The organism is Sorangium sp. So ce281 (assembly GCF_051527395.1).
Classification (GTDB): domain Bacteria; phylum Myxococcota_A; class Polyangia; order Polyangiales; family Polyangiaceae; genus Sorangium; species Sorangium cellulosum_B.
Genome location: NZ_CP150322.1, coordinates 8072447 through 8130117, shown reverse-complemented (window position 1 = coordinate 8130117; position 57671 = coordinate 8072447). Strand labels below are relative to the sequence as shown.

The following is a 57671-nucleotide window of genomic DNA, read 5'->3' as shown; positions in this document are numbered from 1 at the left end:
CCTCCAGGATCGCTCGAAGGACATGCTCTCGCCGCGCGGCTCGCTGGCGGTCGACGAGCGGACCAACGTGCTCATCGCGCGCGACGTCGCGGGGAACCTGAACCAGATCGAGGAGCTGGTCCGCTCGCTCGACACGCAGACGCCGCAGGTGCTGATCGAGGCGCGCGTGGTGGAGGCGACGAGCCGCTACGTGCGCGACATCGGCATCCAGTGGGGCGGCGACGGGACGTTCAGCGCGGCGACCGGCAACCCGACGGGGCTCGTCTTCCCCTCGGCGATCGGCATCGCCGGCGGCGCGACCGACTCGAACAGCCCGACCGGCGGCCTCTCGCCGTTCGCGAGCCAGGTCTCTAACCCGAACTTCGCGGTGAACCTGCCGGCCATCGTCGGCGCCGGGCAGGGCGGCGCGCTCGGCTTCACGCTCGGCTCGATCAACAACACCGTCAACCTCGGCGTCCGGCTCTCCGCGGCCGAGGCGAGCGGCATGCTGCGGGTCGTCTCGAGCCCGCGCATCCTCACGCTCGACAACCGGGAGGCGCGGATCAGCCAGGGGACGCTGATCCCGTTCTCGCAGATCAGCGCCCAGGGCGTGCAGACGACCTTCCAGGAGGCCAAGCTCCAGCTGCTCGTCAAGCCGCACGTCACGTCGGACGGCAGCGTCGCGATGCACGTGAAGATCAACCGCGACGAGCCCGACTTCAACCAGACGTCGGCCCGCGGCGACCCGACCATCCTGAAGCGCGAGGCGGAGACCGACCTCCTGATCATGGACGGGCACACGGCGGTGATCGGCGGGATCTTCACCCGCAACACCGGCCGGAACCTCGATCAGGTGCCGTTCTTCGGGGACATCCCGGTCCTCGGCCTCCTCTTCCAGCGCCGCCGCGCGAGCGACACGCGGAACGAGCTCGTCATCTTCCTCACGCCGCGCATCGTGAACCGCGCCGAGGCGCTCGGCCGCTAGCCCCCCGGGCGCGGCGCGCCTCGCCGCGCCCTGAACCCCTCAGGCGCGCTTGCGCCGGGCCGCTTCCCGCGGGCTCGGGGCGGTGTCCGTCACGACGCCCCGCAGCCACGCCCGCGCGGGATCGCCCTCGGTCCGGCTGTTCCACGCCATCGCGATCTCGATGGGCGGCAGCTCGAACGGCAGGTCGAAGCTGCGGAGCGGCACCAGGCTGGAGAACGCCCTGCCGAGGCGCGTGGCCACGGTGGCCACGAGATCCGACGCGGTGATGGCGTGCGGCACGAGGAACACGTGCGGCACCGACATGGCCTCGCGGCGCGCGATCCCGCGCGCCGCGATGAGATCGTCCGCGACCCCGTCGTGGGCGCCGCGCCTGGGGACGACGACGTGCTGGAGGGCCGCGTAGGTCTGGAGATCGACCTGCCCGCGCGCCGTGGGGTGGCTCATGCGCGCGAGCCCCGCGAAGCGATCGTCGAAGAGGGGCGCGCGGCGCAGGTCGGAGGGGAGGCTCTCCTGCGGGAAGACGCCGATCGCGAGATCGATCTCGCCGCTCCGGAGCGCGTCGACGACGCGGCCGTCGAGCGGGAGCAGGTGGATCGCGAGCCTCGGTCCGCCCTGCGCGAGCGCCGCGTTGAGCCGCGGCAGGAGGACGAGCTCCACGTACTCCGTGGCGGCGATCCGGAAGGCGCGATCGCTCGTCGCCGGGTCGAACGCCGGCGTCGTCTCGCCGAACAGGCCCGCGAGATCGTGGACGATCGCGGCGACCTGCGGCGTCATCGCCTCGGCGCGCGAGGTGAGCGCCATCTGCCGGCCGACCCGGATGAGCAGCGGATCGGAGAAGAGCTCGCGCAGCCGCGTCAGCGCGTGGCTCATGGCGGGCTGGCTGAGGCCCACCCGGCGGGCCGCGAGCGTCACGCTGCGCTCCTGCAGCAAGGCGTCGAGCGCGATCACCAGGTTGACGTCGATCGCCGAAAGATTCACTCCAGGAATATATGATGAATTATATATTCACGGTATGGATATTTCGTTTTCTTGCGCGGGCGCGCCCCGTGCGCGGCGAGGATGCGTGATCCCGCGCCTGCGGGCGCTGTCGTGCGGCCCGCGCGGCTGCTAGGGTCGCGCGCGGCTCCCCCCTGATCGGCGGTGCCTCGCGGAGACCATGACATCGCCCGTTCTGCTCGGGGGGATCGACTTCTTCCACCTCATGAACGATCGCGCCATGCGATCGCGCGGCCAGGCGGGCAACCACTGCCTGTTCGTGATCGAGCTCGACGGTCGGCTCGATCTGGCGCGGCTCGCGGTGCGGCTCGAGCGCGCGACCCGGGCGCTCCCCGAGCTCCGGTTCCGGCTGGACAACAGCGTGCTCGGGCGGGCGGGGCGGCCCCGCTGGGTCGTCGATCACCACCGGCGCGCCCCCGGGCTGCGCCTCCACGAGGTGGCGGGCGAGCGCGAGCGCGCGGCGCGCCTCGAGGCGCTGCTCGCGGACCGGACCTCCGCGGAGCGGCCGTGGGCGCTCGACGTCGTGCGCGAGGTGGGCGACGGCGATACGGTCGTGCTCCGCCATCACCACGCGCTGACGGATGGCAGGGGCGCGGATCGGCTCGCCGCCTGGCTGGGCTCCGGGAGCGGCGACGCGCCCGACGACCCGCCGCCGCGGCAGGAGCGGCACGACGCGCCGGAGCGCCTGCTGGCTGCCATGGACCGCGACGAGCGGGTCGCGCTGGCGCGCGCGTACAAGGCCCACGTGCTGTCGCTCGGCCGCGCGCCCATCCTGTCGCTCGCGCGCGCCTGTCCTGGGGTGCGGCCCTCGGCCTCCCGCGTCCTCCGGCTCACGCTCTCGGCGGAGGAGACGCGCGCCTTCGATCTCCGGGTGCGCCAGCGCGCGCGGCTCGCCGAGACGAGCCTCATGCTGATCGCGGCGACGCGGCTCGCCGACCGGGCGCTCGCGGGCCGCGGCTTCGCCCCGCCGCACCACGTGATCCCGCTGCCCCTCTCGCTCGACCCCAAGGGGGGGGCGCGGCGGCTCTTCGGCAATCACCTCACGATGGCCCTGCTCTCGCTCGGCCGCGACGAGCTCCACGACGACGCGCGCGCGGTGGCCCGCCTCGCCGAGCAGCAGCGCGCCGTGGTGCGCGACAGGCTCGATCTCGCCATGATCGCCGCGCTCGATCTGGCCCGCTGGCTCCCCGGCCCGATCTACCGCTGGCTGGGGGACCAGCCCTTCCAGGGTGAGCTCGCCTCGCTGATCGTCTCGAACCCCGGCGCGGTGACGGTGGAGCGGTTCGCGGGGCTCCCGGTGCGCTCGGCGTACCCGCTGCCCGCGGTCGTCGCGCCGCCCGGCTTCCAGGTGATCTTCAGCCGCTTCGGCGGCCGCCTCTCGGCGTCGATCATCCACGGCGACGGGCTGCTCCGCCCGGACGAGGCGGAGGCGATGCCCGGCGCGCTCCGCGCCGAGCTGCTCGGAGAGCCCGCGCCGCCGGGCGGGGGCACGGTATAAGGGCCGGCGTCATGCGCGCGTTCGATATCGTCATCATCGGCAGCGGCATCGCCGGCGGCTTCCTCGCGCGGCAGCTCCGCCTCGCGTGCCCCGACCTCGGGGTCCTCGTGCTCGAGGCCGCCGAGGCGATGGAGGACTACAAGGTCGGCGAGAGCACGGTGGAGGTCGCGGCGAACTACATGGTTCGCCGGCTGAACCTCGGCACGTACCTCTACCAGCACCAGCTGCCCAAGAACGGGCTCCGCTTCTTCTTCGACTCTCCGGACAGGGATCTCCCGCTGCCCCGGATGAGCGAGATCGGCTCCGACCACATGCCGTTCCACCCGAGCTTCCAGCTCGAGCGAGCGCGGCTGGAGCGGGATCTCGTGACCATGAACCGCGCCGCGGGCGCCGAGGTCGAGCTCGGCGCCAAGGTGGTCGACGTCGCGATCGACGGGCGCGGGCGGCACACGGTCGCCTACGAGCAGGGCGGCGAGCGGCGCGAGGTCGCCTGCCGCTGGGTGTGCGACGCCTCCGGGCGGCGGCACGTGCTCTTCCGCAAGCTCGGCGTGAAGGTGCACAAGGAGGCGCGGCTCAACACGGCGGCCGCGTGGGGGCGCTACCGCGGCGTCGCGGGGCTCGACGCGGTCACCGACGCGGCGTGGCGGTCGCGCGCGCGGTACACGTCGCGCCACCTGTCGACGAACCACTTCATGTACGACGGGTACTGGATCTGGTTCATCCCGCTCGCCGGCGATCTGATGAGCGTGGGCGTCGTGTTCGACAAGGACCGGATCGGCGCCGGGAACGCGCCGGCCGGGAACGCGCCGGCCGGGGCGCTGCCCGGGCCGCGCACGCGCGCGGAGTTCGAGCGCTTCCTGGGCGCCCACCGCGCCGTGCGCGAGCTGCTCGAGGGGGCAGAGCTCGAGGACTTTCAGGCCTACGCTCACCTGCCGTACCACGCGGAGCAGTACTTCTCGACCGACCGTTACGCCGTCACCGGCGAGGCCGGCGCGTTCACCGATCCCTTCTACAGCCCCGGCTCCGATTTCATCGCGACCGCGAACGAGTTCATCACGCAGATGGTCCTCTCCGACGTCCGCGGCGACCGCGCCGGGTTCGAGGAGAAGGCCGCGGCCTACGACGCGTACTACCGGTTCAAGTACGACAGCACGCTCCGGCTCTATGAGCGCATGTATCCGGTGTTCGGCAGCTTCGAGCTCTATCGGCTGAAGTACCTCCTCGACTTCAACAACTACTACAACCTCGTCGTCTGGCCGTTCATGGCCGACCGGGTGACGGACGTGGGTTGGATCCGGGAGGAGCTCAGGTTCACCGATCTCGTGCTGCGCGCCCTCTCGACGATGGGCGAGCACTTCGCGTCGCTGGCGAGCGACCTGCGCGCGCGCGGGGAGTACTTCGCGCAGAACGAGGGGCGCTTCGCCAACGGGCTGAACGGCGTCGCGCAGCTGGAGACGCGGCTCGGGCCGGCCATCGACGAGCGGTTCCGGCGGGAGCAGGTCGACCGTGCCTACGGGAGCGTGTTCGCGGCGCTCGTCGAGAGGCGGCTCGGGGAGCAGGGCCTCTCCGACCGCGCTCGCCTCGTCTCGGAGCTCACGCTCCCGCAGGTGCTCGTGTTCCGGGACATCACGCCGGAGCGGCTGGCGCGCCTCCTCCAGCGCATCGGCGAGCGGATGACCAAGGAGCTCCGCGACGAGCTCCCGGCCGTGGGCATCGAGCGGATCGAGCTCGGCGCGAGCGGCGTGATCTCCGTGACAGGGCCTGCCGAGGGGACCGAGGCGCATGCGGACGCCCTGTCCCGGGCGCAGGCGCTCTGGGCCGCCTCGGCGGGATCGCTCGCGCATATCGCCCTCTGAGCTCGCTTGTCGCGGGCACCGGGACCGCGGTCGTCGCCGCCGTCGGAGAGCGCCTCGCGGCTGCCTCGACGGGCTGCCCGCGGTTTCTCCTGTACGCGCGCCCGTTCCGCAGTATCACACCGGCCGATGCGGTGGAGAGCAGCAGGTGGGCGTCTGGGTCAGTGGGCGATCTCCGTGGCGCTGTCGATGGGCGCAGTCGGCGCGTGCGTCGGCGCGGTCGCCGAGGGCGGCGCCCCGCCGCGGCAGGAGCCGCCGGAGCAGGGGTGGATCACGGCGTCGGCGCCTGACGCGGGCGGCGCTCCGCGCTGTCCGCACGGCGCGCTGGAGGATCCGCACCGTGGCTTCGTGCGGTGCCTCGAGCCGGGCGAGGCGGATGCCGGCTGGCTCCCGCCGTCGCCTCAGCCCGAGCCGCCCCCTCCCGACGGCGGCGCCCCCCCGCCCGACGGCGGTGTTCCCGGCGACGCCGGCCCCATCGGCCCCATCGACGGTGGCGTGCCCGACGCATCGATCGTCTCGGCCCCGCTCCCTCTCGTGGAGATCAAGGAGCCCGAGTTCATGAACGGCGACGTCCCGAACGTGGCCAAGCGGCTCGAAAAGGTCGCCCCCGACCTGGCGAAGTGTGTTGCCGACCACGGCGGCCTCTCTGGCGCGTCGGGCAGCATCAAGGTCCAGTTCCTCGTCCGGGTGCGTGGCCGCGCCGAGGGTGTCGAGATCCTCGACGCTCGGGGTGTCACCTCCGACGCGCAGCGCTGCATCCGTCAGCTCCTCAAGAACAAGCCCATCGGCACGCCCAGCGCCGACCCCGTAGGCGTCACCGTCTCCCTCTCCCTTCGCGCCGCGAAATAACGACCCCCCTTACAAACACCCGAGGCGAGGCATCCCGCGCGCAGCGCCCCCGGGATCACGCCCCCCAGCGTCCGCCCCCGCCTCTTCCAAAAATCTCCTTACAAAGAGCCAGGGCGGGCGGGGGTGGTGCGCGAGCGGGCGGCGGGGGTGGGCCCCACGAACCCGAGGGCCGGCCCGCCCCGCAGCGCCCCCCTCTCTGACCGAGTCCCCCGTCCAGCGCGGCCATAGCCCCCCAAAAGGCCCGAGTTCGTGGGGGGACCCCCGCCGCCCGCTCGCGCGCCACCCCCGCCTGCCCTGGCTCCGTCGCCGCCCGCCTTGGCTCCGTCGCCCCTTGGGTTGACGCAGCCCCCACGGACTCTATCCTGCCGCGCCGCTGTGCCCGACCCGATGCTCACCCGCGAGATCGCCCGTCGAAAGACGTTCGCGATCATCTCCCACCCCGACGCTGGCAAGACCACCCTAACCGAGAAGCTCCTGCTTTACGGAGGTGCCATCCAGCTCGCCGGCGCCGTGAAGGCCAAGAAGGCGCGCGCCCATGCCGTCAGCGACTGGATGGAGATGGAGCGCGAGCGCGGCATCTCCATCTCCACCAGCGTTCTCCAGTTCCCGTACAAGGGCCGGCTCCTGAGCCTGGTCGACACCCCCGGCCACGCCGACTTCAGCGAGGACACGTACCGCGCGCTGATGGCGACCGACGCCGCCATCATGATCCTCGACTGCGCGAAGGGCGTCGAGACGCAGACGAAGAAGCTCTTCCGCGTCTGCAAGCTCCGGCAGATGCCGATCTTCACCTTCGTCAACAAGCTCGACCGCCCCGGGCGCGACCCGTTCGAGCTGATCGGCGAGGTCGAGGAGGTCCTCGGCATCGGCGTCTACCCGGTCACCTGGCCCATCTCGGTGGGCGGCAAGTTCCGCGGCGTCTATCACCGCGAGCGCAAGCAGGTCTTCCTCTTCGAGCTCGTCGCGCACGGCGCCGAGATCGCCCCGATGGAGGTCGTGTCGCTCGACGCGCCCGAGCTCGTCGAGGCGCTCGACGAGGAGGGCGCCCGCCAGCTGCGCGAGGACATCGAGCTCATCGACGCCGCCGGCGACGCGCTCGATCGCGACAAGCTCGCCCGCGGCGAGGTCACGCCCATGTTCTTCGGCAGCGCCATCACCAACTTCGGCCTGCCGCAGTTCCTGGACGCGTTCATCGAGCTCATGCCCCCGCCCGCGCCGCGGGGCAGCGACAAGGGCCCCATCGCCCCGGACGACGACCGCTTCACCGCGTTCGTCTTCAAGATCCAGGCGAACATGGACCGGGCCCACCGCGACAGGATCGCGTTCCTCCGCGTCTGCTCCGGCCGCTACGAGCGCGGGATGAAGGTGCACCACGTGCGCCTCGGCCGCGACATCCGGCTCACCAACCCGGTGCAGTTCATGGCCCAGGAGCGCACGCTCGTGGAGGACGGCTTCGCGGGCGACATCATCGGCGTCTTCGACCCGGGGCTCTTCCTCATCGGCGACTCGCTCTGCAGCGGCTCGCCGGTGAAGTACGCCTCGCTGCCGCAGTTCCCGCCGGAGCAGTTCGCCCGCGTCGTCATGATCGATCCCATGAAGCGCAAGCAGCTCAAGAAGGGGCTCGAGCAGCTCGCGCAGGAGGGCTCGGTCCAGCTCTTCCGGCCGCCCGAGGGGCGGGAGGGCGAGGCGATCCTGGGGGTCGTGGGCGAGCTCCAGTTCGACGTCGTGAAGCACCGCCTCGCGGCCGAGTACGGCGTCGACGCCCGGATCGAGCGGCTCTCGTTCAGCCTGGCCCGCTGGGTCGAGGGCGAGCCGGTGCCCCTCGCCGAGCTCGAGTCGAACCTCTACGGCTACGGCGCCCTCGACGTGCACGGGAACCAGGTCGTGCTCTTCAAGGGCGACTGGCAGCTCGAGTCCTGCCAGAAGGCGTTCCCCAAAGCGCGCTTCGTCGAGCTCGGCGGCTCGATCTCCCCAGTGTGACGAGCGACGCGCACCCGCTTCGGATACGGGCCCACCTCGACGTTTTCGGTGCTCAGCTCCCTTTCGTGCGCCTCCGCGCCGAAAACGCCGATCTGGGCCCGTCTCCTGTGCGGGTGCGCGTCGCTCTGCTTCGTGGGGGGGACCCGGAGGGCTACTCCGCGAGCAGCGCCGGGAGGTGCCGCACGGACGGCGAGCCGTGGCTGAGCAGGCGGTCGTGGTACGCGCGCTCGGTGAAGCCCGGCTTGCGCTCGTGCTCGGCGCGCAGGCGCATCATCTCGGTGAAGCCGTGGAAGTACGTGGTGAGCTGCGCGCTCGTGAGCCGGGCGCGCCGCCACTTGCCGACGGCCTCGCCTTCCTCCTGGAAGGCGTCCTTCGTCATGAGCGAGAGCGCCTCCTCCTCGCCCATCGCGCCCGCGTGCACCCCGTGGTCGAGGAGGGCGTTCACCGCCATGCGCAGCACCATCTTCTGGCGCTGCATCCGCACCTTCGGGCCGCCGAAGCCGTGGTGCGCCATCAGCCACTCGGTGTAGACCGCCCACCCCTCGACGAACGGGCCGCTCGAGAAGACCGCGCGGACCTTCGAGGGGAACTTGTTGTTGTGCATGAGCTGCAGGAAGTGGCCCGGCATCGCCTCGTGGACGGTGAGGTCGGCGAGCATGCTCGAGTTGTACTCGCGGTAGAACGAGTCCACGCGCGCCTTCGGCCAGTCCTTCGGCGTCGGCGCGATCGCGAAGAACGTCTCCTGCTTCGCCTCGAGCGGGCCGGACGCGTCGCAGTAGGCGATCGCGACGCCGCGGCGGTACTCGGGCATCTCGATCACCCGGCAGGGCTCGTCCGGGATGCGCACGAGGTCGCGCGCGCGGACGAAGTCGGTCGCCTCCGCGAGGAGCTCCTCGGACGCCTTCACGATGGTCGCGTTCGTCGGGTGATCGGCCGCGAGCGCGTCGAGCACCCTCCGGATCGCGGCCATCTTCTCGTCCTGCGCCTCGACCTTCGGGAAGGGCTGCTTCCCGAAGAGCGCCGGCCAGAGCTCCCGCGAGGTCTCGAGCATCTCGGCGTGCGTCGCCGCGAGCAGGGCGCGGGCGCTCGCGACCACGCCGTCGACGTCGATGGTCGCGTCGTCCAGCGTGAACCGGAGCTTCTTCTCGAAGCGCGCGCGGCCCAGCCGGAAGTCGCCGTCGCTCCTCGGGAGCAGGTCCTTCTCGAGGAACGCCTGGAAGCGCTCGAGCGCCGCCGCCGCCGCCCTCGCGGCCGCGTCGAGCTCGGCCTGCTGCGCCGGGGCCGACGCGAACAGCGCCGGGAGCTCGGACTTGCAGAGCGCGATGAGCCCCTTGTTCTGCGCGATCGCCGTCTCGGTGTGGATGCGCGGCGGCGCCGCCGTGAGGCGCTGCTCGGCGGCGCGCACGAGCGCGGGGATGCCCGAGAGGCGACCCCCGAGGCTCCGCAGGCGCTCCTCGAGCGGCGCGAAGCTCCTCGTGATCAGGGGATCGAGCCCGTCGCCGACGAGGCCCGTGTATACCATCGGGTTCCACGTCGCCTCGCGGAGCTCGTCGATCGCGAACAGCCAGGAGCGCAGCTGGTTCTCGATCATCGCCGCGTCGACGCGGCTCTGGACGCCGAGGCGCGCCGCGGGCAGCGCCCCGAGCTCGGCCAGCGCCGCCTCGATCGTGCGCCGGCGCGCGGCCTCGCCCTGCGCGGTGACGTCCGGCCACACGGCGTCGTACCGGTGGTCCCCCGCCTCGGTGGCGCGGACCGGCTCGTCGCGCAGGTACTCCTCGAGCACGCGCGCCGACAGGGCCGCGAGCGCCTGCTCGGCGCCGGCCTCTGCGCCTGCTGCGTCGGATCGCGCGTCGGCCGGGCTCACCGCGGCCGCCTTCGTGAGGGGTCGCGCGGGCGGCGCGGCGCGCTCGGCCGGCCCGCACGCGCAGAGCAGCGCGACGAGCAGGGAGAGGTGGCCGCGGAGCGATCTGCGGGAGAAAGAGAGCTCATGGGAGAGATCATGGTGTCGCACCTGCGCCTCCTAGCGCCAGCCCGCCGAGAAGGGAACGCGCCGAGCGGTGGCGCCGGCCTCAGTGCGCGCTGCCGAGCGAGGCCTTCGCGAGGCGGGAGATGCCGTCCACGTCGCCGTGCACCGCGTCGAGCAGCGGGCCGAGCGCGAGGCGGAGCGGCTTCGAGTTCGGGTGCCGGAGGATGCGCGCCATGCTCTCGGCCGCCAGCTCGTTCAGATCCTGCTCTGCGTAGCGATCGATGTGGGCGCTCGACAGCGCGAGGCCCGGGAAGGCGGTGCGGCAGAGCGCGTCGATCAGCTCCCCCGCGACGCCCGCCGCGATGTTCGCGGCGCCCAGCGCGACCCGGGCCTTCTGCGCGCTGATCGCGCACGACTCCGCGCGCAGCTGGCTGATCACGGGCGAGCCGAGCACCGTGTGCCAGCGGGAGAGCTCGGCGGCCCGGCTCGCCTCGAACTCACCCGGCGGCGCCTCGGAGACGGGCAGCAGCGCGGCCAGCTGATCGGCGGCGCCAGGATCGATCGCGACGCGGCGCACGATGATCATATCGTGCGCCCGCAGGCATCCGAGGAGCAGCCGCGTGGACGCGTCGCGCAGGAGCGGCGCGAGCGCGGCCGCGATCACGGTGGGGGGCGAGCCGATGAGCCCCGGGCTCGACCCCCGCGCGGCGCCCGCTCCGGCGGCGCGGGCGCGCTGCGCGCCGGAGCTCGGCGGCGGGCGCACGCTGATGGGCGGCGGGATGCTCGACGGCGTGCTGCGCTCGGTCACGACGTGCAGCGCCGCGAGCTCGATCGCGCGGAGCCCCGGGAGGCCGCGCGGCGCGCGGGCCGCGATGGCCGCGGCGAGCTCCGCCTCCTTGCCGAGGAGCGCCTCGTGCTCTGCGGTCTCGCGCAGCAGGTCTCCGGCGATCTGCGCGCACCGCTCCGCGGCCCTGTCCGCGGCGCTCCGCGTCTGCGGCTCCTTGAAATAGAGCGTTAACTTTCCCCGCAGGGTCTCCCGATGCGCGCCCGCCGTGACAACCTGCGACGCGCTCTCGACGTTGACAGGTTCACGCCCCCCGAAAGGCCAGAATCCCATGAGCCCATTGTCGCGCGATCCTGGGCCCGGGCGCGAGCGCTTCGAGCGCTCGCGCCCTCACGCCCGCTCAATGGCGAGGCGGAACGGAAACATAGCGATTGCCGCGTTCGTAGAATCGCCACGGCTTCTTCGCCCACGCACCTGCATAGTCGACGTTGATGCGAGGCGACCTGCCGATGGGCCCAGCAGCGCCGGGCAGCAGCGAGAGCTGCGCTCCGCAGACATCCATCCCGTACGCGGAGCGGTCGAGCCCCAGCGCCTTGCACAGCTTCCCCGGCCCGTTGGTGAGCTCGATCCGCCCAGGCGCGACGCCCCGCCGGCGGCTCATGAGCGGGAGGCCGATCATCGGCTCGATGGCGCGGATGAGGACAGCGTGCGGCTCTCCCTCCGAGGCCACGACGATGTTGAACGCCCAGTGCATGCCGTAGAGCTGGAACACATACGCATAGCCCGCCGGGCCAAACATGACCTCCGTCCGCACCGTCCGCCGCCCGCCCGCGCTGTGCGCGGCGAGGTCTTCCGGGCCGCGGTAGGCCTCGGTCTCGACGATGCGTCCGGCGGCGGTGCCCTCGGGCGTCGTGTGGACGAGCACCTTGCCGATGCACGCCCGCGCGACGACGAGCGCGGGGCGAGCGTAGAAGTCACGCGGCAGCGGCGCCGCTCCTTCGAGGAGCGCGGCGCCTTCGCTGGGCGCGGGGGGCTCGGGGGCGGGACGCACGGCGGGCTCCGCGCTCATTCATTCCGCGCGGGGGCGCGCCGCCCGGAAGCGCTTGTCGATGAACGAGAGCACGTCGTCGCGGTGCTTCCTGGCCTGGAACTCGTGGTGGAAGACCGCCGCGATCTCCAGGGCGGGCGTGACGACGTAGGTGATCCGCCGGGCGAGGCCGATGAGCGGCCAGAGGACGCCGTAGGCGCGGCACACGCTGCGATCGCGGTCGGCGATCATCGGGTAAGGGACCTTCTGCGCCTCGGCGAACCGGCACTGCGTCCTGTGGTCGTCGGTGCTGACGCCGACGATGGTGGCGCCCGCGAGCGCTATCTCGGCGTGGTTGTCGCGGAAGAGCTGGGCCTCGACGGTGCAGTTGGGCGTGAAGGCCTTCGGGAAGAAGTACACGACCGTGCAGAGCCCACCCTGCGCCGACAGCACGAAGCGCTGGCCGTCGATGGCCAGCGTGTCGATCTCCGGCGCGCGCTCGCCGACCTTCAGCATGCCGACGCAATCTGCCGCAAGTCGCCCCCGGCGTCGACCGTGGCCACGCGCCGCGGCGCCCCGGCGGGCCGTCAGCGACCGTCGGGTGCCGTCGGGGAGCGCCGGCCCTCGTCGACCGTCTTCGACCGTCTTCAACCTTCGATTCCGAGCCGCTTCAGCCTGTAATAGAGGGTCGTGCGCTGCATGCCGAACTGCCGCGCGACCTCCGCCTTGTTCCCTCCGCAGCGGTCCAGGGCGGCGAGGAGCTCCCGCCGCTCGATGTCGTCGAGCTGGGAGCTCAGGTCGAGCCTTGGCCGCGCGAACGCCGGCGCGGCGGGCTCTTTTCCGGCCGCGTCCGCCTCCGGCTCCGCCGGCGCGGCGGCCCTGGGCGCGCGCGCGGGCGGTTCGGCCGGCTGCGCGCGCGCCGTGAACGCGAGGTGCTCGGGCAGGATCACGTCGCCGCGCGACAGGATGGCGGCGCGCTCGACCACGTTCTCCAGCTCCCGCGCGTTCCCCGGCCACGGGTACGCCGCGAGCTTCGCGATCGCCTCCTCCGACAGCGCGGTGGCCGCGCGGGCGTTGCGCCGCGCGACCTTGCGCAGGAAGTGCTCGGCGAGCGCGCGGATGTCCTCGCGCCGCTCCCGGAGCGGGGGCAGCCTGAGCGGGAACACCGAGAGCCGGGAGACGAGCTCGGGCAGCACGCCCGCGCGCGCCCAGGCCTCGTCGATGCCGGGCGTGAGCGACAGCACGACGCGCACGTCGACGCGCGTGGTCTCCGTCGACCCGAGCCGCTCGATCTCGCCGTCGGTGAGCACGCGGAGCAGCCTCGCCTGGAGCGAGGGCGTGAGCGGCGCCGGCTCGTCGAGGTAGATCGTCCCCCGGTGGGCGAGCTCGAGCCGGCCTGCGCGCTCGGCGAACGCGCCGTCGAAGGCGCCTCGCCGCCAGCCGAACAGCTCGCGCTCGAGCGTGTCGCCCCGGAACGCGGCGCAGGTCACCTTGACGAACGGCTGCTCTTCCCGCGGGGAGCCCACGTGGATCGCCCGGGCGACGACCTCCTTCTCCGCCCCCTCCTCGCCCTCGATCAGCACGTGCGTCGCCGCCTTCGCCACCTCGCCGATCCGGGCGGCGACCTCGCGCATGGCCTCGCTCTCGCCGGCGATCTCGCCGAAATCGATCGGGTCCCGCTGCTCGCGCTCGAGGTAGCCCGCGTACTGCGCGAGCTGCTCGCGCAGCCGCCGGTTCTCGCGGAGGGTGGCGACCCCGGCGATCGCCTGCCGGAGGATGACGGCGAGCTCCCTCGAGTTCCAGGGCTTCTGGACGTACCGGTCGACCGCGCCCGAGTTGACCGCGTCGATGAGCACCGTCATGTCCGCGTAGGCGGTGAGCAGCACGCCCGCCGCGTCGGGCCGCCGCTCCTTCGCCTGCTTGAGGAACTCGATACCGCTCATCCCCGGCATTCGCTGGTCCGCCACGATCACCGCAGGATCGAGGCGATCGAGGAGCGAGAGGGCCTCGGCGCCGCCCAGCGCATAATGGATCTTGAACGACTTCCTGAAGGCGAACCGGAACGCGTCGAGGTTGTCCTGCTCGTCGTCGACGACGAGGACGTCGAAGCTGTTCCAGTCCAGATCGCGCATCGGGTCGCCCTGCCTCCCAGAGTTACTACAGCTCGGCACGATCGCGACAGTGGAGGTGGCGCGCTCGGCGGCCTTCGCCGCGCGCCTCCCGTGCCCTCCGGGGGGGGACGGCGCGGCGGCGCTCGGACGCGCGCGCGTCCGCCTGCGCCCAGGCGGACGCGCGCGTTCTTCCGACCGCGACGCCGGCGAGGTCGGGCGGATCGATTTCTCCGCCGGCCCGGAAATACGCGGTAAGCTCCGCCCCCGCCCGCGAAGAGGGCGGGCTGGGCGAGCCCCACACGGAGGAAGCCGGATCATGCTCGAGGACGTCATCAAGGAGCTGCGCGAAGGGATCGAGAAGGCCATCGAAGCTCTCCGGCGAGACCTGGCGAAGGTGCGCACCGGGCGCGCGAACGCGGCCATGCTCGACGGCATCCGCGTCGACTACTACGGCGTGCCGACGCCGATCGTGCAGATGGCCACGGTGTCCGTGCCGGAGCCGCGCCTCATCAGCGTCAAGCCCTGGGAGAAGAACCAGGTGAAAGCGATCGAGAAGGCGATCCGGGAGAGCGATCTCGGCCTGAATCCCCAGGTGGACGCGGATCTCATCCGACTCCCGATCCCGCCGCTGACGGAGGAGCGGCGCAGGGAGATGGTGAAGCTGACGAAGAAGAACGGAGAGGAATGTAAAGTTGCCATCCGGAAGCACCGCCGGGACGCGAACGAGATGATCGACTCGCTCGAGAAGGACGGTGACGTCAGCGGCGACGAGGCCGATCGGGCCAAGAAGAAGGTCGACGACGTGGTGGCCGAGGGGACGAAGCAGGTCGACACGGTGATCGCCGGCAAGGAAAAGGACATCCTGGACGTGTGAGCGGGCCCTCGGCCGGGCGGGCGTCGGCGACCGAAGCTCGGTAGGCCGGAGCGCCCTGCGGCCGCCCCTCCCCGCGGCCCGCGATGGGGCCGGGCCCTTCGAGGAGGGCGGCGCGGCGGCGGCGTGCGATGCGCGAGACATCGCCTGCCGGCAGCAGCCCCCCAGCGCGTCGTGATGCCGCGTGTGCCGAGCCCGACCTGGTCTGGCGATGCTTCGCAGCCCTGTTGTCCTGCCCGCGCGCGACCCGCGCGCTGCCGCCCGCGCCGGCGCTTGCGTCCGAGCGCCACGGGGCGAGGCGTGCCCGGGACCAGCCCAGCTCACAATGGACCGTCCCGTGAAGCGAAGAAGTGAAAAAGAGGCTTGCGGTCCCCCCGGTCGGAGTCGGTAGCATCAGGAAGGTCGGCGGTTGGGCGTGCGCAGGCGTGAGGCGTGGGCGTGAACGGCGCGGGCGTGAACGGCGTGAGAAGACGCGCGAAGGCTCTGAAGACGCCCATTCGGGGCCGAGAGGCCCTGCTTGACAGGTTTTCGCTAGCGTGAAATGGTTGGTGTTCGAAGCCGAAGGCCCGGAGCCGTCTCAAGGATTCCCGAGGTTATGCGAGCGATCGCTTCAGGAATGACGGACGTTGGTCTCCAACGCGACCACAACGAGGACAGCTACGCCGTCCTGTCGGAGTACGATCTGTTCATCGTCGCGGACGGCATGGGGGGCCACCGCGCGGGGGACGTGGCCAGCAAGCTGGCGACCGAGTCGATCGCGGACTTCTTCCGGTCCACGTCGCGGGAGGACGCCACCTGGCCATTCCACTTCGACACCAGCCTGTCGGAGGAGGAGAACCGGCTCCAGGCGGGCATCCGGGTCGCGAACCGCCAGATCTTCGAGCGCAGCATCCGGTCGCGCGACTGCGCCGGGATGGGCACGACGGTCGTGGGGGCGCTCTTCTCGAAGAAGAAGAACCGGATCTACGTCGGCCACGTGGGCGACAGCCGCGCGTACCGCGTCCGCAAGGGCTCGATCAGCCAGCTGACGCGCGATCACTCGCTGTTCAACGACTACATCATGGCGATGCCCGAGCTCACCGAGGAGCAGCGGGCCGAGCTTCCGCGCAACGTCATCACCCGCGCGCTCGGGATGCACGACAGCGTCTCCGTGGATCTGATCAGCGATGAGCCGCAGCCCGGCGACGTCTACCTGCTCTGCTCCGACGGCCTGAGCGGGATGCTCTCGGACGACCAGATCCTCCACATCGTGAGCTCGACCGAGGAGGTCCCGGAGATGTGCCGCCGCCTCATCGCCAAGGCGAACGAGAACGGCGGAGAGGACAACATCACGGCGCTCGTGATCCGGATCGACGATCGGGACGACGCCGAGCTCCCGAACAGCGCGACGATCGGTCCGCCCGCCGACTCGCAGCAGGTCAGCATGGGCGATCGATCGACGGTCCCGGCGGTGTCGGCCTCGCGCTCCGAGAAGAGCTGACGCGCGGGGGGCGGCCCCCGCGCGCCCGCCTTTGTCAGCAGCCAGCGGCCAGCTGCCAGCGCCGCTCAGCCTCCGCAGCTGTCGAAGGCCAGGACGCCCAGCCTGATCTGGCATGTCTCGCCTTCGTTCAGCATCGCCGGGCACTCGAAGCCGACCCAGATCTTGCCCGCGTCGACCCCCTGCTTGCCCTCGAACCAGAACTTACACGGGGTCGCCGTATCGGAGTAGAAGGTCTGGCCGCCCGTCTTCGCCGAGGAGAAGCTGATGCTGCCGGAGGCCGGCGCGTCACGGGTCGCCGCGGGGGAGATGGCGTCGATCTTGACGTGGACCTCCGCCGCCTCGGCGGGGTTCTTGGCCACCGCCGAGACGGAGAAGGTGCCCGAGCCGGACACGGAGCAGTCGACCGAGGCGCTGTCCTCGCCGTCGGTGACCAGTCGGGCCTTCTGGATATCGGTCACGTCGCCAAGGGTCGCGATATGCCCCGGTGCGGAGCAGTCGATGCCCGGGTCGGCGAAGTTCATCTTGTATGCGCCGCGCGGGGTCGGCGGCTCCGCGCCGCTGCAGCCGAGGCCGAGGAGGGGGAGGAGGCCGAGCACGGGCACGAAGCTGAGGCGAGCGAGACGCATGGAAAGCTCCGGTGGTAGGTGGCGGCCCCGAGGCCGCTCCTCGCTTCTATCGTACTCGGGGGTCCGCGATCAAACGGCGGCAGCGCCGCGCGCGCTCACGCGCCCGCCGCGCGCCCCTGCGCGCCGTCCAGCGCCTGGGCGACGTCGTTCCAGAGGTCCTCGCTGGCCTCCAGGCCCACCGAGAGCCGGAGGAGGCCGTCGGCGATGCCGAGCGCCTCCCGCGCCGCCGCGGGCACGGAGGCGTGGGTCATGAGGGCGGGGTGCTCGGCGAGCGACTCGACGCCGCCGAGGCTCTCGGCGCAGGCGAAGATCGCGAGCCGCTCGAGGAACCCCGAGGCGACGGGGAGGCCGCCGCGCACGACGAACGAGATCATCGCCCCGGGCGCGCGCATCTGCCGCGCGGCGAGCGCGTGGCCGGCGTGCGTGGGGAGGCCGGGGTAGTGCACCGCCTGGACGGCGGGGTGCCCGGCGAGCCTCCCGGCGATGAGCGCGGCCGACGCGCACTGCTGGCGCACGCGCACGCCGAGCGTCTTGATCCCGCGGAGCACGAGGTAGCAATCGAACGGGCTCGGGACGGCGCCGATCGCGTTCTGCAGGAACCCGACCCGCTCCGCGAGCGCGTCCTCGGACGTGACCAGCGCGCCGCTGACGACGTCCGAGTGCCCGTTCAGGTACTTCGTGCTCGAGTGCGCCACGACGTGAGCGCCGAGGTCGAGCGGCCGCTGGAGCACCGGCGTGGCGAAGGTGTTGTCGACGACGAGCAGCGCCCCGTGCGCGCGCGCGATCTCGGCGAGCCCTGCGATGTCGAAGATCTTGAGCATCGGGTTCGTCGGGGTCTCGATCCAGATCATCCGCGTGGCCGGGGTGAGGGCCTTGCGGACGACGTCGAGGTCGCTCATGTCGACCGAGGTCGAGGCGATGCCCATCGGCCGCATGACCTTGTCGAAGAGCCGGAAGGTGCCGCCGTAGACGTCATCGCCCGAGAGCACGTGATCTCCGGGGCGAAGCGTGTGGAGCAGGGTGGCGGTCGCCGCGGAGCCGCTGCCGAAGGCGAAGCCATGGCGCCCCCCCTCGAGCGCGGCGACGCACTCCTCGAGCGCCTTGCGGGTGGGGTTGCCGCTGCGGGAGTACTCGAACCCCTTGTGGTGGCCCGGCCGCTCCTGAGCGAAGGTGCTCGAGAGGACGATCGGCGTCATGACCGCGCCGCTCGTCGGATCCGGCGGCTGTCCGGCGTGGATCGCGAGCGTGTCGAGGCCGAGCTTGTCGTGACCTAGGTGGGGCTTCATGCGGGCGAGACTTATCTCGTGGGCCGCGTGCGTCCACGGTTTTGGCGCGCAGGAGAGCCGGGTCAGCGCGCTGACACGGCGCCGCCCTCGGCCCGCGGAGCGGCCGCGTTGAACGCGTCGAGCAGCGCCCGCGCCGTCCCGGCGCGGCGCTCCGGATCGCGATCGAGCGCGCGAGCGAGCGCTCGGCGCTGCCCCGGCGAGAGCGCGTCCGTGACGGAGAGCGGGTCGAGGCAGAGGCCAGATTCGCTGATCTCGACGAGCGCCGCGGCCTGCTCGCGCGCGCGCGTCAGGCTCGCGCCGGTGGCGAAGGAGACGAGGGTCGCCGCCATGGAGTAGACGTCGCCGCGCTGGGTCGGCGGGGATTCGCCGCGGGCGATCTCGGGGGCAACGAAGGGAACCGTGCCCCGGTCGGCGGTCTCGAGGTCCGGATCCATGCCGCGGAACCGCGCGGCGCCGAGGTCGACGAGGCCGATGTCGCCGAGCGGGCCCAGCAGCACGTGATCAGGGCCGAGATCGCCGTGAACGAAGCGGATCGGGCCTCCGGCGTCCTCGATCTCCTGGAGCTCGGCGAGCGTCTCGAGCGCGGTCCTGACGACGTGGGTGATGAGCGACGCGGGCGGCGTCCGGCCGCGGCCGCGCCATCCGTCGAGCACGTCGCGGAGGGAGGTGCCCTCGCGTCGGGTCTCGAGGAGGAATGGGCCGTGGCGATCGGCGCCGACGCGCGCGAGCGCGGGCAGGGCGGGGTGGCGAACGAGGGAGAGGACCTTCGCCTCGCGGACCATGGCGGCCCGCCCAGCGTGCTCGTGGAGGACGCCGGGGGCGAGGCGCTTGCACACCAGCGTGGGGCCGGGCGGCGAGCCTCCGAGCCGCACCAGCGCGACGTCGAACGTGGCGCCGGCGCCGAGGTGCTCGATCAGCTGGGCGCCGTCGGGAGCGGGGTAGGGCATGCCGGCCGCCTGTGGCCTCTCACGCGTCCGCGCGCTGCGCGGCGACCAGCTCGTCGCACTCGCGAAGCCACGCCTGCGCCTCCTCTGCGCCGGCGCCGCCGCGCAGGGCGAGCGGCCACCGCGCGTCGCGCCAGCGCGCCGCAAACTCGGCCCAGCGCGCCGGTGCCTCGCGGCGCCCGGCCAGGGCGGCGACCCTTTCATCGATGCTCTGGAACGGAAACACCGGCTTGCCGAGCCCGAACCGCGCCTGCACCCAGTGGACCACGCCGATGAGGAGCCCGTACCGGCAGCGGCGGCGCTCCTCGTCGACGCCCACCACCGGCGACCTCCAGTCGAGGTGGATGTCGTCGAGCTCCGGCGGCCGCGGTTCGTGCTTGCCGACGCAGAGGTGAACCGCCTCCCGATCCGGCCGGTGCACCTCGCGCCAGCTGTCCGCGTCGAGCGGCTCGCCGCCCCGGAAGAGCTCCGCCATGCTCGCCGTGAGCGAGCCGAGCAGCGCGCCCCGCTGGTGCTCGATCCCCCCGAGGATCGTGTCGCGCGCCACGCGGCGGCCGCCCGCTCCCGCGAAGTGGCGGTCGAGGCGCTCGCGCATGGCCGCCGGCTCCACGTAGACCACTTTGAATCCGGCGCTCCCGCCGCACCAGACGTTGCGCAGATACCTGATCTGCATCCACAGGCCGAGCGTCGGGTCGATGCCGCGGATACGCTCGAAGATGCGCACAACGACGTTGACGCACGTCGGCCCGAACCGGGTGAGCGCCTCGCCGAGGTCGCGCGGCTCGGGGGCGCCCCAGAACGCGTTGTCCAGGTTGAGCTCCGCCCCGGGGCGGCGCGCGAGCCGGTCGGCGAGGCTCCTCCCCAGCGCCTCGCGCAGCGGGCCCGCGAGCCCATCCAGGTGCGGGCCGGCCCCGGCGTCGAGTGAACCGGTCATGCGGACATCCTATCACGCCTGCCCGCGCGGCTCCGAGCGCGGCCACGGCCGCCTGTGGGATGACGGCGCACCTGCACGGGAGGAGGGCGGCGGCCAACTTTTCTCCGCATCCTCCGGCAACTCACTGCGTTCAGCGCGAACGTGATAGAAGTCGTGGGCACCGGCATGGATCCCAAGATCTTGGAGATGCTCTTCATCGCCGTCAGCAACGGCGTCGCCCTCTTCATCGGCGCTTACCTGGCGCGGAGATCGGCGGATCTCAGCGCGGAGCGGCGGGCCGAGCACGAGGAGAGAGCGGAGCTCCTGAGACAGCGGCGAGAAGCGCTCTTGGAGCGACTGGCGCTCCAGCGGCGCGCGCTCGACGACTACGCGCGGATGATCGTCCGGTGGTCGTCGGTGCCCCCGTCCGGAGCGCCGCGCACGAAGGAGGAGGACCTCGCGGCGGACCAGGAGTCCATCGCGATGTACGCGCAGATGGCCAACGCGTACGGGAGTCGCCAGTTCGCCGAGCAGGCCGCCGCGACGCTGCACGCCGTGCGCGCCGGCCGGGGCAACGTCCAGGTGTTCCCGTTCGCCGTGCAGATCGCCTCCGCCTGCTACCAGGAGATGATCCGGGCGATCTCCGAGCTCGAGAAGGAGATCGGCCTGCCGGCGCCGCGGTCGCCCGCGCGGCCGTTCCTCCCGGACGAGGAGCTCGCGAAGGAGGCGACTCGGCTGTTCTCCAGGAACGTCGTGGAGCGCTCCGGGATCGATCTCGGCATGGTCGACCAGATCCTGGAGCGCGTCAGGGTGAACCCGTCGCCCGAGGAGACCGACAGCCCTCGATAGCGCTCATCCCGCCGGCTTCACTGGCTCCATCCCGCCCGGATGAGCGCGTAGAAGAGGAGGAGCCGGGGCACCCGGAACAGCACCATGGTCAAGAAGTAGCGCAGCGGGATCCGGTACAGCCCGGACAGGTAGCAGAGCATCGAGAAGGGGATCGGCGAGATGCTCCCGATCGCGATCGCCCAGTGGCCGTAACGCTCGAAGAGCCGGTCTATCCTGGCTCGCGTCCGCTCGATGCGCGCCGCGAAGAGGCGGAGCCGCGCGAGGCGGCCGGCGAGGCGATACCCCGTGCAGCCGCCGACGAGCGAGGCGGTCGAGATGGCGATCAGGGGCGCGACCTGCGAGCCACCCGAGGTGATCGCGGTCAGCATGTAGAACTGCGGCGGGATCGGGAACGAGAACGCGTCGGCGAGGAAGGTGCCGACGAACATCCCGGCGAGGCCGAAGCGGTCCACGAACGCGCGGCCGAGCGCGTCGAGCTGCTCGCGGGCGAGGTGCGCCGCGAGCGCGATCCCCGCGAAGAGCGCGGACAGGCTGAGCGCCAGCTGGGCCAGCGTGCGCCACAGATCCCGCCGATCGCCGCGCGGGCGCGGCTCGCCCTGCCGAGGCGTCAGACCGCCTCCAGCCGGCGGCGCTGCAGCCGCTCGATGATCCGCCTGCTGCGGAGGGTGCTTTGAAATATCCGCGTCGCCTTCTCGAGGGCGTCGAGGAGCTTTTGCTCCGCGCCGTGCTCGTCGACATAGGCGAATGGCCGGTGCGCGTTGATGACCTCGAACGAGTCCTTCTCGTCGTGATGAGCCGAATAGAAGATCACGGGCACTTCCGGCTGCACCTTGCGGATCTGGTCGCAGACCCAGAATCCCTCCAGCCCTGACATCCGCGCATCGACGATCACCGCGCACGTGTCCTCGGTGAAGGCGGCGACCCCGTCCACGGCCGAGGAGCATACGACGAGGCGATATCGCCTCGAGAGGAGCGCGCCGAGCGGCTGCCAGATGCTCCTGTCCCCGTCGACCAAGAGCACGAGAGGGAGCCGCGCGGGCTCGGGCTTCTCGCGATCCGGTCGCTCGGCTGGATCGGCTTCGAGCAGGGTGTCGGATTCCTTGGAGGGCATTCGTCGTCGATCGTGGAGGGCGCGTCAGGACGCGCGATGACGCAATGTACCACGCCCGGCGCGTCGAGCCAGCGCGGGGGTGCGGCAGCGGGAACGGAGATGACGTCGGCGCGGGGCCGAGGTCTTCGCGTCATCTCGTCCTCTCCGTTCCCGCTGCCGCCGCGCGGTGGGCGGCGGCCAGGGATTCGTCTATGCTCTGCGCGGAGGCGTGGCCTCGTGGTGAGGCGCGCTGGCCTTCTGCAAAGCGCTGCTACCGTGCCGGGTCGCGCGCTCGCCTTCTTCTCGTGCGCTGACGCGGGCTGCCGGTCGGCAGCGGGTCGCTCGCCGGGGAGAGTCTCCGTTCCACAACCGAGGTGAGCTGCCCATGAAGAACGCAGAACTCCGATCGATCCCGCTCGTCATCGCCGCCGTCCTCGGCCTCTTGGCCGCGGGGGCCGCAGGGTGCAAAGACGAAGAGATCCTGAACGCATGCAGTGAGCTCTGCAAGCACCGCATCCTCTGCGCGGAGGAGAACGACGCTCCGCCGCCGAGCAAGACCAGCTGCGAGACCGCGTGCCTTGGCCTCGAGGGGAATGACCTCGTGGAGCGAACCGAGGAGTGCGTGAACGAGGCGTCCTGTGATTACGTCGCGTGCGCGGACCCTTGAACGCGGCGCCCCCGCCTCCCCGCGCGCGGGGAGGCGAGGCGCCCCCGCCTCCCGGACGGATGGCGCGATGAGGGGCGGCGCGATCAGGGCTCCGCGTCGCACTCGGGCGCGTCGCGGAGCGGGCCCGAGGCGCGCGGCCCGTCGAAGCGCAGGAGATCGAGCTCGACGAGCTCGAGGCGCTTGAGCGTCAGATCCAGCGGGCCGACCGACACGCCTGCCACCGCCTCGGCGTAAGCCCGCACGCCGCCGTCGACCCGCGCGTCGTACGCGCAGTAGGGCGGCGCGGTCTCCGCCGTGACGCGCGCGTACGCCTGGACTCCGACGTTCGGACCGACGATGCCGTACAGGCGCGCCCGGAGCTCCGCGCCGGCGCTCACCTTGCCGGACGCCGTGATCGGGCCGGGCGCCCCGATCGAGGCCGAGCCCGAGGCCGAGCCGGAGGGCTCCCAGATCGTGCTCCACGTGCCGTTCTTGTAGTCGACCCCGGCCTCGATCTCGGCGGTCGCCTGCGCCTCGGCCTCCACCTCGGCGGCCGTGAAGGACAGCCCCAGATCCGCAGTCGCCCTCGGCACGACGTTCGTCGTGACGATGACGGGGACGGGGCCCACCCAGAAGGTCAGCGTCGGCAGCGGCAGGCTCGGGACGCCCCCGGCGAGCTCCAGGAGATCGACCGAGCAGCTCCCCGTGACCGTGCCGGTGCCCTGGAGCCTGGCGCTCACGTCGAGCTGGCCCGACGCGACGAGGCGGAGCTGCTTCAGCTCCGGCACCGGGTTGAGCTTACCCCTCGGGCCGATGTGGACCTCGAGATCGAGCGCCGGCGAGAGCTCGGCCGTGACGTCGAGCGCCGCCGTCCCGTGCGCGGTGACCCCGCACGACGCAGGGAGCGAGGCCGACGAGAGATCGAGGAGCTTCAGGGAGGCGCCGGACGAGATCTTCAGGGCCTCCGCCGCGCTCGCGATCTGCTCGCCGTCCTCCACGCCGAGCTCGCGGGTGCGCGCGACGTGATCGTCGATGGCGCGCGCGTACTCGCGCGCGTCGTAGTGGACGCGGAAATGGCCCTCGGTGATGAACTCCGTCAGAGGAGCGGGCGTCGTCGCGAGCGCCACCCGCGTCGCGTCGATCGTGCGTACGCGCACGACGCGGGCGAGGTAGCCGCCTCCCTGCGTGCCGCCGAGCACGTCGCCCGCGGCGAAGGGCGTCATGCTGCCGTCATGGGTGATGACGAGCTCGTGGTCCCCCAGCGCCGCGGCGACGAACCCCGGCTCCTTCTCGGGCACACGAGCGCGCTCCGAGAGCGTGAGCGGGCGGACGACATCGACGGCGCCGGGGGCCGGCAACTCGGTAGGATCCAAAACATCGCTCGAAGAATCCGCGGCGCACGCCGCGAGCTGAGGTGCGTTGAACGCGATGAAAACGGCGGAGATGAGGCGCGCCGTCGACGCGCGGCTCCCGGGGAGAGTGGTCTTCATGCGCGCGGACGCTACGCGGGGTGTGTGGCGAGTCGGTTACAGAGATGAGACTTGCTGTCTCCGTGAGAATGGATAACGGCTCACTGCGGTGGACGGATATCCATGAATCGATAGCTCCGAGGCGCGAAGGGCGCTTATCGAAGCGAGCGGTTCGCGACACCGCGCGAGCTCGTCCATGATGGGGTGTCCGAGCGCGCTCGTGATGGCGCGCGAGCGCGCTCGTGGTGTGGCGCGCGGGCGCGCTCATCGATGGTCTCGGGCGGCGCCGGGCCTCGGACCGGGGTCGGGCCGCGCTCGCGCGGCGTCGGCCAGGGGGAACGCCGTTCGGCTCGTGGAGGGATGGAGGACGGGAGGTCGCGGAGAGCGCGCGTCGCTTTCCCGCGGACAGGGCGCCGCATGCCGGCACCGTCGCGCCGGGGCTCGGGGCCCGAGGCCACGGCGCGCGTCAGGTGTCAGCGGATCGAGCGCCAGCGTCGCGGTCCCTCGCGATGCGCCGCTCGGCGCTCGCTCCCTGTCGACGCGTCGCGGTCGAGCCCGTGGAGCGCCAGCGAGGAGGCCGGCGGGCACGCATCAGCGGGCCTGCCGCTCCGCCTTCGTGCTCTCGCGCAGCCGAGACCCCGAGGCTGCCGCTGCTGGGCGGCCTCGGCCTGTTCTACCTGGGGTGAGTAACGGGAATCGAACCCGCGACAACTGGAGCCACAATCCAGTGCTCTACCAACTGAGCTATACCCACCGTTCTTCGCGGCCCGTGGGCTGCGAAGGCCTGGCAGAATACTCAGCTCCGCGCAGAGTGCAATCACGGAAACGCACCGCGTGTCGCTCTTCCTTCTGGTCCGGCGTCCGGCGTCCCCGCGCCCCCGGCCCCGTTCACGCCTCGGCCGCGTCCCGGCGCGTTCCCGGGCGCGCGCCGCCGGTCGCCTCGGTCAGAGCGTCGTCCACCGGCGCAGCGCGGCCCGGCGCGCCCGGTCCAGGTCCGCGCGGTGGCGGGTCGAGATCGGCGCGCGCTGCGCGGGCTGCGCCGGCGGCACCGACCCTCCAGCCGGGTCGTCTGCTGCCTCGCGGCCGGACGCCGCGAGCAGCGCCGACGCGAGCGAGCTCTCGAGCGCGGCCAGGTCGTAGCCGCCCTCCAGGAAGATGGCGAGCCGCCCCCCCGCCTTCGCGGCCGCCATCGCCGCGAGCCGGCGGCCCATCGCCGCGTACGCGGCGCGCGACAGCTTCATCGCCGCCATCGGATCGCGCTCGTGCGCGTCGAACCCCGCCGAGACCAGGATCAGCTCGGGCGCATACTCGTCGAGCACCGGAAGGAGGAGCTCGTCGAACGCAGCCTCGTAGACCGCGTCCGTCGCGCCGTCGGACAGCGGCACGTTCACCGTGTAACCGTCGCCGTCGCCGCCGCCGAGCTCGCCGGCGGCGCCGGTGCCGGGATAGAACGGCCACTGGTGCAGCGAGCAGAACAGCACCCGCGGATCGTCCCAGAAGATGTCCTGCGTGCCGTTGCCGTGGTGCACGTCGAAGTCGACCACCGCGACCCGCGAGAGCCCGCTGCTCAGCGCCGCCCGCGCCGCCACGGCGACGTTGTTCAGGAGACAGAAGCCCATGCCGGCGTCGCGCGTGGCGTGGTGGCCGGGCGGACGGAGCAGCGCGACCCCGAGCCGGCCGGGGCCGGCGAGCACCGCGTCGACAAGCGCCACCGCGGCGCCCGCGGCGCGCCTCGCCGCCTCGACCGAGCGCGGGACCACGTACGTGTCGGGGTCGAGCGCCGCATAGTGGCCGCTGAGCCGGCCGAGCGACTCCAGGTACCGCGGGGCGTGCGCCCGGGCGAGCTCTTCCTCGGTGGCGTCGCGCGACGCCACGTGCTCCAGCGAGAGGCCGGCCGCGGCGCAGCGCTCGATGGCGCGGCGGGCGGCTTCGAGGCGCTCCGGGCGCTCAGGGTGCGCGCCTCGCGAGCGATGTTGCTCGAACAGCGCGTCGTCGACGACGTAGAGGCGCGGGGCTTCGGAGTGCGGCTGATTCAAGTGCACCATGAGCTGGGTGGAGAGTTGTAGCAGCGCCGCAGCGGATGGTAGCTTGCCCTGAGCCCCGGAAAGAAGGAGTGGAGACGCAGGATGCGCGGAAAGATCATCGCAGTCTTCGCCGTGATTGTCCTCATGGTCGGAGGGCTTTTTTACGCCCTCACGCGCGCCTCCCTCGCGGAGATCGGGCGCCCCGGCGAGGCGCCGCGCGCGCTCGCGGCCGCCATGGCGCAGCTCCAGGTGGACGGCCTCGTGCTGGAGCGGTGGCTCGACTCCTACGCGAGCGACCCGAAGCTGCGCGAGCCGTTCAACGCCGGCACCGCCCCGGCCCGCGCCGAGGCGGCCACCAGCGCCGCCAACGCCATCCGGGAGGCGGTCGCCGCCTCGCCCGAGCTGGCCAGGACCCCGCCCTCGCTCGTGGTCCTGGTGGACACCAAGGGCGTGGTGCTCGGGCGGAACGCCTCCGCGCTCATGCGCGGAGACGACCTCGGCGCCGTCTACCCGTCGCTGAAGCTCGCCATCGAGCAGGGGGTGACCGGCTCGGACGTGTGGGTCAGCCGGGCGCGCAACGAGCAGCTGCTCGCGTCCTACGCGCCCATCCGCAGCGACGCCGGGCAGATCATCGGCGCCGTCGCGGTGGGCACCGCGCTGAACGACGAGCGGCTGACCAACGCGAGCGAGCGCACGAGCGGGCGCGTCCTCGTCGTCGCGACGCAGTCGGGCGACGGGCTCGACGTGGTGGCGAAATCGCGTGACGCTTCCCCGCAGCTGGTCGCGGCGCTCACGGCGTCGCCGGCGAAGGACGGCGCGCTGAAGGCGCTGCGCTCCGGCCAGACGGTCGACATCGGCGGGCTGTCCGGCGAGTACAGCGCTGTCGGGCACGCGCTCGACGGCTACGGCGACGGGCGGCGCGCGGTGCTGCTCAGCATCGCGCAGCTCCGGACGCCGGGGCTCGCGAGCGCGCTGCTCTGGCCGCTCCTCGGCGTCACCGCGCTCGGGCTCGTGCTCGTCGTGATCGCCGCGTATTTCCTGGACGCGTACATCTCGCAGCCGGTCTCCGAGATCGAGGACGGCCTGCTCGCGATCATGAACGGCCGGACCGACCTCCGGTTCCAGATCGAGCACGCCGAGCTCGGCGGGCTCGTGTTCCGCCTGAACTCGCTCCTGAACCAGCTGCTCGGGGTGCAGGAGGACGAGACCGACGCCGAGGGGCGCCCGTCGCGCGCGCCGACGTCGGCGTCCTTCCGGGACGCCCTCGAGGTCGACGAGCGGATGGCCGCGCTGTCCGCGGGGGAGATCCCGGCCGACGCCAAGGCGCTGCTCGAGGAGCCGGAGGACGCCTACTACGCGCGCATCTTCGCGGAGTACATCGCCGCGAAGAAGTCGCTCGGCGATCCGGTGGACCACATCACCCGCGACGCGTTCGTCGCCCGCCTCAAGGCGAGCGAGCAGGAGCTCGGGCGGAAGCACGGAAAGCCCATGCGCTACAAGATCGAGGTCCGCGGCAAGGAGGTCGTGCTCCTCGCCGTGCCGCTCGCCTGACGCGCGCGGCGCAGGAGCCCGGGAGCGGAGGGAGGCGCGGCGCCGCGTGTTTCAGTGCAGCACGGCGTCCGGGCCCTCGTGCAGCTCGACGCGCCCCGACGAGGGCTCGCGGCGGAGCGCGATCACGTCGGAGAGCTCGCAGCCGAGCGCGATCGCCGGCGATGAGGTCGTGACGATCCACTGCACGTTGGGCAGCGCGGCGCGCAGGCGCGCGGCGAGCGATCGCTGGCGGTGCACCGGCTGCTGCGCCTCGATGTCGTCGAGCAGCACGACGCCCTCGGCGAGGCGCGGATCGCCGCTCGGGTGCGCGGACGCGAGCGCGCGGAGCGCGAGCGCGCCGAACGCGACGGTGTGCCGCGCGCTCCGCCCGAGATCGTCGAAGTCGACGCGCTGGCCGTCCGCGCGCTCGAAGATCGGCTCGAGCCGGAGCGGATCGACGCCGGCGTACGTCACGCCGTGGCCGTCGAGCAGCGCCTCGAGCACCTCCTTGAGCGCCCGATCGAGCGCGCCGAGCCGCTCTGCCTGGGCGCCGGGCCGGGCGTCCGGCTGCACGTCGGAGAGCACCTCCGGCCGGCTCTTCCGGCCCTCGCGCGCGATCGCCGCCGCGATCGGGACGAACGAGAGCACCTGCTTCGTCTCGCGGGCGAGGTCGGTGCGCGTCGCGTCGTCGAAGCTCGCGGCCGCGCGCACGTCGTAGCGGAGGATGCTGCGCTCGGGCGCCGTCAGCACGAGCGCGCTGCGGGAGAACCAGCGCGCCCCCGAGAGCGCGACCAGGACGAAGCCCCCCTCGGCCGCGCGCCGCTCGAACAGCGACTGCTCCCTCCGCCGCAAGATCGCCGCGTCCTCGGGCTCGTCGAGGCGCGCGTTCGGGCTCGTGACCCGCAGCGGGTGCGCGCGCGCCGGGTCGTCCGCGCCGAGCATCCAGTCGGCGACGACGAGCGGCTGCGAGCCGTCGTCTCCGCGCGGCCTCGGCTGCGCGACCGCGTACCCGGGCCGGGTCGACGCGATCGCCGACAGGATCGAGGTCTTGCCCACGCCGTCGCCGCCGAAGAGGACCACGAGCCGGCGCGGCGCGCCGGCGGCGTCCTCGAGCGAGAGCGAGAGGTCCTCGAACGGGCCGACATGGACGAGGCGGACGCGGGAGAGCAGCACCGCCCGCGAAGCTACCACCGCGCAGCGCGCGTGGAGCGCCGCCATGGGCGTGGAGCGCGCCTCCGACGCGCCGTGGCATGCCGCGCGCGCCCCCGCGCCCCCGGTGGCGCGTGGTGGCGCGTGATGGCGTGGCAGCCTAGATTCGTGGTCCGGGGTCGTCACCGTGCTGCGCAAGCTGCCTCCGCCGGATTTCCGCTACGTGTGGCTCCACCCGGAGCCCGGCTCGACCGGCGCGCTCGCCGCGGCCGGGACCGCGGGGCTGGCGGGCGCCTCCGCGGCCGTCTGGAGCGCCGGGAGCCACGCGCTCTCGCTGGGGCTCATCGCGATGGGGGGCGCGCTCGGCTTGCTCGCGCTGGTCCGCGCCGAGCACCGCCCCCCGATCCAGCGCGGCGCCCGCGAGGTGACGATGGCCGTCGTGCCCTGGGGGATCGTCGTCGACCCGGACACGGAGCCGCGGGTGCTGCGGTGGCCCGCCGTCAAGCAGGTGAGCGTGGACGTGTCGCACACGATGCGCGGCGGGACGCCGGCCATCGTGTCGAGCCTCGTGACGGTGCACACCGAGCGCGAGGTGCTGGCGGGCCGCGCCGCGGGCGCGGTGGACCTGGAGCGGCTCCTCGCCAACCTCGAGGGGTATGCGCAGGAGGCGTCGCGGCCCGTCGCCGCCGACGTCGAGGGGCTGACGGCGCTCGGCGACGGCGTGACCGAGCCGATCGCCGCGGCGCTGCTGCACGCGGCGGACGGCATCTGCGCGACGAGCCGCGGCGACGCGCAGCTCGCGCTGCCGGTGGGCGGCTACCGCACGGCCGCGGCGCGCGCGGCGGCGCCCGAGACGATCGCGGTGCTGCGCTCGGCGCTGTCGTGGAGCTACGACTGCCCCGCCGATCCGCGGCCGCTGGCGGCGGTCCTCGCGGGCGCGTTCGGGGCGGTGGAGCTCGTACCCGAGCTCCTGCGGCTCGCGAGCTCGCCGCACCCGGTGGTCGCCGCGTTCGGCAAGGCCGCCGCGCTGCGTCTGGGTGCGCCGCCGAACCGCGCTGGCTCGCTCGACGAGGTCGCGGCCTTCCTGTTCGAGGAGGACGTGGAGATCGGGAAGCGGTGGATCGCGTCGGGCCCGACACTTTGTTTGCGACCCCGGGCCCAGGCTTGCTAGCTAAAGGGGTCGGCAGCGCGTGCGCTGCGGTTCGAGCGGCCTGCGCGCGGAGGCCGTCGTTCCGCGGGGCTCCGTCCTCAGGGCGCGCTGCCGGCGGGTCGTCCAACGCGCCGGGTCGGCTATGAAACGGGCTCCGTCGCCACCGAAGCCGTCTTCAGGGGGAGCGCGCCGCCGGCTGGCCGTCGCGTGGGTCCTCGGCCTCTCGCTCTCCGCGTGCGCGGAGCACCACGCGGCCGGGCCGCCCCCGTCGCAGAGCACCGCGCGCGCCGCGCCGCCCGCGGGTCTCGCCCTCGCGCCGCCCGCGGGTCTCGCCCTCGCGCTGCCCGCGCCGTCCCTGGTGGACGGCGCCTGGGTCGAGTCGGTGCGGCTCGAGCGCTGGGCCGAGGCGGCGGCGCGGCTCGACGCCCTGCCCATGGAGCAGCGCGCGCTGCCTTCGATGAAGTACGCGCGGGCGCGCGTCGCGTTCGAGCTCGGGGATCACGGCAAGGCGGTGGAGCTGCTGCATGGCCTGGAGCAGGAGCTGCCGCTCCTCTCGCGCGAGGTGGCGCGCTACCGGGCGGAGGCGGCGTTCGTGGCGGGGCCGTTCCTCGAGGCGGCGGCGTACTTCGAGCGCTCGGGCAGCGCGCCCGGCCTCGCGCGCGCCGCGCTCGCCACCATGAAGGGCGGCGATCTCAAGCAGGCGCGCGCGCTCGCCGACCGGGCCGTGGCCGCGGCGCAGCGCGCGCGCAGGTCGCGCGACGAGGCGGCGGCGCGGATGGCGCGGGCGCGCGTCCAGCTCGGCGTGCGCGACGCCGCCGAGCGCCCGGGGGAGAAGGCCGCCGCGGCGGCGCTCGCGCACGCCGACCTCCGGTGGATCGTGAAGAGCGCGCCGTCGTCGCCCGACGGGCGCGAGGCCGCGGCGCTCCTCGCCGCCTTGCCGGGGCAGCTCTCGCAGGAGGAGCGGCTCCAGAAGGTCGACGCCATGGTCGCCGGGGGCAGCGCGGCGGAGGCGATCGCCGAGCTCGACAAGATGTCGGGCGTGCCGGCGCCGGAGCTCCACCACCGCAGGGCCACGGCGCTCTACCGGGCGCGCGACTACGAGGCCGCGGCCGCGGCGTTCCTCAAGGTCGCCGCCGCGCCGTCGGCGCGCCAGGCCGAGCAGCTGCACCTCGCGGCGCGCTCGCTCTCGCGGCTCCGGCGCGAGGCGGAGGCGATCGAGCGGCACCTCGCCGTCGCGCGCAGGTTCCGGAAGACCCGCTGGGGGGAGCTCTCGAGCCTGCTCGCCTCGCGGCTCCTCATGCAGGTCGGGCGCTACGCGGAGGCCGTCGCGCAGTACGGCCGGTTCCTCGGCGCCTATCCGCGGAGCGATCGGCGCGGCGACGCGGTCTACGAGCGGGCGCTCGCGACGCTGTCGACGGGCGGCGCCGCGCGCGCCCGGCGGCCGCTGGAGCAGCTCGCGCGCGACGCGAGGCCGGCCGACGCGGCGCGGCTGCGCGAGCTCGCCGGGCTCGCGGCGCTGCGCGGCGGCGACCGCGACGGCGCGGTGCGGCTCTGGACGCAGGTGATGCGGGAGCAGCCGCTCTCGTGGGGCGCGCTGCTCTCGCGCTCGCGCCTCGCGGCGGTGGGCGCGCCCATGCCGCCGCTGCTCGTCCCGGCGTCTCTCGGGGACGCCAGGGCGGTGGAGGTGAAGCTGCCGCCGGCCGCGGCGCTGCTCGCGTCGATGGGGCTCGACGGCGACGCGGAGAGCTACCTCGCCGAGAACGAGCGAGAGGCGACCGCGGCCTATGCGGGGCAGGAGAGCGAGGCGCTCTGCCGGATGTACGGCATGCTCTCGCCCGCGAAGCGCCGCTACCGCGTGGGCACGCAGGCGGTCTCCGCGGCGGCGCTCCAGCGCGCGCCCTCGCAGGCCGATCGCTGGACGTGGGAGTGCGTCTATCCGGAGCCGTACGCCGGCGAGGTGCGCGCGCTCGAGGCGCAGCACGGGCTGCCGAGGGGCCTCGTTCACGCGCTGATGCGCCAGGAGAGCGCGTTCGACCCTGTCGTGGTGAGCCCCGCGAGCGCGGTCGGCCTGATGCAGCTCATGCCGTCGACGGCCGAGAAGGCTGCGAGCGAGCTCTCGCTCGGCTTCGACCTCGGGCAGCTCAAGAGCGCGCCGCTCAACCTGCGCCTCGGCGGCTTCTACATCGGCAAGCTGCTCCGGACGTTCGAGGGCAGCCTGCCGCTCGCGACGGCCGCGTACAACGCCGGTCCGAAGGCGGTGTCGCACTGGCTCGGTGGGGGCATCGACCGGGACACCGACGTGTGGGTGGCGCGGATCCCGTACAACGAGACGCGCGCCTATGTGGGTCGCGTCCTCTCGAACCTGGCGCGGTATCAGTGGCTGGCCGGCGGGGATGCGGCCGTGGAGATGCTCCCGCTCACGCTCCCCGCGGACGCGCGCGCCCCGGCGGACGCGTACTGAGCGCGGTCGCCGGGGACGGCAGCGCAGGGGTTCCTCCTGCGTTGAAATTGCGCTGTGCGCTTGAACTCGCAAGCGGGTGCCTTCACCGTGGTGGGGTGGCAGGGACCGCTGGAAGCGACGGCGTGTTCAAGCGGTGTGGGGTCCTCATCCAGCCCTACGCCGATGCTCGATCCATCGGCCGGCTGCTCTCGTCGGCGCTCGCGTGGCTCCTCGTCGTCTTCTCCGTCGCGTCGCTCGTGGAGCCGCTCGCGGGACCGATCGTGGCGGCCGTCATGGTGCCTTTCGCGCTGCTCGGGTCGTTGCTCGCGCTGCTCTGCCTGGCGTGCCTGCTCTACACGCCGATCGCCTGGCTCTGGGCGGCGGTGGGCTCGTCCGGCGCGGCGGTCGTCCGGGTGAGCAACGCGCTGTGGATCGAGCGCCCTGGCGATCGGCGCGCGTTCCCGCTCCTCTCGCTCACGCGCGCGCGGCTCTCGAGCTCCGGCGGCGAGGTCGCCTTGAAGACCGACGACGGCGATGTCATCCGGGTGCGCGTCGACGATCCGGTCGACGCGGAGCGGCTGCTCGGCGTGATCGCCGCCGGGCGAGCGCGGGGCACGTGGAGCGCGCGGCTCTACGACGACGCGCCGTCGCTGCCGCGGCGCCGCCTGTTCGTCGGGGTCGCGGCGCTCATGTCGCTGCTCTGCTGGTCGGTGCTCGACTTCGACGTGGCGCTCTCGCTCGGCGTCGTCACGGGCGCCTCGGCGTGGGTGCTGGCGGCGCTGCTCAGGGAGGGCTCTGCGCGCCGCGTGCTGGTGGCGGGCAGCGACGGGCTCTCGCTCCGGGACGACGCCGGCGAGCGCTTCATCTCCTTCGGCAGCATCGAGCGGGTCGAGGAGACGGCGCTCGGGGTCGAGCTCGCGCTCACCGGAGGCGAGCAGCTCTCGCTCACCCTCGTGCCGCCGCAGCTGCTGCGTGATCCCAGCGAGACGGGGCTCAGCATGGTGCTCGCGGAGCGGCGCCGCGAGCACCTGCTCGCGCTGCTGCGGGAGCGGAGCGGGCGCGGCGCCCACGAGGCGGGGCGCGCGGTGGCGCTCCTCGGGCGCCGCGGCCTGCCTGCGCCCGCCTGGCGGGCGGCGCTGCGCCGCCTCGTGGGCGAGGCCGGCGCCGATTACCGGACGGCGAAGCTCACGCGGGAGCAGGCGTTCATGGTGCTCGAGGACGGCGGGGCGCCGGCCGAGCTCCGCATCGGGGCCGCGCTCGCGCTCGCGGGCTCGCGCGACGGCCAGAGCGAGGAGCGGCTGCGGATCGCGGCCGAGGGCTGCGCGAACCGAGACGTGCGGCTCGCCCTGGAGCATGCGGCCGAGGGCGACGTCGACGACTGGATGCTCGAGCAGGCGCTCTCGTCCTCGAGGGCGGAGCAGGCGGCGGCGCCGCCGCGGTCGACGGCGCGGGCGGCGTGAGGCGGGTCGCGGCGGCATAGCCGCCGGCGCGCTGCGCGGCGAGCGGGCGGGGCGGGGCGGGGCGGGGCGGGGCGGGGGTAGGCTGGGCTGGGCTGGGCTGGTCGATACTTCTCGCTCTCCGGCCTTCCAGTTCTGGGTACTCTCTGTAGAGGACGCGCGGCGCCTCTGGTCATCGGTGTCCAGCTGAGCTGCCGCGGGCGCCTGCTGCGCGCCTGTGATCCTCCAAGGTAGACACCCCGATGGAAGGCCCGCTCCAGGACCCCTACGCTTCGGTCGCAGTCCACGCGCCGCGTTCTCGCCCGCAGGCAGGCCGCGCCGCGCGGATCGCGCTGCTCGTCGTGGCGCTCTTCGCGTCGGTCGGGTTCGGCGCGCTCGTGGTGGCGCCGCGCCTCGGCGCGCCCGCGCCCTCGAGCGGCGTGGTCGCGCGGCCGTCTCCCGCGCTCGTCATCGCGATCCGCGACCTGTCGCGGCTCGAGACAACGGAGGTGCACGTCGAGAAGGTCGTGGATCTGGCCGACCGGCAGAGCCGCCTGTTCGGTCTGGTGCAGGCCACCGACGCCCTCCTGCTCGTCGCGGTCGGCCACGTCACGATCGGCGTCGATCTCGCGCGGATCGGCGAGGGCGACATCGCGATGGATCCGGAGACCGGGGTCGCGCGGCTCACGCTGCCCGCGCCCGAGGTCTTCTCGACCCGGCTCGACGAGGACGAGACATACGTCTACACGCGGTCGACCAGCCTGCTCGCGCGGCGCAACGAGCAGCTCGAGGCGCGGGCCCGGAAGGAGGCGACGGCGGCGATCGAGAAGGCCGCGCTCGAGGGGAACGTGATGACGCGCGCGAAGGCCCAGGCCGAGCGGCAGATCACGGCGCTCGCGACGCAGCTCGGCGCGAAGCGGGTGGAGATCCGCTGGCGCGAGGTCGGCGGCGGAGGGGGCTGACGCGCGGGCGACCATCGCGAGCGTGTGCTCTCTGACCTGCGCGGCGGAGCGCTCCGCCGCCGCGGCGTTCTCGTTCTCGGCCAGCTCGCGCGAGGCGCGCCAAGGCCGTACCGCCCGCGCCACGTTCTCGCCGAGCGCGCTGAGCGCCGCGCCGATGGAGAGGAACAGGACCAGGCCGACAAGGTCAGCAGGATGGTTGATCTAGAGGCTGCATGGCTCGACCCAGCAAGCGGCCCCGGCGACGCAACGTATCGTTGCGAGGAGCCCTGGCCGGAGCCCGCCGACATCCAATAAAAGGCTCCCAGGAGCTCTCTCGGTGCGCCGGACTGGCTGGGGGCGGATGCGTCGAGCTGATTGCCCCAGCGGCGTTTGATTTTCCTGGCTGGGTACCGACCCTCACGCGTGACGCTGCCAGTTGGCTCCTGCCAGGCCGTCGAGCTGATCTGACCGGGAGATGGGGAGTGTGAGATGTGCCCTTTTTCATGTCACTGCGAGCTGGGCTTCTGACAGGACATCCGCGAGAGGACACCAGGCTGTCCGCCCAGCTTTCTTGTGCCGATCCTCGCGACCGAGGCGAGCGAGTCTGTCGTGACGTACACCTCTGCCCGAGCGTCGCGAGGCACGGCAGAGGTCGCGCCCGTACGGAGCGCGCCTCGCCGCGCGGTCACGCTACCGGCGATGCCGCCGACGTCGCTGCCGCCACCGCCGCTGCCGCCACCGCCGGGCGGTGAGGACGTTTGCAGAGTTGGCCCTCGGCGAGCTGGCTTCCCTGGTCGCGAGGATCCCCGAGCTCGGGGAAAAGCCAGCGGAATAGCCAGTGGAGGGGGTAGCGCGAAGCAGGACGAGGCGATAATATTCAGCAAAATCAAATGGTTGGCCCCGTGGCGAAATGGCAGACGCGGTGGATTTAAACGGCGCTCTGGGGGGGAACGGGGGCGAACCGGCGAAATTGCTGGGGAAATCGGAGGGGGGCGACGATCGACGCGGTTGGAGCGGGGGTGTGACGATTCGGAGGGGGCGCGTGGCGATTCGATCGGGGTGGGCGGGGCGGGGGAGAGCGTTGGGGGGAAGGGGTGGGGGAGAGGGCGGCGTCGGTGAGGGCGACGTTGCTTGTGCAGCTCGGGGAGGGGCTGGCGGCGGCTGTTGCGGCGGGCGACATCGAGGCAGCGCGCGTGGTGAACGAGGCGATCGGGCGGCTGCTTGGAGGGCCGACGCCATCGCAGGGACGAGGCCGCGGCCGAAGTGCTCGACCTCGCCTGGGAGCGCGAGCGGAGGGGACGGCGAGATCCGGCTCCTCGCGCATATCAGCGTCGAGGTCATCGAGCACGAAATCGGGGCGTCTTCTGCGTGAACGTGGACGCCGGCGAGCTCCGTCGCGCTCTGCTCTCCTCTACGTCGGCGCGCGAGATGCCTGCGCGTGAAGGCCTCGAAGCGAGTATGCGGGAACGCCGGCGCGTACGACGGGCTCGCGCGCGAGGGCCTCAGCGGCGCGTGCAGCGAGCTCGCTTGCTAGATGTTGGGTAGGTAAAGGCTCATCGTCCTCGTCCATCCGGCCGAGCTCGGGAGCAGCGCCGGCAACGAGGACCATGGGCGCGATCGCGCGCCTGGCCCCTCTCCATCGCCTTGGCCGCAGCAGTCGACGCGTGTGTCGGCGAGGGCGGTATGGTGGTTACAGTCGAGGCGAATCGTCGCGGCGCTGTGGATGTTCAGGCGGGCGCTGTTCGTCAACCGCATGGCTGACGAACAGCGCCATGCATTGAACCGACTGCCTCAAGTACCGAACAGGTTGGAATACCGAGAGACGCTATCGGATCAACCGAAGTAGCTTCTCGAAGAGGTATTCATCAACTTATTCTTCTCCTGATGCTCAGCAGTCCGGGAGGTCGGCCAGGTTGTTTCGTGTCGTGGCGTCTCGGTCCGTCCGCAGGTACCTGCCTGTGGGGCCGTTCACGACCCGGACCTCGGTCCGGCGCCCGTCCGGCCAGGAGACGACGTACGTGTGAGTTCCCGAGTCAATGTCCCGGATGGCGTCGCTCTTCGAGCGGGGCGACCAAGTCTCCCCGTGATTACACAGCCTGGTGATGTCGCCGTCGGTGTCTTTGCCCGTCCTCGTAACCTGTCGCTCTGCCATGTGGATCTCTCCTTGCTTCCGAATCAGTTTCTCGAGATTGTAAAGATCGACGTTTGTATTCTGTAGATCGATTCTGTTGGTGGCTGTTTCCAGGTTGATGTTGCGCGCTATTGGCTTTGGTTCGACTGGTTGGGTTATTGTCTTCGATTCGCGTGCGACTCTGGTCCTGTAGACCACGAGAGAAGGATGAGTCGATTTGCCGTCGTGTGCCTCCGAGAGATGTGGTGTTTGCGGGGTTTCGTTGAGTATCGTCCTCGTGGACGACGCCCTCTGGCCTGGAACGGCAGGTGATGAGCTCCGTATCTCAACGGCACATGCGGAGCACATCCACCACCCGATCGACATGGATCCCTTCGTTGCGGAAGAAGCGGTCCTTGGTTCCTGGCTCGAGGAGCCATCCGCCGCTGTGATGCAGCGCGACGAGCTCCCAGTGCTTGTTGAAGACGGGCGAGCCCGATGAGCCGGGCAGTGTGTCGGTCAGGTACTGCACGCGGCCCTCGCCCACGTAAACAACCAGGTTGTGGAAGAATGAGAGCTGCTTCTGATCGCCGCCGGGGTGCTGGATGATGTTGACCCGTTCGCCGAGTTCGACCCGGGATGGTTGGAGCGCGATCGTCCCCCAGCGTGCGGAGGGCCTGCCCGCGACCTTGACGATCGTGCAGTCGTCGTCGCTGGAGGTAACGAAGCAGGCGTCGGGATCCAAGCGCAACTCCTCCGGTTCCGCGTCGCGGCCTTCCACCGTCTTCTGGTAGTTGAACTGGACGGTTGCGGCGGCAGCGGCGTCTCGGTCACCGAGGACGTGGTGATTGGTGACCAGGAGGTCACCGGGGATGAGAAAGCCCGTTCCGAGCGAGCCGTCGGAGACCTGGATGCGTGCGACCGCCTGAGCGCGGCGAATGCCGATCTCGAGGTAGCTCACAGGGACGAGCGAGCTCTGCGTGCCGAGGATCTTCTCGAGCGGCGGACCGCCGCTGCCCCGCCACGGGAGCGAGGTAATGCTCGGCCCTTCGGCGTAGCGTACCGTGGCGCCCTCGCGCAAGCGCCTGAGGATCTCGTCCTCGGGGTACTCCTCGATGGCGCGGTCGAGCACCGCGTAGACCCACCGCGCGCCCCGCTTCTGCGCCTCGTCGAGGACGCTGTGCCAGGTGAGGTCCGCTCGGTTGTGGAAGGCGATGCGGGTCGCGTCGAGCTTGATGTCAAAGAGGAATCGGCGCACCTCGGCGTCGGATGGGTATTTCCACGAAAGAGCCTCTCGCAAGGTGCGTATCGCTTCGAGGGAAAGAGCCTGGTTCATCATCTCCTCGTTCTCCGGTGGAGCACGCCGGCGTCGTCGCCGCGTGCAGGCCGCGACGTGTGTCTCTCAGAGCTTCTGTGCAAGCTCTAGGAGATTGTCGTCGTCGCGGTATTCTCTCAGCGCGCAATGCACAATATCTGCGAGGCGATGCTGTTTTCTGGCCTCCTCGAGGATGGCGTCCCAGATGTCGATGATGCTCCCGGAGATCTTGACCAACAGCAGGCTGATCCCCGCTTCCCTGGCGATGCGCCGCGCGACCTGCTCAGTGTCGTAGAGCGCAGCAAGCGTGTCTCGAAGGCGGAATGTATCGCTGTCAGACAGCGTGGGTCGCCGCCTCGCGCCCCTCTTCGCGCGGGGGTCGACAGTGGCCAGGCCGTCGACGATCATCCAGAGGTTGCCTTCCTCGTCCCCGGCGCACAGCAACCCGGAGCACGCTGCGACGCACCGGAACCACGAGGTCCCGACCAGGGTTCCCAGAGGCCTCCCCGTCTCCAGGCTGAAGGCCCGCACCGTCTCGTCCTCGGATGCCGTGAACACGCGCGCGCCGTCGGGCGAAACGGCGCAGCCGAACACGCGCCGGGTGTGACCGGGGATCTGGCGGACATAGCGAAAGCTCGGCAGCTCGCGCACCTCGATCTGGCCGTCGGCGCGGGCGAGCACCGCGCGCCCGCCGTCCGGCGTTATCGCTGCGGCGAGGAGCCCGCCCGTGAGGCGGATCGACGAGGGGGCACGTGCGGCGTCGGTGAGGTGCCAGAGCTTCACCGCGCCGTCTCGAGCGAACGATATCAGCCGCTTCCCGTCGGGAGTCAGCGCGATGCCGTTGAGCTGCCCGTCGTGCACGCCGAGCTGCGAGGGCTGGTTGAGCGTCGCCTCGGCGCGGATCCAGAGCGTGCCGTCTCGGGAGGCGGTGATCATCCGTCCGTCGGGCAGGAACGCGCAGCCAACCACCAGCCTCTGGTGCGCTTTGGCGGTCTCCACGCGCACCTCGGCGCGCTCGAGGTCCAGGTGGAATAGCAGCACGCTGCCGTCCCGCGCGCCGGCGAGCACGCGGCGCCCATCGGGAGAGATCGCGCATGCAGTCACCAGGTCGGCGTGCCCCGTCAGCGTGGCGCGGCACCCGCCGGTCGCCGTGTCCCAGAACTTGAGCAGCCGGTCCTCCGATGCTGAGACGGCGAACCGGCTATCGAGGGTCACCGCGGTCGCGGTGACCGGCGCAGCGTGGCCGTCCTGGGCCATGAGGCTCTCCGGACCTCCGAGCTCCCACAGCCTGGCCGAGCGGTCGTGCGACGCGGAGAGCATCCGGCGGCCGTCCGACGTCGCGGCGCACGCGGACACCGCGTTCGCGTGCGCCGCGAGGCGCAGGATGCGGCGCTCGGCGGCGAGATTCCAGACGGCGATCGCGCCGTCTGCCATCCCGCAGAGCAGGTGGCCACCCCACGGGAGGATCGCGAGCGCGTCCACGCGGCCCTGTCCCGCACCGACGCGCTGGAGGCATTGGCCGAGGGCGAGCTCCCAGCGCGAGAGCATGCCGTCTCCGCTCGCGGCGAGCACCTGCTCGCCGCCCGGCATGAGGGCGAGCGCCGTGATCCAACCCTCCTCCGAGGCTCCCGGCGAGGGCGAGCGCACCTCACCCCTCGGCGAGAGCTCGTACAGGCACTCTCGGGACGCGAGGTCCCAGACGCGGACCGAGGCGTCCCGCGAGCCGGAGATGAGCTGACCCCCGGGGGTCGTGATGCACACCGTCACGTAATCGCGGTGACCCTCCAGCGTGCCGACGATCTGGAGCGAGCTTCTATCCCAGAGCGTGAGGGTCCCGTTGTCCGAGCCGATCACGAGCGTCTGGCCGTCGTGGCTTATCGCGCAGGCGGTGGCCCAGCGACCGCCGTTGTCGAGCACCCCGATGCAGCCGCCTGTCGCGAGGTCCCAGAGCCGCGCCGTCATGTCGACGGACGTCGACAGCGCGAGCTTGCCGTCAGGCGTGAGCGCGCAGCCCGTGAGCTCGTCGTTATGTCCTTGCATCGTCGCGAGCACCTCGCCGGAGACGAGCGCCCAGTAACGCAGCACGCGATCGGCCGAGGCCGACAGAGCGCAGCGCCCGTCGGGGCTCACGACGCACGCGACGATCGCCTTCGTCGGCTCGCAGAATGTGCGCAGCGGCGTTGGTCCGAGGCGCACCCCGTGCAAAAGGCGCAGCGGGGGCAGGTTCCCCTCGAAGTGGAGCATGCGCGCGATCTCCTCGGAGGGCCATCCGGCGCAACGCAGGCGGTTGTAGAGCAGCGAGGGGAGCAGCCCCTGATCGCGGTAGGCGGACAGCCGGGTCGCCTCCGCGCGCACGGCCGCGAGCACGGCTGTGAGATCGAAGGTCGCGCTGCCTTCCGAGGCGCCGATGACCGCCTCCAGATCCCGCTCGATGGAGGTGACGTCGAGCTCGCGGCACTTCGCGTCCAGATAGCCGACGTCGACGCACAGGCGCTGCGCGCCGTCCATGTCGCCCGCCTCGATTCGGTGCATCACTGCATGCCGGAGGGCATAGCGCCGTCCGGCCGGGTCCCCCTCGTCGGGCGGCCACGCCGCGAGCCCTCTGAGCAGGTGCAGGTGATGACTACGGATCACCCGCTCTCCGAGCTCGTTGACGAAGATCTCGCGCACGTGCTCGTGACGCAGCCGATAGCCGAACTGGCTGTCATCGTGCCAGTGCGCCGGCTCCTTGCGCAGCAGGTGGAACGTGGCGCGCAGGAACTCGTCACCAGCAGCGGTCGCCGGATCGCTGCCGAGCAGCTCACCGAAGACGTGCGGTGGGAGCGCCTCGCGCGCGGCGCAGGCGAGGCCGAGGCCCTTGAGGATCAGCCTGCGTCGCGCGTCGTCCAGATCGCGGAGCTCGTCGAAGATCTGGCGGAGAAAGGGGATGAGCCCCTGTGAGATGCGCGCCGCCGTGCGTTGCGCAGGCGGCTGACCGGCGAGCCAGTCGCATATCCCGCTGGCATACAGCATGTTTCCTCGCGCGCTGCGCACGATCACATCGATGAGCGAGGCGTCGAACGGCGCGGGGAGCGAGCGCGAACGCTGCTCGCAGATGGCTCGGCATGCCGCCTCGTTGGAGGGCGCCCACTCCTCGTCGTCGAGGTCGAGCGTGCGTGCGTGCTCGACGACGCCGGGCCAGTCGTGCCTTCGGTACATCGGCCGCGAGGCGCCGAGGAGCACGACGCCCTTCGGCAGCACGCGCGGCAAGAAGCGCGGCAAGACGCTCTTGCCGTTTCGGTCCTTCGCCGCCTCGTCGAGCCCGTCGATGACAACGACGAGCTTGTCTGCGCGAGGCACGAGATGGCGCTTCGACACGCGCCGCAAGAGCTCCCCGAACCGGGTCTCCACGGGTTGCTCGACATCCGCCGGCTCCGGGATGATCCGCTCGATCTGCGCGCAGAGATTGTGCACCACCGCGTCAGGGCGATCCCAGTCGTCGTGGTCACGCCGGATGAAATGGTGCGGCGTGTGCGGGGGAAATAGGTCGAGGAGGCGATTGATGATGGCGCTCTTGCCGGCGCCGGCGCTCCCCAGGAAGAGCACCCACCCGCCACGCGGCGCGCTGTCCTCAATCAGCCAGAGGAGCCTCTCGACCACGTTGTTGCGCCCGAGCAGCTCGCCATGCCTGGATCGTTCTTCTTCGAAATCGTTGATCGCGCCGCTCACTTTGTCACTCCTCGCGCCGATGAACACCGATGAATCCAACGATGGAAATGTGCACCTCGCGCTCGCCCTTGCCGGCTCAGCGGGCAGCGTCGCGCGGGCGGCGCCTGGCGAGCTTCAGGATCTCGCTCTCTGGCACCTGCTCGGCGCGGAGCAGCGGGACATCCCGCTTGAAGGCCGTCACCCGTCCATCCTGGAGCAGATGAAACTCACCTGCTTCCTGGCCGGGGATGCGGGCGCTGACGTCCATCCGGGCGTCGCTCAGGAGCGGCTTCATCTTGTCGAGCGCCGTCTGCTGTGTCACCCGACCAACGAACCAGCTCCGGAGGTTGTCACGACACCTGTAGTCGAGGTCTCCCGGGCTCTGGGTCGCGAGCAGGACGCCGAGGCCGCCGGAGCGCGCGCGGCGCAGGAGGTTCTCCATGGGCGCCTTGGTCGCCGGCTGCGACTGCGCCGGCAGGTACATGTCGGCCTCGTCGAGCAACACCACCGCGCGCAGGTGGGGCGACGGCGCGCGGCTCACCCAGCGGCTCAGCGCGAGCAGGAGCTGCGCGACCCAGAAGAGGACACGCGCGCTGTCGCCCAGGAATTTCGTGCTGACGATGCTGAGCCGCGTCTTTCCAGGCTGCGAGTGGCGCCCGAGACCGAGGAGCAGCTCGACGTCGAGCGCCTCGCCGTCCATCGAGAGCAGGTCCGAGGTGTTCAGCTTGAGCACCTCGAGGTCGTGCACGAGGTCCTTGAACAGCCGTGTATCGAGCCGCCCGAGGGTGGCGACGAGGGCCGGATCCTCGTTCGCGATGAGCTCGATCAACGACGCGACGTCGAGCTTTCGCGAGGCGCCGTGCGCCGCGAAGAGCTGGAATGCCTGCACGAGGATGGTACGGAGCCCCTTGTCCTTGCGCGTCTGCTTGTAGCCCAGCATATCGCCGAGGGCGTGTGCCGCATAGCCGGCAGCCTGATCGCGCTCGAGGTCCGGGAGCCCCTCGATGCCGCTCGGCATCAGCGAGAGCCCGAGCTGGCGGCCACCGGGGTGGCCCGGCGTGAAGAGGGCGACGTCGAGTCGCTCCGCGAGCGCCCGCTGCCGGGCGTCGAGCGCCGCCTCCGGGTGTGCGCGGGTGAAGAGCGTCTGGCGCGCATAGCCGCAGAGATCCCCCTTGCGGTCGATGAGGATGGCGGGAACGCCGTGGAGCAGGAGCTGCTCGATCAGGTTCAGCGCCAGCGTGGTCTTGCCGCTCCCCGTGCTGCCGAGGAAGGCGGCGTGCGCCGTGAGCTGCTCGGCGTCGAGCATGAGCTTGTGGGAGACGAGCTCCCCGGTCGTGCCGAGCGCGAGAGAGAGGGCCTCTCGCTGCGCCGCTCCGTTCGCGCTGCCTGGCGTCGCACCGTCGGGCTCGGCGGCCCGGGGCGGTGCGCCCGGGCTCGCAGGTGACGTATCGAAGGGCGACGGCGCCGCTCCGCGCGACCGAGGCGCCGGGGCGGACGGTGGGAGCTCCTGCTCGAAGCGGTCGAGGCGGTCGAGATCCAGCACGTGGATGAGCGGCAAGAGACGCGAGATGTGGTTCTCTTCCCTGAGCCAATCGCTGAAATGCTCGCGTCGCGCGTGAGTCTCGTGGAACCTGTGGAATGCGGCCAGCGTGCGCTGATCGCTCTCCTCGAAGACCGCCTTGCGGCCGCCGTTCTTGAGGATCTCGGCGAGCACCGAGTGCACCTGCGTGTTTGGATTGCGCGGGAACTCGCCGCAGCGGAGCAGCGCGAGGGTCCGGCGCCCGGCGCGCTTGCGCGCATCCTCGAACTGCGCTCGAAGCCCGCCGCCCTGGGGGGCCCGGTTGCAGACCACGACGAGGATCTCCTCGACGACGCGAGTCGCTCCGCCCGGGATCGGGACCCGGACGTCGATCTCGATCGCCTCGTCGTGCGGCCGGGCATCGAAGTGAATGCCACTCTCGATCTCCTCGGCACAATGGTTCACCGCCCACGCGAAGAGCGCGGCGATCTCGGTCTCGTCCTCGGATGGATCGTCTTCGAACTGCGCCAGGAAGTCGTTCCACTCCTGTTCGATCTTCTCCTTGGCCGCGCGGACGTCTTGATCGGCGGGGGCCCGGGGCCGTACGCTGGGAGGAGCACTCGTGCCCCATTGCGCCACGATCCGGCCGGCGTCGATGCACGCATCCCGGAGGATCTGGCACTCATTGAGCGCCGCGCGGACGCTCATCCCCGAGAGCTGCTCCACGAACCCTCGGGGGATGGGGTAGAGGGAGTTGGCTGCGCCGTCCGCCGGCGCATGCCCTGCCGTCTCGTACAGGTAGGCGAGGCGCTTCTGGATGATCGGTATGATCTCCTCTTTGCGCCTCTCCGCGACCAGGTGGACCGGCGCAGGGTCGCGCTCGACGCGATCGAGCGTCGACCGGGTGAGCCGAGCGCGCATCGTCTCGTAGTAGTCCTTGAGGCAGGCGATCACGATGATGGACGAGGGAACCTGATCGGCGACAGCGCAGAGCGAGGACATCACCCGCCGGAACAGGGACTCGGCATCGTTGACACGGTACGCATCCTCGAACTGATCGACGCAGAGGACCAGCGCGCGGGAGTCGCACGCCCACATCAATCGGCCGAGCTCCTCGACGACGCGCTGGGCGTCCTCGTCCTCCCGCTTCGGCGACAGACCTCCGAGGAGCTTCTGCTCTCGCTCCGAGAGCACGTCACAGCGCAGGTACTTCACGACCCGCTTCTTCCGCGCCGGATCTTGCCGCTGCAGATAGAGCAGGGCGCGGATGAGATCCAGGTCGAGATCGGCGTAGCGGGGGTGTCTGATGAGCCTGTCGGCGGCGCGCTCCACGAGATCAACGACCTCGTCCTCGTCCAGGTCCTCGCGCTCGTTCAAGGAGCGGATGGTCTCCGGATCACCACACCTCGCCGCGACCGCGTTGGAGAGCCGGAGCAGCCCCGAGCCGGTCCCCAGCGCCTCATAGTAGGTCTGGTCGAGCGAGTCGACGAGGTTGCTCACCAGGTAACGGCTGTAGCTCGTGACCGAAGTGGTCATCTGCATATATCCGACGAAGCCGAGCCCGTTGAGGTGAACGTGGTTTCGGAAAGCGCGCACGAGGTGCGTCTTTCCGCTGCCGGACTCGCCGAGGAGCAGCAGGATCCGGCCCGCATCGAGGCCCGGCGGGGTCGTCACCTGGGTGAGCAGCCGCTGGAAGGCCGTGCGGGCCTCCTCATGCACGGAATCGACGTCGAACGGATCCTCGCGCCAGATCTGCCCGCGGTGCTCCACGGAGTGGAACACGTCTTTCTTCGCTGTCGACAGGAACACGTCGAGCAGGGCGTCCTGCTTCGTCATGGTGCACCCCTTCTCCCTCTTGCTCGTCGACGCCGGCGGCGCGCGCCCTGCGCGCGCGCCACGCCGGCGCTCCCGACGTCAGATGCGCACGAAATGGAACGTCGTGCTGAGATACCGTGTCTCCGAGGCGTCGACGTCGGCCGGATCCATGGCCTCGACCAGGTCGGCGCGGTTGAGCGCCAGGAGCCCACGGCGATGCGCGGAGACCAGCCGGGTCTTGAACGTGTCGGCGTCGCCGATCGCGACGCCGTCCTCGGCGAGGCGCCGGAGCACGTGCGAGATGAAGACCTTGTTGTCCCCGAACCGTCCGCTGTTTGACGCCCGCGCCGCCTCGAGCACGCGCGCGGCGAAGGCGGACTCGTCCGCGGGCAGCGGGGCTGCCTTGGGAGCGACCAGGCCGAGTGCTCCCGTGCCGAGGGTCGACGCCTTTCTCACGAGCAGGTCGATCGCCTGCTTCAGTGTCCCCTGAGGAGGCGCGTCAGCTTGACGGCTCAGCAGCACCCGCATGACCGCCTCCACCGTGAAGGGATCTGCCGTCGTGACGCCGATGGCGCTCCAGGCGACCGCCCCAAGCACACGCGAGAGCGATGGGGCCTGGCCCAGGTTGAGGTGGAAGGCGCTGGCGAGGAGCGTCGCGATACGCGTGGCCTCTGCGGGTGGCACGTCGACGGCGATCTCCCTCCAGCCCTTCGCCGTTGAGGTCTCCTCGTCGATTACCCGGGCCGCCGCCAGATCCTTGATGTTCCTCCAGCTCAGTTTTTTCTGGTGCGCCAGGTGGAGAGCCGCGCGAATGACTCGTTGGCCGTCGCTAGTGATTTGATAAGAAGATCTCCTCGCGCGCCTAGCGAAACCGGATTGCACGAGGTCGATGAGTTCGTTCTCGATGAGTCGAGTCGTGTCGTTTTGGCCTGGCCTACCTTTGAAAAGAAACATTAGCCTCTCCGCGATCTGGCGCGGGGTGAAGCCATCGAGGTTGCAGAGGAGCCGGCCGAGGACGTAGGTGCCCAGGCCGGAGAGGGCGATCTGTTCGCTCGAGCTCATCGGCCTACCTCCATCGCCCTCGCGGTAGGCCTCGCGGCGCGGCGGTCCACGCGCTCGCGGATCAGCTCCCACGCGTCGGTCGGTTCGAAGTGATAGCGCACCTGCTTTGGCTCGACGGCGCCCGTGAAGCGATCGCGCAGGACCTCCAGCAGCGCCAGTGCGTCGGAGCGCTTCTGGTCCACCCGGCCATCCCGCAGGAACTCGCGCAGCGCCGCGGTCTGCTCGCGCGGCACGCCCTCCTCCTCGGCGCGCCGCAGGAGGATCGGGTAGCAGCGGTCCGGGTAAAACAGCCGCTGGGCCAGTGCCTCCAGCCGCTCGCGCGTCGCACCCGAGATCGCGCCGGCTCGCTCGGCGGCGCGCAGGGTGGCGCGGATGTTCACCAGCGCCTCGCTCAGCGGGCGATAGCCGTCCTCGGCGGGCGCGTGGGCCACGGCGACCTCGTCGTCGGCGTCGAGATCGCCGCACGCGTACCCCTCGTAAATGGCGCCCACTCCTTCCATGCCGAAGAGCGAGAGCTCGGCCGCGCGGAGCGCCCCCATGCTCGACGCGCCGAGGACGTGGACCCCCTGCGCCATCGCCCAGAGGATCTCCTTGTGGGACACGGACGGGACGCGCTCGAAATAGCCGTCGATGAGGCCGATGGCGACGGGTTTCTCCAGCGCTGCACGGTAGATGTCGCCCTGGGCCGCGGGCGGCAGGAAGATGGCGTCGATCTGCTGCTGGCCCTCCGAAGCCGGGAGGGTGGGACCTGTGAAGATGCAAAGATTCATGGTCTGCGCTCCGAAAGGCGCCGCTGCGCGCGCGCGCCGGGGATGTAACCGGGGACATCGTCGAGCGGCTCGAGGCCCGGGATGATCACGCGCACCACCGGGATCTCGAGCTCAGGACGGGTGAGGTCGACAGCGACGATCTGGTTGAGCCCCGCCGTGCGCAAGCGCTCGATCTCCCAGGCGACGTCGTCGTCGAAGGTTTCGCCCTCATAATCGGGCGCGTCGTCGAAGCTGCGCTGTGGCGGCTCACCCGCGTGCTCTTCCAGGAAGCGGCTCGCCGCGCGGAGATCGTCGTCGGGCCCGTTGCCGCGGGCCCGGACGTCGTCGCGCACGCCGGTAACGACGGTGAGCCGGCTCTGCGCCGCCTCGGTGATCGCTCGCAGGAGCGCCACATCGCGGGAGGGGTGGCAACCGAAGCCGATCATCGGCGCGATGGGCCGGTGCAGGTTGGGCGCGCGATCGACAAGCGTGCAGCAGAAGGCCGGGACGCCGATATCGGATGTGATCTCCCAGAGAAACGGAATGACATCGGCGCGCTCCACCTGCTCCAGGAGCGCGCGGCACCCCGGCTCGTCCACCGTGGACAGGTCGATCCGCGTCCGGCGCTGGTGTTCCGGGCCCGAGAGCCTCCAGAGCGTGGCGGCGTCCCTTTCGATGAGCTCGCAGATCGCGTGACTCACGGCCTCGATCGGGTGGTTGCCGGACGCGAGCCCGTTCGAGCTCATCACGAAGGCTCCGCTCGCGGCGAGCAACGGCAGCGCGTAGTCCGTGTGGACGACCTCGAACGGGACCCACGTGGGCGCGCCCGTCACGAGATCCAGGCCAGCCACCCAGAAGAGGCGGAGATGGTCATGGAAGTCGACGATGGACAGGCGCGGCAGGTTGTGAACGTCAAGGAGGCGATGGCGGTGGCGGAGCTCGCTGACGGTGCCGAGCTTGAGCGGGAGCTGGATGTGCTCCGCGTGCCATTGTTCGATCGACTCCATCACGCCCGAGGCGCGCGCGGCGGCGAGCGTCGAGCCCTTGCCTTGCGAGACCGCGATCGATCGCGCGTTGGGGCGGACGACCATGACCACCGGCACTCCGAGCGTGTCGAGGCCGGTGACGTCGGCGATCCGGGTGATGCCCATCGCGGACAGGAGAGGCCGGACCCTCTCCACCGTCTCATCGGGAGAGACGAGGCGGTGCGTGCCCGCGAGATAACGCTTGGGCGCTGCCGGCGGAGGACCCGACCGCGGCTCAGCACTGGCGCGGTTTGCGGAGGTGGTCATGGAAGCCCCGGCTCTCCGCTCAGCGCTTGAAGCGCGACAGGTTGAGGACGTAGCAGTTGATCCCGACGGGAACGGCCGTCGGCTGCGCGACGTCCGGGGGAAGCCGCTCGTCCGTAGGGTCGGGGCTCATGGAGAGGAAGTTCTTGCGGTGCAGTCCCTCGAGCAAGAGCAAGACCTCTTTGGTCGTCTCGACGAACCCGGGTCTCAAGGAGGGATTCAGGACGAAGCGTCCCCACGATTGGCAGCGGACGACGTAGTAGTCACCCTCGCGGGTCTCGAAGGTTTCGCCGCTCTCTGCGCGAATCGTGCCATTCTTGGCGCAGATGACCAGATCATAGGCGGCGAGCCTTCGCGCGCTGCTCAGCTTCGCGCACTCCTCCTGGACGACGAGATCGTCGCAGGCCGTTTCGGGGAGGTTCTTGATGTTCTTTTCGCATATGACATAGACCCCGACGTCGCCCTGGAGAAACTGCACGAATGCTCCAGGCTTGCCGGTCTCGTTCAGTGAGGCGACCTTGTCGCGGATCTCGGGCGGGATGTCGCGCTCGGCCCAGCGGTTCTCTGCGTTTGCCCACGCGCTGGACTCCAGCTGGTAAACCGGGTTGGGCTCGCGATCGATGGTGAAGACAAGGCCTCTTCGATCATTGATGCACTGGATGTCATTGGACATGGCTCGGCTCCGTTCTCGTTTTGTCATCACAACTTCACACGTGGCGCGCGCGGACCGGGCGCGGACGGGGGCCGCGCGGCGGGCCTCGGCGCGCCGTCAAGAAGACCTGTTGAGTCGAGGCTCAGCTCACGCGTAGCCGCCGTGGCGGGCGCCGCGGAGCGCCAGCGCGAGCGGCCGGCAAGCGCGGGCCTCGTGGCCTGCCGCGAAGGCGCGCGCAGCCGCCTCGAGCAGCTTGGTGAGCCGACCCGGCAAGCGCTGCTGCCGCGGGTCGAGCACCGCACGTACCTGCTCGATGGCGCCCTCCAGGCGACCACGCGCGAGCTCCACCCGGCAGAGCGGCAGCCTGGCCAGCCACTGGAAGGGGTAGACGAGGGGGAGGGGCTCCCAGCAGGCGAGCGCCTCCCGGCCTGCCTCCTCCGCCCGCGCGAGGTCGCCGCGCTGGAGCGCGGACCACGCGAGGGTGCCGAGGGCGGCCCCAGCGTACTCGCGCACGTTCTCAGCTCGTGCCAGCTTCAAGGTTCGTTTGGCCAGGCTCTCGGTACCCTCGACGAGGTTCCGCCGGCGTTGGATGACCGTGAGATAGGTCAGGCAGCGTGTCATGACCTCGAGGTCGCCGCTCCGCTCCGCGATCGAGAGCGCGTCGCGCATCTCGGCTTCGGCCTGATCGGGGTCGCCGTGCAGCATGCGGACGATCGCGAGGCTGCAACGGGCGGCCAGAGCCCAGTGGCCTTCGGGCGGCGCGTCCGCGGCCCGGTACGCCGCGACGCACTCGTCGGCGTAGCCCAGCGTCTTGGCGGACGCGACGAACCGATCGCGCTGGATGCCCCGCTGCGTCAGCGCGTGGAGGTAGTGGGCACGGTGCAGCGGTGTACCTCTCTGCTCCAGCACGGGGCGGACGGTCTCGATGAGGTCATCCAGCCGGGCAAGATCGGCGAGCCAGTAATGCACGGAGATGCGATCCAGATGGATCTGGATCCACTCGTTCCACCACGCCTGGGCCTCACCCGAGGCTCGCTCGGCCTGCTCACCGACGAGGGCGGTCTCCGCCTGCCCGTAACACTCGAGCGCCCTGGCGTGCTGGTGGTGCATCTCCCAGGTCTTGCCGATCTTGCGGTGGAACCGGGCATGGTCGACGCGGGAAGTCGCCGCGCCGAGCGCCGCGCCGTAGGTATCGCGGGCCTCGGCCTGACGCCCGACGAGCCCGAGCACGTCGCCCAGCCCCTCGTGGAGCTTGGCGAGCGCTGCAGGCGCGGCGCCAGCGGTTGAGCGGGCGCTGATGGCCAGGCGATAGAAGCGGACGGCGTCGCGGTTCGCATAGACGTCGGCGGCGCGCTGCGCGGCTCGCGCGAAGTGCGCGCCGGCCTTGCCGTGGAGGCCTGCTCCCGCGAAGTGGTGCGCCAGCACTGGCGCCTCGGCGCCGCGCGCCTCGAGCGCCTCGCCGGCGCGCTGGTGCAGGGCGGCCCGCGCTTCCGGATCGAGCTGGCTGTAGGCCTTCTCGCGCAGCTTGTCGTGCACGAAGCACAGCCGAGCTGTCTCCGTCTCCTCGAGGATTCGCCGCGCCCGGAGCTCAGCAACTGCCTCGGTGGTCGCGTCTTGTCCGAGTGGGCCCGCGAAGAGGAGCTCGTCGTCGAGCTCCTGCCCCAGCACCGCCGCCCACGCTGCGAGCACCCGCGCCTCCGCGTCGAGCAGGTCGAGCCGCCGTCCGAGCAGCTCGTCCAGCGTGTCCGGGATCTGGAGGGACGCGAGCGCCGCGGCGCCGCGCCCCTTGAAAGAGAAGCCGCCGCCCTGCTCCCGCTGAAGTTCCCCTGCGTCAAGCGCCGCGCGCAGGTACTCGGCGACGAAGAACGGGTTGCCGTTCGCGTTGCGGATGAGCACGTCGAGCACGGTCCTGGGCGGCATGCTTGGCGAGAGCATGCCCACGACCATGTCCTCGATGTCGCGAGCGGCCAGCTTGTCGAGCTGGATCGAGGTGGCCCCCGGGATCTGCCCGATGTCCTCGAGCTCTGGGCGCGTCTCCTCCATCCGGTAGGTGCCGATGATCAGCACGCCACCGCGCTCGTCGGGCTCGGCTCGGGCAAACGCATCGAGCAGGGCCAGGGTGAGATCATCGGCCCACTGCAGGTCGTCCAGGAGAAGGCAGAGCGGCCTCGCCTCGGCAAGCGCCCGAAGGGTCTCCCGCAGCGCGGAGACGACGCGCTTCCGCGCCTGTGAAGGCGGCAGGGGCGCCGGCTCCGATGGGCTCCCGAGCGCTCGCAGCTCTGGCACGTAGGCCGCGAGCACCTCGCGGCGCCCGCCGAAGAGCCGGTCTGCGTCGGTCTCGGATGCGCGCGCTTGATCGATCGCAGCCAAAAGCGTCGTACGCAGCGGTTGCAGCGGGGCGGCCATCGCCGCCGTCGCACCTGCCTCGCCGGCCCCAGGTGCAATGCACACGCCCGAGAACACCCGGAGCGGCAGCCCCTGCGCCGTGGCGCGGCTCACCTCCCGCACGAGCCGCGTCTTGCCCGAGCCGCTCTCCCCGCGCACGAGCGCGATCGCGCCTCGCCGCTCGGAGGCGGCGCGCTGGGCCATCACCTGCAGCTTGCAAACGGCATCGGTGCGGCCTGCGAGCACGGGCCGGTACAGGTAAACGCGTGGCGGCGGGCCCTCGTCGCGCTCGGCGGCCGCGCCCAGCGCGACGAGCTTGGTGGCGACGTCGGTGGCGTACTGGACCCGACGCTGTGGATTCTTCGCCAGGAGCGTGAGGATGAGGTCGTCGAGTGCTGCTGGGAGGCCGGTGACGAGAGCCGAGGGGCGCCGAGGCGAGGCAGAGCGGTGCTGCTTGCAAAGGGACGAGGCGTCGCCAACGAAGGGAGGTCGCCCCGTCACGCACTCATAGAGAATGCAGCCGAGCGCGTAGAGATCGGTGCGCGCGTCGACCGGTTCCCCCTGGAGCTGCTCCGGGGCCGTGTAGGCCAAACTGCCGGCGAGCGGGTCCACGTCGAGCTCCTCGCGGCCGGCGCCGCCGAAGTGAACGGCGATCCCCAGGTCGACGAGGACAGGGCGTTCGTCGTCCTGGAGGACGATGTTGGCGGGCTTGAGATCGCGGTGCACCAGGCCCTCGCCATGCAGGTAGGCGAGCGGCGCGCAAAGGCGACGGATCAGCGTGAGCATCGGGCCGAGCGAGCGCGCGTCCGCGCTCGCTGCGGACCCGTCGGTGCGCAGGCGGACGCTGGCCGCGACGGACCCCGAGCCTTGCACGGGAACGGTGATTGCCGCCTCCATGAGGGCGTCCTTCGGAAAGGTAGCCGCGATGCGATCTCGGAGCGTGCCGCCCCGGAGGAGCGGCATCGCGACCCAGGGCACTCCGCCCGTGACATCCTCGTCGAGGAAGCGAACGATGCCAGGGTGGTTTAAGCGGCGGAGCACCCGCGTCTCACGGCGTATCGCGGCGAGATGGTCGGCGTCGTTCACGCCGCGAACCGTCTTGATGGCTACTTCCTCGCCTGTCAGGTCGTGTACGGCGCGGAAGACGACGCCCATGCCGCCTTGGCCGAGGCGTTCGATGATCCGGTACGGGCCGAGCTGGCGAGGCTCGTCCGGTGCGTCGCTGGCTGCTCCCTGCTCGTCGATCATCGGAGGGCACAAGGCTACCGCAGCTTCGACGCCGGCCTGGCCTCCTATCCTCCGGGGAGACCGAGCGGCACACGCGGGCCCCTGGAGGCGCTCCCCCTCAGGTCTCCTTTGCGGCATCGTCGTGCTGCCTTCGCTCTTCGCGCTCACGTTGCGGACACTCAGCACGTTGCGTGCCGCGCCGGGCGCGTCGCGGATCCCCGCGAAAATCGGCATCGTCGCTCATCGCCTGCGCGGCGCGCGCGACAAGGTTGGCCACCCCCCAGGCCAAGGTTGGCCCGTTGGTGGTCAACCTTGGCCTATCGCTCCGGGTGCCTGATGCCGAGCTCCTTGATCCTGCGTGAGAGCGTACGGAGTGAAAATCCGAGCCGCTTGGCGGCCTTGGGCATGGTTTTTTCCTCCCGGAGAGCCGCCTCGATTTTTTGCCGCTGGATCTGCGCGAGCTGTGACCTGAGATCGAGGTCCGTCGGCGGCTCCGCTGCTCCCGGCCGAGACGGGGCTGCCGTCGTATCCTCGGCGGCTGCTGCCGGCAGCTCCGCTAGATGCAGATGCGACGAGAGATCCTCGGATTGGATCAGATCCCCCTCGGCCATCGCGACCGCCCGGCGGATCTCGCGGCGGAGCTCACGCACGTTTCCCGGCCATCGGTAAGCGCGAAGTAGGGACATCGCCTGCGGAGCAATATCGCGCACGCTGGTCCGTTCCTCGTGGATGAAGCGATGTACGAGCCGTTCGATTTCGTCGAGGCGTTCGCGGAGAGGAGGGATGCGCAGCGAGATGTCCAGCCGGTAGTAGAGGTCCTCGCGGAAGCCCCCGTCCTTGAGCATGGCGTCAATATTGCGGTTGGTTGCTGCGATGATCCGCACGTCGATCGGTATCTCCTTGGTCGAGCCCACGGGAGAGACCGTGCGCGCCTCGAGCGCCCGGAGAAGCCGCTTCTGCGCTTCGGGCTCGAGCTCGCCGATTTCGTCGAGGAACAACGTGCCCTCGTGAGCAGCCTGGAAGTAGCCCTTCTTATGTTCAATGGCGCCGGTAAAGGCCCCTTTCTCATGGCCGAAGAACGTGCTCTCGATGAGGTTGCCGGGAACAGCGCCGCAGTTCACGGGTATGAATGGCTTGTCTCGTCGTTTGCTATGGTCATGAATAAAGCGAGCCAATACCTCCTTGCCTGTGCCGCTCTCTCCCAGAAGCAGTACAGAGAGGTTCGTCGATGCCACCTTCTTCGCTTCGCTGACGACCCGTTGCTGGGCCAGACCGAAGATAGGGCGATCGTCGCGCGCTGCGCTGCAAGTGGACGAGGCGGCGATCACGGGGCGCTCTGGGGTCGCGAGGTCCGCCGCGTTGCACGCTTCATCAATGAGCTTCTGGGGCGAGCTTCCGTTTTCCCGGTACACGGCCACGCCGACGCGGCGAACGCCGCTCTGATTGCCGCCGCCGGACGCGACCGCGTGCGCTATCTTAACGGCATCCAGCGCATCCGCATCGGGGATCAGTATCAGCGCAGTATCCCTCCACATGCTCACGCGATCGACAGGCCGGAGATTCGCCGGTAGCTGCATGGCCCACTCCCCAGCCTTCGCATGCGCGGCCTCCGATTCACCGGGGTGGACTGCGAGGACTGAAAAGCTTCGGCGCAGGCACTGCGCACGCGTGCGCTCTTCGTCGAGCTCCCGATGAAAGGTCGCCTCGTCCAGCACAACCGGCGTAGCGATGGGGCCGATCGCGACAACGTGAGCGCTGACGTCTCCCAGAATGGCGTCGGCGCCTGGTGCGAGCATGGTGGGCGTGGTGATCCGCTCGCCGTTCACCCAGGTGCCATTGGTGGAGCCGAGGTCCTCGACGAGGACGTGGCCGCCGACGAGCGTGAACCCGGCGTGAAGGTGGGAAATTCGCTTGTCGGGGATGCACAGATCTGCGGGCGCGCGCCGGCCGACGACCATCCCCGGCTGGCCGGGGTCGAGCCGCATCGCTTCGACACCGCCGCGATGAAAGAACAAGACGGAGACGCCACGCGGCCGCGGTCGTGCGGGCGGCCCATCGCCGCCGCCCGGGAGCTTCTCGGTGCTCGTGTCGTTCCTTCCGTCGTCGTGCCGCTGGTCGTCCATGGCTCTTCCCCTCGCGAAGATTAGAGGCGCAACCCACCCGGCGTCGATGCTCAAGATGCCCGACGGGCTCCCCGCCGCGCTCGCCTCAGGCGGTGATGCTCTGTCCGCCCTATCCTCCGCTGCAATAGGATTCCGCGCTGCTTCGACATGGAATCCGCGAACGGCACCCCCGCTCGGACCTGGCGGGGTGGGTGGACATGCCGCTGTGGGAGGCAGCAGGCTCGTCCGGCGGGCGAACTGCACGGATCTTCCGTGCGCGCTTGATCGACGTCAACTGCTTTGGTTCCGCCTGACCATCGCTGCTGGCGACGCCGAAACGGCCCGCATGGTCCACGAGGCAATCGGGCGGCTGCTCGGCGCGCCGGCTCCCCTGGGCGAGGCCGCGGCCGATCTGGTCGACCTTGCCCGCGAACTTGCTCGGAGGGCACGATGATGTCCGGCGCTCCGCTTCCGCATCTCCTCGCTCTGCCCTCCTCAGTTCGACGGCCGCTCGAGCGCGAGCGGCGTGTTCTCTGGGCCGAGCGCGACCAGCACGCCGTGCGGAACGCGGCACTCCGGGGGGTCGGTCTTGACGTCAGCGCGACACGCGGCGACATGCAGCGCGCGTTCCGGCGCCAGTCGACGACTGAACGCGCGCACCCGGATCAGGGACGCGATCGCGTGTGGCTCGAGCGGCGGACCGCTGCGCGCTCCCAGCGCTCCTGCGCTGCGATGGCGTCGTCGGCAGCTCGGACGCCGTCGACGAAGAGCGCCGCGTCCGCTGGATGGTTCAGGTCGAGGCCGAGCCGGAGCAGCGCCGCTCGGTCGCGTGGTGGCACCATGCGGAGGATCTCGGCGGCAGAGCGGCGCACGGAGGGCATGAAGGGAAAGTAGCAGCCCGGGGTAGCGGCTGGGCGCCCGCGAACGAGACGGCGCTGTTTCTCCCCGTTCGACCGCCTGGACGCTCGAAAGCGCCGGCGCGCTCGGCGGCGGTCGCGGCTGCCCGATCCCGCCCTGCTCCTGGCCCGCTCCAGGGGCTACCGTGCGATCGCGTTCACGCTGCGCAGCCCCGGCAGTCTCTGCTGCGCGGCCTCCGCAACGGAGCCCTCCTGCGCGGCCGCGGAGCCCTCCCGCGTAGCCCCGGCGATCCTGCTGCGCAGTCCCAGCGATCCTGCTGCGCGGTCCCGGCGCCCTCCGGTGCGGCCTCGGCGTCCTCCTGCACGGCCCCCGCGAATTTCCTGTGCACCCATTTCTGTATCCTATCGTACGATCGCGTGGCTCCTGCGCGGCCCCGGCAACTCTCCTGCGCATCCACTTTGGTGTCCTATCGTACGATCGCGTGGCTCCTGCGCAGCCCGAGCGCTTCGCGGCGCGCCCGGTTGATGGCCTGCGTTCCCATGGCTTGACGCCGGCGGATGGCCGGCCGTCGCCGCTGCTGCGCAGCCTCGGCGTCCGCTTGCGCGGCGCCTCTGTCTCCTTGCGACCTTGCGACGAAAGCGTCGGTATCGTGCTCTCCTGTGACCCGAATCCTCGGCGCCGCCGATTCCCTCATTGAGCGACCGCCCCTCTGCTCGGAGGGCGCTGACCTCGAATAGGAGACATCTCATCGCCATGGCACCGAAGGCACCCACCGCCGCTTCATCCAGGACCAAGAACGCCAAGAACACGCGCGCTTCGAGCGACGCCGGAGGCGCGCACCGCTCGTCGGGCGGTGCGCCCGAGTTCACGCTGAGCGCCGAGCGCGAGGCCGAGCTGCTCCGAGAGGCCGAGTCGCTTGGCGATAACACCTCACTCTTTCCAGGCAAGCTCGCTCGACGCGTCATCTGGTCGAGCCGCATTCAGCTCGCCGCCGAGCGCGACGCGGCGGATCTCGTGCGCACTCCGTTCGCCGAGGACGAGCTCCCGCTCACGCGAGAGGAGATCCGCGGGCTTCGTGAAAAGATCGAGCTCCTGCGCGTCGTGCAATCGCGCTGGCAAGCGGCGCAGCAGCGCCAGGAGCGGGCTTCCACGGCCTTCGCGAAGCCGGCCGCCGAGGCCGTCCAGATCAAGCAATCGCTCCTCCGCTTCTTCGATCTCCGCTTCAAGAAGAGCCCCGAAGGGCAGAAGCGGCTCATGGCGATCAGGGCGGGCAGCGGCGACGCGGATCTGGTCCAGGACGCCTCCGATCTCCTCTTGCTCTGCTCCGAGCACGCGGAGGCGGTTCAAGAGGCGCCTCGCGGCGAGGCCGCCGCGGCAGACCGCCTCCGCGAGCTCTCGCCGGTGCTCGCGCGCATGCTCGCCGACAAGACGCTCTCTCTGGAGGCGGTGCGCTCGCGCAAGCTCCGCGACGCCGCGTACACCCTCGTCGTGAACGCCGAGCGGAGGCTGCGCGCCGCCGCGGAGTACTGGTACGCGGGCACCGACAGGATGAAGGACTATGCGCCGTTCCCCGTCTCCCGCGGCGCCTACGGCGGAGGAGAAGAGGAGGGGGAGGAGGGCGGCGAGTCGGCGGAGGCCGAGCCGGAAGACGGCGAGTCGGAGGCGGGCGAGTCGGGAGACGACGAGCCGGGCGATGACGGGCAATCGCCCTGAGCTCGCGCATCACGAATCATATCCCATGCCGGCGGAGCGCCTGGCCATCGCGCGCCAGGTACAGGTAAAAGAGCGCCACGACCTCGCCGGTGTCGGGGTCCTCGAGGGGGGTCGCGAAGAACCCGCCATCCCATAGGCTACATCGACACGACCCACGAGGGCGTCCAGGATCTCGGCGCCGTGGGGCGGCGGCGCGCTGGGAACGGATGCGTGTTCGGGGCGTCGCGCTCGCCGGCGCCGAGGTGCGCGGCGCGCGGCACGGAGTCGAGGGCGGCAGCCCCACGCGCGGCGCCCGGATCGCCCCGGTCTACTCCTT

41 protein-coding genes and 1 tRNA gene (1 of these 42 cut by a window edge) are annotated in these 57671 nt (G+C 71.3%); 15 read left to right on the top strand and 27 right to left on the bottom strand.

The features are described 5' to 3' along the window. A protein-coding gene (locus WMF27_RS30805) for a type IV pilus secretin PilQ (protein WP_437769984.1) crosses the window boundary here: on the top strand, window positions 1–964 show its final stretch. Its footprint begins 1349 nt before the window's first position; 964 of the gene's 2313 nt are visible here — the last part of the coding sequence; the start codon falls outside the window, past its left edge; it ends in the stop codon at window positions 962–964. A 39-nt stretch (window positions 965–1003) separates the two neighbouring features. Here the strand turns inward: WMF27_RS30805 and WMF27_RS30800 are convergent, their stop codons facing one another. Next, complete coding sequence (locus WMF27_RS30800; RefSeq protein ID WP_437943194.1) at window positions 1004–1942, bottom strand: LysR family transcriptional regulator; 939 nt, start codon at window positions 1940–1942, stop codon at window positions 1004–1006. A 178-nt stretch (window positions 1943–2120) separates the two neighbouring features. Here WMF27_RS30800 and WMF27_RS30795 point away from each other — a divergent pair, with 178 nt between their 5' ends. The 4 genes from WMF27_RS30795 to WMF27_RS30780 all read left to right on the top strand — a co-directional run bounded on the left by WMF27_RS30795 (window position 2121) and on the right by WMF27_RS30780 (window position 8140). Next, complete coding sequence (locus WMF27_RS30795) at window positions 2121–3458, top strand: wax ester/triacylglycerol synthase domain-containing protein (RefSeq protein ID WP_437943193.1); 1338 nt, start codon at window positions 2121–2123, stop codon at window positions 3456–3458. 11 nt (window positions 3459–3469) lie between these two features. Next, window positions 3470–5314: an NAD(P)/FAD-dependent oxidoreductase gene (locus WMF27_RS30790; protein WP_437943192.1), complete on the top strand. Its 1845-nt coding sequence runs from the start codon at window positions 3470–3472 to the stop codon at window positions 5312–5314. Between the two features lie 186 nt (window positions 5315–5500). After that, window positions 5501–6160 (top strand): hypothetical protein, encoded by a 660-nt coding sequence (locus WMF27_RS30785; RefSeq protein ID WP_437765301.1) that lies wholly within the window; start codon window positions 5501–5503, stop codon window positions 6158–6160. A 387-nt stretch (window positions 6161–6547) separates the two neighbouring features. Continuing rightward, a complete protein-coding gene (locus tag WMF27_RS30780) occupies window positions 6548–8140 on the top strand; it encodes a peptide chain release factor 3 (RefSeq protein WP_437765302.1) in 1593 nt (530 codons plus the stop codon). A 151-nt stretch (window positions 8141–8291) separates the two neighbouring features. Here WMF27_RS30780 and WMF27_RS30775 read toward each other — a convergent pair whose 3' ends face one another. The 5 genes from WMF27_RS30775 to WMF27_RS30755 all read right to left on the bottom strand — a co-directional run bounded on the left by WMF27_RS30775 (window position 8292) and on the right by WMF27_RS30755 (window position 14049). Further along, window positions 8292–10151, bottom strand: coding sequence for a DUF885 domain-containing protein (locus WMF27_RS30775; RefSeq protein ID WP_437765303.1), 1860 nt, complete (start codon window positions 10149–10151; stop codon window positions 8292–8294). Between the two features lie 58 nt (window positions 10152–10209). Then, a complete protein-coding gene (locus tag WMF27_RS30770; RefSeq protein WP_437765304.1) occupies window positions 10210–11223 on the bottom strand; it encodes a hypothetical protein in 1014 nt (337 codons plus the stop codon). Between the two features lie 67 nt (window positions 11224–11290). Then, complete coding sequence (locus WMF27_RS30765; RefSeq protein WP_437765305.1) at window positions 11291–11959, bottom strand: DNA-3-methyladenine glycosylase; 669 nt, start codon at window positions 11957–11959, stop codon at window positions 11291–11293. Next, a complete protein-coding gene (locus WMF27_RS30760; RefSeq protein ID WP_437765306.1) occupies window positions 11960–12433 on the bottom strand; it encodes a peroxiredoxin in 474 nt (157 codons plus the stop codon). 131 nt (window positions 12434–12564) lie between these two features. Beyond that, window positions 12565–14049: a sigma-54-dependent transcriptional regulator gene (locus WMF27_RS30755; RefSeq protein ID WP_437765307.1), complete on the bottom strand. Its 1485-nt coding sequence runs from the start codon at window positions 14047–14049 to the stop codon at window positions 12565–12567. Window positions 14050–14344: 295 nt separating this feature from the next. Here WMF27_RS30755 and frr point away from each other — a divergent pair, with 295 nt between their 5' ends. Next, window positions 14345–14902 carry a ribosome recycling factor gene (gene frr / locus WMF27_RS30750; protein WP_437765308.1) on the top strand — a complete coding sequence of 186 codons (558 nt, stop codon included), beginning with the start codon at window positions 14345–14347 and terminating at the stop codon, window positions 14900–14902. Between the two features lie 613 nt (window positions 14903–15515). Then, entirely contained in the window at window positions 15516–16379 is an 864-nt protein-coding gene (locus tag WMF27_RS30745; RefSeq protein WP_437765309.1) for a Stp1/IreP family PP2C-type Ser/Thr phosphatase, read from the top strand. A 65-nt stretch (window positions 16380–16444) separates the two neighbouring features. Here the strand turns inward: WMF27_RS30745 and WMF27_RS30740 are convergent, their stop codons facing one another. From WMF27_RS30740 to WMF27_RS30725, 4 genes are all read right to left on the bottom strand, one after another. Next, on the bottom strand, window positions 16445–17005 hold the full coding sequence (locus WMF27_RS30740; protein ID WP_437765310.1) for a hypothetical protein: 561 nt from the start codon (window positions 17003–17005) through the stop codon (window positions 16445–16447). Between the two features lie 95 nt (window positions 17006–17100). Further along, complete coding sequence (locus tag WMF27_RS30735) at window positions 17101–18291, bottom strand: cystathionine gamma-synthase (RefSeq protein ID WP_437765311.1); 1191 nt, start codon at window positions 18289–18291, stop codon at window positions 17101–17103. A gap of 62 nt (window positions 18292–18353) precedes the next feature. Then, the gene (locus WMF27_RS30730; RefSeq protein ID WP_437943191.1) at window positions 18354–19238 is read right to left on the bottom strand and encodes a protein kinase domain-containing protein; all 885 of its coding nucleotides are present in this window, start codon (window positions 19236–19238) and stop codon (window positions 18354–18356) included. A 19-nt stretch (window positions 19239–19257) separates the two neighbouring features. Then, entirely contained in the window at window positions 19258–20169 is a 912-nt protein-coding gene (locus tag WMF27_RS30725) for a hypothetical protein (protein WP_437765313.1), read from the bottom strand. A 165-nt stretch (window positions 20170–20334) separates the two neighbouring features. Here WMF27_RS30725 and WMF27_RS30720 point away from each other — a divergent pair, with 165 nt between their 5' ends. Beyond that, window positions 20335–20997, top strand: coding sequence for a hypothetical protein (locus WMF27_RS30720; protein WP_437943190.1), 663 nt, complete (start codon window positions 20335–20337; stop codon window positions 20995–20997). A gap of 17 nt (window positions 20998–21014) precedes the next feature. Here the strand turns inward: WMF27_RS30720 and WMF27_RS30715 are convergent, their stop codons facing one another. Then, the gene (locus tag WMF27_RS30715) at window positions 21015–21449 is read right to left on the bottom strand and encodes a YqaA family protein (protein ID WP_437765315.1); all 435 of its coding nucleotides are present in this window, start codon (window positions 21447–21449) and stop codon (window positions 21015–21017) included. 155 nt (window positions 21450–21604) lie between these two features. Next, entirely contained in the window at window positions 21605–22108 is a 504-nt protein-coding gene (locus WMF27_RS30710) for a response regulator (protein WP_437765316.1), read from the bottom strand. Window positions 22109–22472: 364 nt separating this feature from the next. Here WMF27_RS30710 and WMF27_RS30705 point away from each other — a divergent pair, with 364 nt between their 5' ends. Continuing rightward, complete coding sequence (locus WMF27_RS30705; RefSeq protein ID WP_437765317.1) at window positions 22473–22754, top strand: hypothetical protein; 282 nt, start codon at window positions 22473–22475, stop codon at window positions 22752–22754. An 83-nt stretch (window positions 22755–22837) separates the two neighbouring features. Here WMF27_RS30705 and WMF27_RS30700 read toward each other — a convergent pair whose 3' ends face one another. The 3 genes from WMF27_RS30700 to WMF27_RS30690 form a co-directional block, all read right to left on the bottom strand. Then, entirely contained in the window at window positions 22838–24223 is a 1386-nt protein-coding gene (locus WMF27_RS30700) for a hypothetical protein (RefSeq protein ID WP_437765318.1), read from the bottom strand. A gap of 657 nt (window positions 24224–24880) precedes the next feature. Beyond that, window positions 24881–24956 (bottom strand) — tRNA-His (locus WMF27_RS30695). A 190-nt stretch (window positions 24957–25146) separates the two neighbouring features. After that, window positions 25147–26247 carry a histone deacetylase family protein gene (locus WMF27_RS30690; protein ID WP_437765319.1) on the bottom strand — a complete coding sequence of 367 codons (1101 nt, stop codon included), beginning with the start codon at window positions 26245–26247 and terminating at the stop codon, window positions 25147–25149. 81 nt (window positions 26248–26328) lie between these two features. On the opposite strand from WMF27_RS30690, the gene WMF27_RS30685 reads away from it, so the two are divergent. Next, a complete protein-coding gene (locus tag WMF27_RS30685) occupies window positions 26329–27777 on the top strand; it encodes an MXAN_5187 C-terminal domain-containing protein (RefSeq protein ID WP_437765320.1) in 1449 nt (482 codons plus the stop codon). A gap of 51 nt (window positions 27778–27828) precedes the next feature. Here the strand turns inward: WMF27_RS30685 and WMF27_RS30680 are convergent, their stop codons facing one another. Further along, a complete protein-coding gene (locus WMF27_RS30680) occupies window positions 27829–28929 on the bottom strand; it encodes a hypothetical protein (protein ID WP_437765321.1) in 1101 nt (366 codons plus the stop codon). 163 nt (window positions 28930–29092) lie between these two features. On the opposite strand from WMF27_RS30680, the gene WMF27_RS30675 reads away from it, so the two are divergent. From WMF27_RS30675 to WMF27_RS30660, 4 genes are all read left to right on the top strand, one after another. Beyond that, the gene (locus WMF27_RS30675) at window positions 29093–30076 is read left to right on the top strand and encodes a hypothetical protein (RefSeq protein ID WP_437765322.1); all 984 of its coding nucleotides are present in this window, start codon (window positions 29093–29095) and stop codon (window positions 30074–30076) included. A gap of 121 nt (window positions 30077–30197) precedes the next feature. Further along, a complete protein-coding gene (locus WMF27_RS30670; RefSeq protein WP_437765323.1) occupies window positions 30198–32516 on the top strand; it encodes a transglycosylase SLT domain-containing protein in 2319 nt (772 codons plus the stop codon). Between the two features lie 122 nt (window positions 32517–32638). After that, entirely contained in the window at window positions 32639–33955 is a 1317-nt protein-coding gene (locus WMF27_RS30665; RefSeq protein ID WP_437765324.1) for a hypothetical protein, read from the top strand. A gap of 239 nt (window positions 33956–34194) precedes the next feature. Beyond that, window positions 34195–34893, top strand: coding sequence for a DUF4230 domain-containing protein (locus WMF27_RS30660; protein WP_437765325.1), 699 nt, complete (start codon window positions 34195–34197; stop codon window positions 34891–34893). Window positions 34894–36760: 1867 nt separating this feature from the next. Here the strand turns inward: WMF27_RS30660 and WMF27_RS30655 are convergent. The 11 genes from WMF27_RS30655 to WMF27_RS30605 form a co-directional block, all read right to left on the bottom strand. Then, the gene (locus tag WMF27_RS30655; protein ID WP_437765326.1) at window positions 36761–37201 is read right to left on the bottom strand and encodes a DUF3892 domain-containing protein; all 441 of its coding nucleotides are present in this window, start codon (window positions 37199–37201) and stop codon (window positions 36761–36763) included. A 127-nt stretch (window positions 37202–37328) separates the two neighbouring features. Continuing rightward, entirely contained in the window at window positions 37329–38318 is a 990-nt protein-coding gene (locus WMF27_RS30650) for a trypsin-like peptidase domain-containing protein (protein ID WP_437944546.1), read from the bottom strand. A 66-nt stretch (window positions 38319–38384) separates the two neighbouring features. Then, complete coding sequence (locus WMF27_RS30645) at window positions 38385–42005, bottom strand: effector-associated domain EAD1-containing protein (RefSeq protein ID WP_437765328.1); 3621 nt, start codon at window positions 42003–42005, stop codon at window positions 38385–38387. 76 nt (window positions 42006–42081) lie between these two features. Further along, entirely contained in the window at window positions 42082–45339 is a 3258-nt protein-coding gene (locus tag WMF27_RS30640; protein ID WP_437765329.1) for a helicase HerA-like domain-containing protein, read from the bottom strand. 78 nt (window positions 45340–45417) lie between these two features. Further along, window positions 45418–46380: a hypothetical protein gene (locus tag WMF27_RS30635; RefSeq protein WP_437765330.1), complete on the bottom strand. Its 963-nt coding sequence runs from the start codon at window positions 46378–46380 to the stop codon at window positions 45418–45420. Further along, entirely contained in the window at window positions 46377–47150 is a 774-nt protein-coding gene (locus WMF27_RS30630; RefSeq protein WP_437765331.1) for a TfuA-like protein, read from the bottom strand. Before WMF27_RS30630 ends, WMF27_RS30635 begins: the two co-directional genes overlap by 4 nt. Further along, a complete protein-coding gene (locus WMF27_RS30625; protein WP_437765332.1) occupies window positions 47147–48421 on the bottom strand; it encodes a YcaO-like family protein in 1275 nt (424 codons plus the stop codon). Before WMF27_RS30625 ends, WMF27_RS30630 begins: the two co-directional genes overlap by 4 nt. A 19-nt stretch (window positions 48422–48440) precedes the next feature. Continuing rightward, window positions 48441–49091, bottom strand: a complete 651-nt coding sequence (locus WMF27_RS30620; protein WP_437765333.1) for a hypothetical protein — start codon at window positions 49089–49091, stop codon at window positions 48441–48443. A gap of 126 nt (window positions 49092–49217) precedes the next feature. After that, a complete protein-coding gene (locus WMF27_RS30615; protein ID WP_437765334.1) occupies window positions 49218–52703 on the bottom strand; it encodes a serine/threonine-protein kinase in 3486 nt (1161 codons plus the stop codon). A gap of 296 nt (window positions 52704–52999) precedes the next feature. Further along, entirely contained in the window at window positions 53000–54805 is a 1806-nt protein-coding gene (locus WMF27_RS30610) for a sigma 54-interacting transcriptional regulator (RefSeq protein ID WP_437765335.1), read from the bottom strand. A gap of 644 nt (window positions 54806–55449) precedes the next feature. After that, entirely contained in the window at window positions 55450–55665 is a 216-nt protein-coding gene (locus tag WMF27_RS30605; RefSeq protein WP_437765336.1) for a hypothetical protein, read from the bottom strand. A 730-nt stretch (window positions 55666–56395) separates the two neighbouring features. Here WMF27_RS30605 and WMF27_RS30600 point away from each other — a divergent pair. After that, window positions 56396–57355, top strand: a complete 960-nt coding sequence (locus WMF27_RS30600) for an ATPase (RefSeq protein ID WP_437765337.1) — start codon at window positions 56396–56398, stop codon at window positions 57353–57355. Window positions 57356–57671 lie beyond the last annotated feature (316 nt).

Bases quoted from the DNA above. Each gene is read 5' to 3' on its own strand.
- WMF27_RS30610 (WP_437765335.1), bottom strand. From the start codon at position 54,805: ATGGACGACCAGCGGCACGACGACGGAAGGAACGACACGAGCACCGAG.
- WMF27_RS30640 (WP_437765329.1), bottom strand. From the start codon at position 45,339: ATGACGAAGCAGGACGCCCTGCTCGACGTGTTCCTGTCGACAGCGAAG.
- WMF27_RS30740 (WP_437765310.1), bottom strand. From the start codon at position 17,005: ATGCGTCTCGCTCGCCTCAGCTTCGTGCCCGTGCTCGGCCTCCTCCCC.
- WMF27_RS30730 (WP_437943191.1), bottom strand. From the start codon at position 19,238: ATGCCCTACCCCGCTCCCGACGGCGCCCAGCTGATCGAGCACCTCGGC.
- WMF27_RS30725 (WP_437765313.1), bottom strand. From the start codon at position 20,169: ATGACCGGTTCACTCGACGCCGGGGCCGGCCCGCACCTGGATGGGCTC.
- WMF27_RS30615 (WP_437765334.1), bottom strand. From the start codon at position 52,703: ATGATCGACGAGCAGGGAGCAGCCAGCGACGCACCGGACGAGCCTCGC.
- WMF27_RS30720 (WP_437943190.1), top strand. From the start codon at position 20,335: ATGGATCCCAAGATCTTGGAGATGCTCTTCATCGCCGTCAGCAACGGC.
- WMF27_RS30790 (WP_437943192.1), top strand. From the start codon at position 3,470: ATGCGCGCGTTCGATATCGTCATCATCGGCAGCGGCATCGCCGGCGGC.
- WMF27_RS30630 (WP_437765331.1), bottom strand. From the start codon at position 47,150: ATGAATCTTTGCATCTTCACAGGTCCCACCCTCCCGGCTTCGGAGGGC.
- WMF27_RS30625 (WP_437765332.1), bottom strand. From the start codon at position 48,421: ATGACCACCTCCGCAAACCGCGCCAGTGCTGAGCCGCGGTCGGGTCCT.
- WMF27_RS30795 (WP_437943193.1), top strand. From the start codon at position 2,121: ATGACATCGCCCGTTCTGCTCGGGGGGATCGACTTCTTCCACCTCATG.
- WMF27_RS30755 (WP_437765307.1), bottom strand. From the start codon at position 14,049: ATGCGCGATCTGGACTGGAACAGCTTCGACGTCCTCGTCGTCGACGAC.
- WMF27_RS30705 (WP_437765317.1), top strand. From the start codon at position 22,473: ATGAAGAACGCAGAACTCCGATCGATCCCGCTCGTCATCGCCGCCGTC.
- WMF27_RS30780 (WP_437765302.1), top strand. From the start codon at position 6,548: ATGCTCACCCGCGAGATCGCCCGTCGAAAGACGTTCGCGATCATCTCC.
- WMF27_RS30690 (WP_437765319.1), bottom strand. From the start codon at position 26,247: ATGGTGCACTTGAATCAGCCGCACTCCGAAGCCCCGCGCCTCTACGTC.
- WMF27_RS30650 (WP_437944546.1), bottom strand. From the start codon at position 38,318: ATGAACCAGGCTCTTTCCCTCGAAGCGATACGCACCTTGCGAGAGGCT.
- WMF27_RS30745 (WP_437765309.1), top strand. From the start codon at position 15,516: ATGACGGACGTTGGTCTCCAACGCGACCACAACGAGGACAGCTACGCC.
- WMF27_RS30600 (WP_437765337.1), top strand. From the start codon at position 56,396: ATGGCACCGAAGGCACCCACCGCCGCTTCATCCAGGACCAAGAACGCC.
- WMF27_RS30660 (WP_437765325.1), top strand. From the start codon at position 34,195: ATGGAAGGCCCGCTCCAGGACCCCTACGCTTCGGTCGCAGTCCACGCG.
- WMF27_RS30670 (WP_437765323.1), top strand. From the start codon at position 30,198: ATGAAACGGGCTCCGTCGCCACCGAAGCCGTCTTCAGGGGGAGCGCGC.
- WMF27_RS30635 (WP_437765330.1), bottom strand. From the start codon at position 46,380: ATGAGCTCGAGCGAACAGATCGCCCTCTCCGGCCTGGGCACCTACGTC.
- WMF27_RS30605 (WP_437765336.1), bottom strand. From the start codon at position 55,665: ATGCCCTCCGTGCGCCGCTCTGCCGCCGAGATCCTCCGCATGGTGCCA.
- WMF27_RS30735 (WP_437765311.1), bottom strand. From the start codon at position 18,291: ATGAAGCCCCACCTAGGTCACGACAAGCTCGGCCTCGACACGCTCGCG.
- WMF27_RS30620 (WP_437765333.1), bottom strand. From the start codon at position 49,091: ATGTCCAATGACATCCAGTGCATCAATGATCGAAGAGGCCTTGTCTTC.
- WMF27_RS30700 (WP_437765318.1), bottom strand. From the start codon at position 24,223: ATGAAGACCACTCTCCCCGGGAGCCGCGCGTCGACGGCGCGCCTCATC.
- WMF27_RS30710 (WP_437765316.1), bottom strand. From the start codon at position 22,108: ATGCCCTCCAAGGAATCCGACACCCTGCTCGAAGCCGATCCAGCCGAG.
- WMF27_RS30785 (WP_437765301.1), top strand. From the start codon at position 5,501: ATGGGCGCAGTCGGCGCGTGCGTCGGCGCGGTCGCCGAGGGCGGCGCC.
- WMF27_RS30760 (WP_437765306.1), bottom strand. From the start codon at position 12,433: ATGCTGAAGGTCGGCGAGCGCGCGCCGGAGATCGACACGCTGGCCATC.
- frr (WP_437765308.1), top strand. From the start codon at position 14,345: ATGCTCGAGGACGTCATCAAGGAGCTGCGCGAAGGGATCGAGAAGGCC.
- WMF27_RS30685 (WP_437765320.1), top strand. From the start codon at position 26,329: ATGCGCGGAAAGATCATCGCAGTCTTCGCCGTGATTGTCCTCATGGTC.
- WMF27_RS30770 (WP_437765304.1), bottom strand. From the start codon at position 11,223: ATGGGATTCTGGCCTTTCGGGGGGCGTGAACCTGTCAACGTCGAGAGC.
- WMF27_RS30765 (WP_437765305.1), bottom strand. From the start codon at position 11,959: ATGAGCGCGGAGCCCGCCGTGCGTCCCGCCCCCGAGCCCCCCGCGCCC.